At 40.9% G+C, this 45,044-nt stretch carries 42 protein-coding genes; 27 read left to right on the top strand and 15 right to left on the bottom strand.

The features are described 5' to 3' along the window. Nucleotides 1–215 precede the first annotated feature (215 nt). Nucleotides 216–551: an FAD-binding domain-containing protein gene (locus ACFSKL_RS17065; RefSeq protein WP_376887600.1), complete on the bottom strand. Its 336-nt coding sequence runs from the start codon at nt 549–551 to the stop codon at nt 216–218. Between the two features lie 140 nt (nt 552–691). Between ACFSKL_RS17065 and ACFSKL_RS17060 the strand changes: the two genes are divergently transcribed. Together ACFSKL_RS17060 and ACFSKL_RS17055 are read left to right on the top strand one after the other, a co-directional pair. After that, nucleotides 692–1,273, top strand: coding sequence for a hypothetical protein (locus ACFSKL_RS17060; RefSeq protein WP_376887597.1), 582 nt, complete (start codon nt 692–694; stop codon nt 1,271–1,273). A gap of 80 nt (nt 1,274–1,353) precedes the next feature. Next, nucleotides 1,354–3,753 carry an alpha-L-rhamnosidase-related protein gene (locus ACFSKL_RS17055; RefSeq protein ID WP_376887594.1) on the top strand — a complete coding sequence of 800 codons (2,400 nt, stop codon included), beginning with the start codon at nt 1,354–1,356 and terminating at the stop codon, nt 3,751–3,753. Here the strand turns inward: ACFSKL_RS17055 and ACFSKL_RS17050 are convergent, their stop codons facing one another. Continuing rightward, entirely contained in the window at nt 3,754–4,176 is a 423-nt protein-coding gene (locus tag ACFSKL_RS17050; protein ID WP_376887592.1) for a secondary thiamine-phosphate synthase enzyme YjbQ, read from the bottom strand. 155 nt (nt 4,177–4,331) lie between these two features. Then, nucleotides 4,332–5,345: a dipeptide epimerase gene (locus tag ACFSKL_RS17045; RefSeq protein WP_376887589.1), complete on the bottom strand. Its 1,014-nt coding sequence runs from the start codon at nt 5,343–5,345 to the stop codon at nt 4,332–4,334. A 100-nt stretch (nt 5,346–5,445) separates the two neighbouring features. Between ACFSKL_RS17045 and ACFSKL_RS17040 the strand changes: the two genes are divergently transcribed. The 3 genes from ACFSKL_RS17040 to ACFSKL_RS17030 all read left to right on the top strand — a co-directional run bounded on the left by ACFSKL_RS17040 (nt 5,446) and on the right by ACFSKL_RS17030 (nt 8,503). Beyond that, the gene (locus tag ACFSKL_RS17040) at nt 5,446–6,882 is read left to right on the top strand and encodes a M14 family zinc carboxypeptidase (RefSeq protein WP_376887587.1); all 1,437 of its coding nucleotides are present in this window, start codon (nt 5,446–5,448) and stop codon (nt 6,880–6,882) included. 177 nt (nt 6,883–7,059) lie between these two features. Then, the gene (locus ACFSKL_RS17035; protein WP_376887585.1) at nt 7,060–7,791 is read left to right on the top strand and encodes an SIMPL domain-containing protein; all 732 of its coding nucleotides are present in this window, start codon (nt 7,060–7,062) and stop codon (nt 7,789–7,791) included. A 244-nt stretch (nt 7,792–8,035) separates the two neighbouring features. Further along, nucleotides 8,036–8,503 carry a YehS family protein gene (locus ACFSKL_RS17030; RefSeq protein ID WP_376887583.1) on the top strand — a complete coding sequence of 156 codons (468 nt, stop codon included), beginning with the start codon at nt 8,036–8,038 and terminating at the stop codon, nt 8,501–8,503. Between the two features lie 334 nt (nt 8,504–8,837). On the opposite strand, the gene ACFSKL_RS17025 is transcribed toward ACFSKL_RS17030, so the two are convergent. The 3 genes from ACFSKL_RS17025 to ACFSKL_RS17015 all read right to left on the bottom strand — a co-directional run bounded on the left by ACFSKL_RS17025 (nt 8,838) and on the right by ACFSKL_RS17015 (nt 11,741). After that, nucleotides 8,838–10,409, bottom strand: a complete 1,572-nt coding sequence (locus ACFSKL_RS17025) for an Rne/Rng family ribonuclease (RefSeq protein ID WP_376887581.1) — start codon at nt 10,407–10,409, stop codon at nt 8,838–8,840. A gap of 183 nt (nt 10,410–10,592) precedes the next feature. Next, on the bottom strand, nt 10,593–11,411 hold the full coding sequence (locus tag ACFSKL_RS17020) for a tetratricopeptide repeat protein (RefSeq protein ID WP_376887579.1): 819 nt from the start codon (nt 11,409–11,411) through the stop codon (nt 10,593–10,595). A 21-nt stretch (nt 11,412–11,432) separates the two neighbouring features. After that, nucleotides 11,433–11,741: an HU family DNA-binding protein gene (locus ACFSKL_RS17015; RefSeq protein ID WP_241274373.1), complete on the bottom strand. Its 309-nt coding sequence runs from the start codon at nt 11,739–11,741 to the stop codon at nt 11,433–11,435. 160 nt (nt 11,742–11,901) lie between these two features. Here ACFSKL_RS17015 and mutY point away from each other — a divergent pair, with 160 nt between their 5' ends. From mutY to ACFSKL_RS16975, 8 genes are all read left to right on the top strand, one after another. After that, nucleotides 11,902–12,975, top strand: coding sequence for an A/G-specific adenine glycosylase (gene mutY / locus ACFSKL_RS17010; protein ID WP_376887577.1), 1,074 nt, complete (start codon nt 11,902–11,904; stop codon nt 12,973–12,975). A gap of 52 nt (nt 12,976–13,027) precedes the next feature. Then, nucleotides 13,028–13,483 carry a single-stranded DNA-binding protein gene (locus ACFSKL_RS17005; protein WP_376887574.1) on the top strand — a complete coding sequence of 152 codons (456 nt, stop codon included), beginning with the start codon at nt 13,028–13,030 and terminating at the stop codon, nt 13,481–13,483. A gap of 158 nt (nt 13,484–13,641) precedes the next feature. Further along, complete coding sequence (gene gldE / locus ACFSKL_RS17000) at nt 13,642–14,991, top strand: gliding motility-associated protein GldE (protein ID WP_376887572.1); 1,350 nt, start codon at nt 13,642–13,644, stop codon at nt 14,989–14,991. 412 nt (nt 14,992–15,403) lie between these two features. Next, complete coding sequence (gene gltB / locus ACFSKL_RS16995; RefSeq protein ID WP_376887570.1) at nt 15,404–19,894, top strand: glutamate synthase large subunit; 4,491 nt, start codon at nt 15,404–15,406, stop codon at nt 19,892–19,894. Nucleotide 19,895: 1 nt separating this feature from the next. Beyond that, nucleotides 19,896–21,368 (top strand): glutamate synthase subunit beta, encoded by a 1,473-nt coding sequence (locus ACFSKL_RS16990; RefSeq protein WP_376887567.1) that lies wholly within the window; start codon nt 19,896–19,898, stop codon nt 21,366–21,368. 233 nt (nt 21,369–21,601) lie between these two features. Beyond that, entirely contained in the window at nt 21,602–22,945 is a 1,344-nt protein-coding gene (locus tag ACFSKL_RS16985; protein WP_376887565.1) for a transposase, read from the top strand. A 294-nt stretch (nt 22,946–23,239) separates the two neighbouring features. After that, complete coding sequence (locus ACFSKL_RS16980; protein WP_376887562.1) at nt 23,240–23,464, top strand: hypothetical protein; 225 nt, start codon at nt 23,240–23,242, stop codon at nt 23,462–23,464. Beyond that, complete coding sequence (locus tag ACFSKL_RS16975) at nt 23,454–23,780, top strand: type II toxin-antitoxin system RelE/ParE family toxin (RefSeq protein WP_376887559.1); 327 nt, start codon at nt 23,454–23,456, stop codon at nt 23,778–23,780. The genes ACFSKL_RS16980 and ACFSKL_RS16975 overlap by 11 nt, the downstream gene beginning before the upstream one ends. A gap of 136 nt (nt 23,781–23,916) precedes the next feature. On the opposite strand, the gene ACFSKL_RS16970 is transcribed toward ACFSKL_RS16975, so the two are convergent. Both ACFSKL_RS16970 and ACFSKL_RS16965 read right to left on the bottom strand, forming a co-directional pair. Then, nucleotides 23,917–24,390: a DUF4890 domain-containing protein gene (locus ACFSKL_RS16970; protein ID WP_376887557.1), complete on the bottom strand. Its 474-nt coding sequence runs from the start codon at nt 24,388–24,390 to the stop codon at nt 23,917–23,919. Nucleotides 24,391–24,591: 201 nt separating this feature from the next. Beyond that, on the bottom strand, nt 24,592–25,086 hold the full coding sequence (locus ACFSKL_RS16965) for a DUF4890 domain-containing protein (RefSeq protein ID WP_376887555.1): 495 nt from the start codon (nt 25,084–25,086) through the stop codon (nt 24,592–24,594). A gap of 106 nt (nt 25,087–25,192) precedes the next feature. Between ACFSKL_RS16965 and ACFSKL_RS16960 the strand changes: the two genes are divergently transcribed. Continuing rightward, nucleotides 25,193–25,642: a gamma-glutamylcyclotransferase family protein gene (locus ACFSKL_RS16960; protein ID WP_376887554.1), complete on the top strand. Its 450-nt coding sequence runs from the start codon at nt 25,193–25,195 to the stop codon at nt 25,640–25,642. Here the strand turns inward: ACFSKL_RS16960 and ACFSKL_RS16955 are convergent, their stop codons facing one another. Next, a complete protein-coding gene (locus ACFSKL_RS16955) occupies nt 25,643–26,971 on the bottom strand; it encodes an NAD(P)/FAD-dependent oxidoreductase (protein WP_376887552.1) in 1,329 nt (442 codons plus the stop codon). Between the two features lie 288 nt (nt 26,972–27,259). Here ACFSKL_RS16955 and ACFSKL_RS16950 point away from each other — a divergent pair, with 288 nt between their 5' ends. From ACFSKL_RS16950 to ACFSKL_RS16925, 6 genes are all read left to right on the top strand, one after another. Continuing rightward, nucleotides 27,260–28,363, top strand: coding sequence for a glycoside hydrolase family 130 protein (locus ACFSKL_RS16950; RefSeq protein ID WP_376887550.1), 1,104 nt, complete (start codon nt 27,260–27,262; stop codon nt 28,361–28,363). A gap of 31 nt (nt 28,364–28,394) precedes the next feature. Continuing rightward, complete coding sequence (locus ACFSKL_RS16945; protein WP_376887548.1) at nt 28,395–29,336, top strand: ROK family protein; 942 nt, start codon at nt 28,395–28,397, stop codon at nt 29,334–29,336. A 352-nt stretch (nt 29,337–29,688) separates the two neighbouring features. Further along, nucleotides 29,689–30,396, top strand: a complete 708-nt coding sequence (locus tag ACFSKL_RS16940; RefSeq protein ID WP_376887546.1) for a YebC/PmpR family DNA-binding transcriptional regulator — start codon at nt 29,689–29,691, stop codon at nt 30,394–30,396. Nucleotides 30,397–30,452: 56 nt separating this feature from the next. Then, entirely contained in the window at nt 30,453–31,025 is a 573-nt protein-coding gene (yjjX, locus tag ACFSKL_RS16935; RefSeq protein ID WP_376887545.1) for an inosine/xanthosine triphosphatase, read from the top strand. A 101-nt stretch (nt 31,026–31,126) separates the two neighbouring features. Beyond that, nucleotides 31,127–31,441, top strand: coding sequence for a thioredoxin family protein (locus ACFSKL_RS16930; protein WP_376887544.1), 315 nt, complete (start codon nt 31,127–31,129; stop codon nt 31,439–31,441). Next, nucleotides 31,422–31,679 (top strand): DUF6952 family protein, encoded by a 258-nt coding sequence (locus ACFSKL_RS16925; RefSeq protein ID WP_376887543.1) that lies wholly within the window; start codon nt 31,422–31,424, stop codon nt 31,677–31,679. The genes ACFSKL_RS16930 and ACFSKL_RS16925 overlap by 20 nt, the downstream gene beginning before the upstream one ends. A 67-nt stretch (nt 31,680–31,746) precedes the next feature. On the opposite strand, the gene ACFSKL_RS16920 is transcribed toward ACFSKL_RS16925, so the two are convergent. Further along, nucleotides 31,747–32,736, bottom strand: coding sequence for an NTPase (locus ACFSKL_RS16920; protein ID WP_376887542.1), 990 nt, complete (start codon nt 32,734–32,736; stop codon nt 31,747–31,749). Between the two features lie 360 nt (nt 32,737–33,096). Here ACFSKL_RS16920 and ACFSKL_RS16915 point away from each other — a divergent pair, with 360 nt between their 5' ends. Both ACFSKL_RS16915 and ACFSKL_RS16910 read left to right on the top strand, forming a co-directional pair. Next, on the top strand, nt 33,097–34,008 hold the full coding sequence (locus ACFSKL_RS16915) for a M28 family peptidase (protein ID WP_376887541.1): 912 nt from the start codon (nt 33,097–33,099) through the stop codon (nt 34,006–34,008). Nucleotides 34,009–34,077: 69 nt separating this feature from the next. Next, nucleotides 34,078–35,856: a chloride channel protein gene (locus ACFSKL_RS16910; protein WP_376887539.1), complete on the top strand. Its 1,779-nt coding sequence runs from the start codon at nt 34,078–34,080 to the stop codon at nt 35,854–35,856. 440 nt (nt 35,857–36,296) lie between these two features. Here ACFSKL_RS16910 and ACFSKL_RS16905 read toward each other — a convergent pair whose 3' ends face one another. The 3 genes from ACFSKL_RS16905 to tpiA all read right to left on the bottom strand — a co-directional run bounded on the left by ACFSKL_RS16905 (nt 36,297) and on the right by tpiA (nt 38,233). Further along, complete coding sequence (locus ACFSKL_RS16905) at nt 36,297–36,482, bottom strand: hypothetical protein (RefSeq protein ID WP_376887538.1); 186 nt, start codon at nt 36,480–36,482, stop codon at nt 36,297–36,299. Continuing rightward, on the bottom strand, nt 36,479–37,309 hold the full coding sequence (gene prmA, locus ACFSKL_RS16900) for a 50S ribosomal protein L11 methyltransferase (RefSeq protein ID WP_376887537.1): 831 nt from the start codon (nt 37,307–37,309) through the stop codon (nt 36,479–36,481). Before prmA ends, ACFSKL_RS16905 begins: the two co-directional genes overlap by 4 nt. A 162-nt stretch (nt 37,310–37,471) precedes the next feature. Further along, nucleotides 37,472–38,233, bottom strand: a complete 762-nt coding sequence (tpiA, locus tag ACFSKL_RS16895) for a triose-phosphate isomerase (RefSeq protein ID WP_376887535.1) — start codon at nt 38,231–38,233, stop codon at nt 37,472–37,474. Nucleotides 38,234–38,305: 72 nt separating this feature from the next. Here tpiA and ACFSKL_RS16890 point away from each other — a divergent pair, with 72 nt between their 5' ends. From ACFSKL_RS16890 to ACFSKL_RS16870, 5 genes are all read left to right on the top strand, one after another. Continuing rightward, nucleotides 38,306–38,812 (top strand): regulatory protein RecX, encoded by a 507-nt coding sequence (locus ACFSKL_RS16890; RefSeq protein ID WP_376887534.1) that lies wholly within the window; start codon nt 38,306–38,308, stop codon nt 38,810–38,812. Nucleotides 38,813–38,991: 179 nt separating this feature from the next. After that, entirely contained in the window at nt 38,992–39,420 is a 429-nt protein-coding gene (locus tag ACFSKL_RS16885) for a hypothetical protein (RefSeq protein WP_376887533.1), read from the top strand. A gap of 37 nt (nt 39,421–39,457) precedes the next feature. Then, entirely contained in the window at nt 39,458–39,892 is a 435-nt protein-coding gene (locus tag ACFSKL_RS16880) for a hypothetical protein (protein WP_376887532.1), read from the top strand. A 231-nt stretch (nt 39,893–40,123) separates the two neighbouring features. Continuing rightward, entirely contained in the window at nt 40,124–40,453 is a 330-nt protein-coding gene (locus ACFSKL_RS16875) for an Rdx family protein (RefSeq protein ID WP_376887531.1), read from the top strand. Nucleotides 40,454–40,568: 115 nt separating this feature from the next. Beyond that, nucleotides 40,569–40,910: an avidin-fold protein gene (locus tag ACFSKL_RS16870; RefSeq protein ID WP_376887530.1), complete on the top strand. Its 342-nt coding sequence runs from the start codon at nt 40,569–40,571 to the stop codon at nt 40,908–40,910. A 105-nt stretch (nt 40,911–41,015) separates the two neighbouring features. Here ACFSKL_RS16870 and blaOXA read toward each other — a convergent pair whose 3' ends face one another. Next, nucleotides 41,016–41,846: a class D beta-lactamase gene (gene blaOXA / locus ACFSKL_RS16865; protein ID WP_376887528.1), complete on the bottom strand. Its 831-nt coding sequence runs from the start codon at nt 41,844–41,846 to the stop codon at nt 41,016–41,018. Nucleotides 41,847–42,199: 353 nt separating this feature from the next. Next, a complete protein-coding gene (locus ACFSKL_RS16860; RefSeq protein ID WP_376887527.1) occupies nt 42,200–44,914 on the bottom strand; it encodes an exo-rhamnogalacturonan lyase family protein in 2,715 nt (904 codons plus the stop codon). Between the last annotated feature and the right edge of the window lie 130 nt (nt 44,915–45,044).

Below are 45,044 nucleotides of genomic sequence, written 5' to 3'. Positions count from 1 at the left end.
GATGGCATAAGCGTTCTTAATTTAAAGGTTAATGTTGAATTTCTCCCTTTAATATATGAAATCTAGCTTATGCCTATTTTTCAAACATAATACCTTTGTGAAAAACTTGGTGATCCTTGTGGTAAAAATTATAACCACAATGATCACCAAGTCTACAAAGAAAAAAACACTAAAGTCTTCGTCTAAATGTGAAGGTTTTCCCCCAGAATGAGGCATTAAAACAATGGTATCTTGACCATGGGATGTAGATAAGTTGCGCCAAGTGAAACCTGATACTCCTTTAGTTGCTTTGTGGATAACTCAAAAGGTTGATGGATATCAAACCCCGGAATGGCTTCTAGCTCCAGAATCCAACACCTCACACACCCCCCTTTTCGATCATAATTATTTGCCTGCTTGAGGATATTGAAGTGTCTATTTTCCCTAGGGTCATTCCCAGCGCCAGCCACACACATCCAATTTCCCCAGTTGGAACAAACATGGTAATCGATCAACTGACTTTCAAAATATGCCGCATCCCTGTGCCAGTCTATATTAAGATCATTGACCAATTAACCGACTGTTCAAATAAAGTTTTTGGGTAATTCGAAATATTTTACCTTACTTGAGCATCGTATTCCATTCCTTTATTGTATCTATCTAAAAGAATAGATTTTACATTGCAAACAATTTAAATGTAAGCAACCATAAAATGAAGAAACTACTATTTATTGTCTTAACTCTTATTTCTACAAACCTGCTTGCACAGCGAGAACAAATCGAACAAGGATCAGGCTCTTTGGTATTTTGGGAAAACTTATCCAAACTCTGTGGAAAATCATTTGAGGGGGAAATGGTCAACGCCTCTGAGAATGATCAGTTTTATGGAAAAAAACTCGTAATGCATGTAAGAACATGTGAGGATGGCAAAATTACAATCCCGTTTCACGTAGGCGATGATCATTCCAGAACGTGGGTATTGACCATGGAAGAAGGGGATGTGATCAAACTAAAGCATGATCATAGACATGAGGATGGTACTGAGGACCGAGTGACGCAATATGGAGGAACAAGCAGCAATACAGGTATGCCGAAGGTTCAATTTTTCCCTGCCGACCAAGAAACAACAAGCTTGATTCCTTATGCTGCTACAAATATATGGTGGATAACTTTGGATGACACTACATTTTCTTACAACTTAAGAAGAATCAACAACGACACTTCAATAAATGTAAAGTTTGACTTGACAAAAGAAGTGGAAACACCACAAACTCCTTGGGGTTGGGAAGATTAAACAACTTTTGTGAAAATGGTTGATTGGCAAGGTTTAAAGGCTTAAATTCAGTTATTGAGAGTGTTTAAATTTTATCAATTATGAATAAAAAATATGCCTTCCTATCGACATTTTTGATTTTATCTATTCTTTCATGTCAAAATGAACCTCAGCAAGACCCACTTCAGGAATTAATCAAGAACAAAGAAGGCTTGATTGGAAAATCTGAATACCTAAATTCCCCTTATGTAACTGCTGGAGACCGGGTATATATGGTAGGCCATCAAGATGGGACTTTTCCTGATTTGGGATGGCATGTAGAAGGGGAGATGGGAGGAATCTGGAATCATCCCATCAAGATGATGGATGGATTTACAAATTCAATCCAGATTGAAGGCAGCTCTTATTGCTTGGATAGAGCAGATCAATTTATCAACTATCCTTTTGGCAATAAGCATATTTTTTCTGAAACTATCCCTGACCTTGAAGTCAGAAGATTTCAGTTTGTCCCAGATGGAATTGAAGGAGTGATTATTGAATTTACCTTTAGCAATAATGGGAATGAAAAAAAATCATTTGATTTCAATTTCACAGGACATACTGACTTGATGCCTGTTTGGCTTGGTGAAAGAGTTGGGATGACAGATGATGTGGATAACTTGAATTTCGATGAATCAAGAAAAGCATGGAGAGGAAAGGATGATTCCAATGAATGGTATGTACTCTTCGGTTCAAATCAACATGGAGTTGAAGAGGAAAAAATCGATATCTCTTGTCTCTACGAACCACAGGGCAAGGGGGGTTCTGCCAATCTAAAATACAAAGTAACTGTCAGGCCAGGAAAGATAGAAACCATCAGATTTTTTATAGCTGGCTCATACAAAGATCAGGATTCTGCGGAAAAAACCTATGATCTCTTATCAAAGCATGCAAACACCTATTTAAAAGAGAAAATCGATCACTATGAAAAAATTGCCTCCAAATCAAAAATCACCATTCCAGATAAAGAACTTGAATTGGCATTTGAATGGGTAAAGTATAATACAGAATGGTTGGTCAGAGATGTGCCAGAGATAGGGAGAGGGCTTGGTGCTGGCATGCCAGATTACCCATGGTGGTTTGGTGTGGACAATGAATACACCCTCAAAGGCGCAATTGCAACAGGCAGGAAGGATTTGGTTTATAGTACGATAGAACTTATCCACAAGCTATCTGAAACAAATGGTAACGGAAAAGTCGTCCATGAAGTAAGTTCCAACGGTGTGATTTTCAATCCTGGAAATATCAATGAAACACCCCAGTTTGCTTCATTGATCTATTGGGTTTACCAATGGACTGGTGATAAAGAGTTTTTGCAAAAATATTATCCTTTCATCAAGAAGGGCTTGAAATGGCTAATGGAAGAAAATGATGCGGATGGGAATCTTTTTCCGGATGGGTATGGCATGATGGAAATCCACGGATTGGAATCAGAGATGATCGATGTAGCGGTCTATACCCAAAAGGCATTTGCAGATGCCGCCAAGATGGCAAAACTCATGGAAGAAACAGAACAAGCCCAAAGTTATCAACATACAGCTGATCTGCTAAAAGAGAAGATCAACAAGGAATTTTGGGTAGAGGAATATAACTCGTATGCAGATTTTATCGGAACTACGGCAGAGGCGCTGCACTTGATTGACGCTGCTATTATCAGAGCTGACACACTTGAAAAACCATGGGCAGTAGAAGAGTTGAAAGCTACAAAGAAGAAGTTATCCACATATCCAAGGAACAAAAAGCAAGGATTTGTTCTCTTCCATAATTGGGTTGTCAATACGCCTATGGAAATGGGGATAGCAGAAGAAGAAAAAGCAATCAAAGCATTGGACAAAGGAAGCAAATTCGTAAATCCTTTTGGGGTGTTTGTTACCGGAATTGATCGGGATGAAACCTCCGAATCTGCTGATGGAAAGTTTGAAGGGAGTAAAGTCTTTTCATACACAGGTGCAGTGATGACTTTGCCAACTGGTGTCCAAGCTATCTCAGAGAATAATTACGGAAGGCCTGATGAAGCTTTGGGTTATTTAAAAAGAATGACAAAATCTTTTGGATTTGCACTTCCGGGTTCAATTTATGAAGTTTCTCCTGACTATGGAATGATGGCACAGGCTTGGAACCTCTACAGCTATGCAGTTCCTTTGGTGACGCAGTTTTTCGGAATCAATCCAGATGCCAGAAACAAAGTTATCCACATAAAACCTCAAATGCCAAGTTCTTGGAATTCAGCCAAGATTGAAAATGTAATCATAGCTGACAACAATATTTCCATGGATTTCAAAAAAGAGGATAACGAGATTCGAATTGAAGTCACACAAAAGAATGGAGATTGGGAAGTGCACCTTGACCCATCATTCTATAATGTGAAAACATTAATATTAAATGACACAAGGTTTGATTCTATAGAAAAGGGCTCATACTCAAGTACAGGAAAATCAGTTATCTATACTTTAACATTATAATCAGAGTCCAAAAGCTGTCAAAACCAGCTCTCTCCGCCCTCCATTATTTCTGAACTCACAAAGGTAAATTCCCTGCCAAATTCCTAAGTTAAGTTTTCCACCAGTTATAGGTATTTGCAGACTGTTACCCAAAAAACTGCTTTTCAAATGCGCTGGCATGTCATCTAAACCCTCATAAGTGTGGATAAACCGTGGATAACTTTCCGGAACCAACTCATTGATAAAGGTTTCAAAATCCTTCCTTACAGTCGGATCTGCATTTTCATTGATAGTCAAACCTGCCGAAGTATGCTTGATAAATACCTGAAGCACTCCTGCCTGGATTTGACTGATTTCAGGAATCTGGTGTTCGACTATCTCTGTGATCAAATGGCACCCTCTGGGATAACTTTTTAACTGAATCTCGTGTTGGTAAAGTTTCATTAATTTTTCACAATTTAATTTTGCAATATTAAAACAGCCTCAATCTTAAATTTTATTTCATCCTGTCATGCCCTAGTGTAGTTTGCAATTACATGTCAATATCCACAGTCAGTTTGCCTGACAATTTAATATCCGAAGTTGCTAATCAATTAATTTTAAACCACCAACTCCGCCCCAATCCCATTTCCTTCAGGAAAACTTATCGCTTGTGGAGTGATGACCACTCCCCGTGCTATATCCTTCTTCAAAAGCATCGCTCCATCCATATCTACATAGTCCAAAAGTGCCGCGATATGGGCTATGGCTGTGATTCCTACAGATGATTCCGTCATGCATCCGACCATTGTTTTCATTCCCAACTTTTTGGCCTCAGCAATCATCCTTAACCCAGGTGTGATCCCTCCTGCTTTTACCAATTTTACATTGATTCCATGGAATAGGCCATGGCATTTCTTCACATCCGACTCTACAATACAACTCTCATCTGCTATCACTGGAAGTTTGCTGTATTTGTACACTTCTTTCATTCCCTCCAAATCATCCTTCCCCAATGGCTGCTCCATAAACTCCACATTCAACTTCTGCAATTCCTCCGAAAACAAAATAGCTTGATCTGCTGTCCAAGCACAGTTTGCATCTATCCTAAATGGAGAATTGGTATGCTTTCTCAATTCTCTAACTATTTCCAAATCATTGGCAGTACCCAATTTGATTTTATACAAAGGCCAATCCACTTCCTTCATCTTTTCGACCATTTTCTCCACAGAATCTATTCCGATGGTAAAATTGGTCATAGGGATATCCTTTGGATCCAAGTGGAGGTATTTATACAGCTTTTCACCCCTCATCTTGGTAAAGATATCCCAAGCGGCCATGTCCAAAGCACATTGGGCAAATGGATTCAGTTCAAAAACACTTCTGCTCATTTCCCAAAGCCCTTCAGGCGTGTTCCAACTACCATTTTCTACAATATCCCTGGAGTTTTCCAGAGACAAACAGATGTTTTCTTGGTTAATCCCATAAAAAGGATTTGTAGTCGTCTCACCCAAACCATAGAAACCCTCGTGCTCAAGCTTCACAATCACAGTATCCTGTATATCCCTACTTTGATGTGCGATGGTAAAAGTATGTTTGAGTTCAAGGTCTTTTACGAAAAATGAAAGTTTCATCGATTGAGGATTTGAATGATGGGATAATTATTTTTTAGCTAAATTTAGCTAAAGATAATAATCACCTATGAACACTTTGAAAAATACCCTACAAATTTTAATGCTCATTTTTCTATTTGCATGTAGTAAGCAAATAGAAACCCCATCAAAAATAAACCTTGATGATTTGGAAAATGCTTATGGGCAATTTAAGCAAGAGGGCATCGAAAAGAGGCGGTTTAAATATGAAGAAATTACACATCTGATCAGCGAAAGGAATTCCAGGTTTCAAGTGGAAGAAATCGGAAAATCTGTAGAACAAAAACCTATCTATCAACTGACAACAGGAACAGGCAATACCAAAGTAATGCTATGGTCCCAGATGCATGGCAATGAAAGTACAACTACGATGGCACTTTTTGACCTGATGAATTTTTTGGGTGGAGAAGAGGATGATTTCACAGAAATCAGAAATAAAATTTTGTCAAAAATAACCTTAAGAATAATCCCCGTCGTGAATCCAGATGGAATGAACCAATGGAAAAGGAGAAATGCGCTAGACATAGACCTCAATAGGGATGCTATCGCACTAACATCCCCTGAGTCCAAAATCCTAAAGAATGCGAGAGATAGCTTCTCTCCACACTTCGGTTTCAACCTACATGACCAGCAGATCTATTACAATGTATCCCAAAGCCCAAATCCTGCCAGCATTTCGGTATTAGCCCCTGCATACAACTATGAGACAGACATCAATGATGTGAGGAAATATGCCATGAAGGTGATCATTGGCATCAACAAACTGTTGCAGGAAGTAAAGCCTGGGCAAGTAGGGAAATATGATGATGCATTTGAACCTAGGGCTTTTGGGGATAATTTCCAAAAATGGGGTACAAGCACAATTTTGATAGAGTCAGGAGGCATGGCAAATGACCCTGAGAAACAGGAAATCCGTAAATTGAATTTTATGCTTTTGCTCCATGCTTTGACAGAAATTGCAGACGAAGCATACAAAAATCACGATTTGGAAGACTATTACTCTATTCCTGACAATGACTTGAAGCTCATGGATCTGATCATTACCAACTTGAGCATCAACCTACCAAACTATCGACACCAGGTTGATCTTGGGATCAGAAGAAGGGAATACGATACTGATGATGATTATTACGTCAATGGAATTATTGATGATTTGGGTGATCTATCGGTCTTCTATGGCTATGAATCCTTGGATGCAGGTGGGATGGAAGTGAAAGAAGGCAATATTTTTGAAGAGGTGTTTGCCCAAGTGGAAGACCTTACAGAAGAAAAGGTGCTGGAATTATTGCAAAATGGATATTTGGCTGTGAAAGTTGAAAATGCAGATGACCAACAACTATATGATTTACCCATTTTGATTTTGTCAAAAAGAGACCAAATCCCGTTCAGCATCAAGATGGGGGGCAATCCAAATTTCTTTTTGGAAGAAAAAGGAATCCTGAAATATGCGGTAGTAAATGGCTTCTTGGTTGATTTGCAAAACAAAAAAGATCAGGTATATCGAATGAAAGTCTTATAAATCCACATTATTATCTTTAAATTTGAACATAAGATTCAATGCCGCTTCGCTAAGGGGCGGGACCTGTCAGGTTTAATCCTTGCAAATTGCTTGTTTTCCAATATAAAGGATCAATTTTATTAACAAAAAACCTGATAGGTCTATTAGAAAAGACCTTGAAGTACTTACCCAACATTTATGAAACAGCATCTTACAGCCGCCATTTTTGCCTTGGCAATCATCGTATCTGCCGCTATTTTAGGCAATTCCATTGTCAACAGAAACAAAAAATCAGGAACAGTGGATGTCACTGGATTAGGAGAACAAAATTTCTCCTCGGATCTGGTAGTTTGGGAAGGAAACTTTAGCAGAGAGAGCTACGAAATCAAAGATGCTTATGCAGATCTGGAAAAGGACCGGCAGGCAGTCACAGATTACCTGGTCAAAAAAGGAATTCCAAAGGAGCAAATCATATTCAAAGCTGTCAATACCAACCCCCAATACCAGCAGAATTACAACAGCAGCGGGAATTTTATGGGGCGTACTTTTTTGGGTTACCAATTGGATCAATCCATACAGATCGAATCCAATGAAGTAGACAAAGTCGAGCAAATCTCCAGGGAAATCACAGAACTTCTCCTTCAGGGTGTCAAGTTCTATTCCCAGCCTCCAAGATATTATTACACAAAACTGGAAAGTCTAAAAATAGAAATGATCTCCAAAGCGACAGAAGATGCCAGACTCCGTGCTGAGCGAATCGCTGAGAACTCAGGTTCTAAATTGGGCCAACTTATTTCTGCAAATATGGGGATATTCCAGATTACTGGACAAAACTCGGCCGAAGACTATTCTTGGGGAGGCACATTCAATACAAGCTCAAAAGAAAAAACAGCTTCCATAACAATGAGGTTAAGCTATAGGGTGAAATAGGAATTGGGTTATTTGCTACTTTGTTAGTAACTAAACTACCTTAGAGTTGAAGTAGAATCGTTTTGAATGGGCTAAAGCCGACTAAAGAAGTTTAGTCCAACTGAGTACACTTTGCGAAAATCCTTGTGTAATTTATGCGACCATGGTGTTCTTTGTGGTCAAAATTGGAAAAAGGCTTAACCACGGAGAAAACGACGTTTTACAAAATGTTCGCAAATAATAAAATTCCCAAATAAAAGCATACATGACAAACAACGATATATTAAGAAGCTTGCGCTATACATTTGATTTCTCGGATGACGAGATGATTTCAATTTTTGGTTTGGGGACATTGGAAGTTGGCAGACCAGAAGTAAGTGATTGGCTCAAAAAGGAAGATGATCCCGAAAGTAAACCCATCTATGACAAAGATCTGGCTGCATTTCTGAATGGCTTGATTATCAAAAATCGGGGCAAAAAAGATGGAGAACAGCCCCTTCCCGAGAAAAAGCTTAACAACAACGTGATTTTCAGGAAACTGAAAATTGCTATGAACATGAAAGATGAAGACATCTTGGACACCTTGGATTTGATTGGTTTCAGGTTTGGAAAACATGAACTCAGTGCCCTTTTCAGAAAACCGGAACAAAGCCAATACAGACCCTGCAAGGATCAGGTTTTGAGGAATTTTTTGAGGGGATTGCAGGAGAAATACAGGCCTAAGCTGATTTAATAAGCTTACAAAAACAACTAAAAAGGTTGAAATATGCCTATTTCGCTAGGTTTCATGATAGAAGCACTTATAACAATTGAACTGCCTCAATACGAAAATCAGAATAATTTTCTTTTAAGAAAATTCACCATCCAATTGAAAAACGGAACACTAATTTTAACAAACTAAAGTTATGTTTCATTATTTTCCCAAAAAAATTTGGGTGCAATCCCTACTCAACTAAAATTACTAGATTTTAAACTGGATGGCACTTACAGTTATCCCACCTTTTCCAAAGCTCAAAAACTTTGGAAAAGCTTACAACGCAAAGGCTATAAACCAAAAAAAAGCGAGACTATTCAGTCTCGCTTTTTACGTTTAGTTCTATTTCTTCTCCTGAATTGTCCAGGAATCTGTACTCCGTCACTGGAAGTGATGAATCTTTGATCAATTTTACCCATTTGAAGTATTTGAAAAACCACCTTACCCTTTGTGATATGATGCCATTCGTAAAGAAGGCATGAAGGTATGGATGTAGTCCAATCTGGATATTTGAAATATTTTGGATAGTAGCCATATGCTCTAGGTCTTTCTCCAGCTTATCTGCCACCAATATGGAGGCCTGGATTTTGCCAGTCCCATTACAGGAAGGGCAAGTTTCTTTAGTGACAATATTGACTTCAGGCCTTACACGCTGTCTAGTGATCTGCATCAGCCCAAATTTGGTCAATGGCAGAACGGTGTTTTTGGACCTGTCATCTTTCATCTCATCCTTCATTGCATCATAGATCGCCTTCTTGTTCTCGGCTCTTTTCATATCTATAAAGTCAATGACGATGATGCCTCCCATGTCTCGAAGGCGCAATTGTCTAGCAATTTCTTTGGCAGCTACCAGGTTGGTCTTCAATGCCGTTGTTTCCTGATCGCTTTCTTGGTTGGATTTGTTCCCACTGTTGACGTCAATGACGTGTAGGGCTTCGGTATGTTCAATGATAACATAACCGCCTTGGGGAAGACTTATCGTCTGACCAAACAAGCTTTTGATTTGCTTTTCTATTCCAAAATTTTCAAAGAGCTTGGCTTTACCATTGTAAAGCTTTACTATTTTTTCCTTTTCAGGAGCGATAGATCTGATATAAGATCGGATCTGATCGTAGATCAATTCATCCTCTACTGTGATTGCATCGAATGATTCGTTGAGCAGGTCTCTTATGATAGAGGAAGCCATGCTCATTTCTCCGATTACCTTGTCTTTTGGTTTTGCTTTTGGAAGCTTTTTCATACCATCTTCCCAAGTGCTTACCAAGTTTCTGAGGTCTTTGTCAAGTTCTGTGACTGACTGACCTTCAGCAACTGTTCTGATAATCACGCCAAAGTTGGCTGGTTTGATGGAAGTGATTAAGCGTACCAGCCTTTTTCTTTCATCTGCACTACGGATCTTTTTGGATACGTTGACAGTGTTGGAAAATGGAACCAATACCAAATAGCGACCGGCAATGGAGAGCTCACAGGATAGTCGAGGGCCTTTCGTTGAGATAGGCTCTTTTACAACCTGAACCAAAATTTGGTTGTTTTTAGGAAGGACATTGGAAATTTTTCCAAGCTTTTCTATATCAGGCTCTAGGTCAAACCCTTTTAAATTGTAGCTGGTGTAGTTACCGTTTTTGGCCAATTTCGAAAATTTGTTCAGGCTATTGATCTGGGGGCCAAGATCCTGATAATGCAGGAAGGCATCTTTCTCATAACCCACGTCAATGAATGCCGCATTCAGCCCATTGACGATTTTCCGAACTGTTCCTAGATAAATATCACCGACTTTGAACTGATTGTCGTCTCCATCGGAATGGAGCTCAACCAGGCTTTTGTCTTTTAAAAGAGCGATACGACTACCGCTTTGAGCAGAATCGATTACTAATTCTGTGCTCAAATCGTGTCTCTGTTTATGTGAATGAACGTTTACTGTAAAAACTCAAAAAGAAGAAGTAATTAATTACTTCTTCTTATGTCTGTTTTTTCTAAGTCTCTTCTTACGCTTGTGCGTAGCGATCTTATGTCTCTTTCTTTTTTTACCGCAAGGCATAGTTTTAAAGATTTAAAGTTGAACAATTATTTATAGCCTTTCGAGATAGCTTTCGACACTGGACAGGATCATCTGATCCATCGTCATATCTTTCACTTTTCCGAACTGCTTTTTTGCTTTATTAGTCTGCTTTGATTCAAAATAACTCACAGCTAAATAAAATTGCCCTTGGAGATTGTCGGGGTGGTACTGGACCAACTCTTCAAATCTTTCGGCAGCTCTTTTATACTGGCCTGACTGCATCGAAAGAATCCCCATGTTGAACAGGGCGTCTTCGTTTTTTGGATCAGCTTCCAATACTTCCCTCAGCATGGTAATACCCTGCATTGGGTTGGTAGAAGACACATAGGTCATGGCCACTTTGGTTTTCAGATCAAGGCGCTTTGGATCTTTCTCCAAAATTTGGTTCAAATAGGTTCTTGTCTTTTCAGCCAACCTCACTATTTTCTTCTCATCCAAAGCGAAAGTGTACGCTTCGTAATAAGCATTCCCTGTTTTTTCCAATCTCTCTAGGTTCGTTGATTTTTCCAACGCACGTTCGTAATAGAACCCTGCACTGTCATATTTACTTGCCTGAAAGTAGAGTGAAGCAATAGAGTCTGCAAAGGTAACAAATTTTTCCTTATTATCTTCCGACTCCAGTTTTACCAATAGGGTATTGATGTCAGCCTTGATGGATTCATCCACTTCGGGTTCATGCATACCTACAGGTGAATTTGGCTCTGATTGCTCAGTTTCGGACATTTCAGTCACGCCCTCATCATTATCTACCACAACTCTAGGAAGTGAAAATAGAATTGCTACTGCTACAATTCCTATGGCGATTGCTATGATTTGGGATTTCTTCATAAGGAAAAATAGTCCTCAGGACTATTCCTGAGGAGCTAATTCTTTGATTTTTTTGCTACTCTTGATTTTCTCAATGAACACTTTGGACGGCTTGAACGCCGGTACATAATGCTCGTCGATTACAATCGCAGTGTTTTTAGAAATATTACGGGCGATTTTCTTAGCTCTCTTCTTGTTAATGAAGCTGCCAAATCCTCTCACATAAATATTGTCTCCCTCTGCCATGGAATCTTTGACAACTTTGAAGAATGCCTCAATAGTTTGAGTTACATCATCTTTCTGGATTCCAGTTTTCTCCGAAATCTTGGTAATTACTTCTGCTTTAGTCACGGTCTAATTATTTTAAATTATTATCGAATAAGCTTAACAACCTATTAACCAACTAATTTTGGGACTGCAAATTTACAAGAAGCATTTCAATATAAAAACAATTTGACCAAAATTAGCTTCATTTGTTTAACGAAATATTATTCATAAAAATTTCAATGTTTTGAATAACAATCATTTTGCATCCATTTTATTGGACTGGTACAGTCGGCACAAGAGGGATTTGCCATGGAGAAACACCAAAGAACCATATATCATTTGGTTGTCAGAAGTCATACTTCAACAAACCCGGGTCGCCCAGGGACTACCCTATTTTGAGAAATTTCTTGAAAATTTCCCAAAAGTTGGGGATTTGGCCGAAGCCCCTTCGGACGAGGTCATGCGGCTTTGGCAAGGACTCGGATACTATAGCCGCGCACGAAACCTCCACCAATGTGCAAAAGACATTGTTGCTATATATGAAGGAAAGTTTCCCGACAATTATAAAACACTTCTAAAACTCAAAGGGGTGGGAAGCTACACAGCCGCAGCCATTGCCTCCTTTGCATTTGATGAACCTGTTGCAGTAGTGGACGGAAATGTCTTCAGGGTATTGGCGAGGTATTTTGGGATCAGTACCGATATCGCAAGCGGCAGCGGCAAAAAAGAATTCGAAAAAATAGCCAATGAACACATCAGCAAAAAGTACCCTGCCGAATACAATCAGGCAATCATGGAGTTTGGCTCCCTGCAATGTACTCCCAACAAACCCAACTGTGAAGACTGCCCATTGAAACTATCCTGCTTTGCCTTCAACAATGGCCTGGTCAACCAACTCCCAGTCAAGGTTAATAAAATCAAAGTGAAAGAAAGGTATTTTACCTATTTTTATATAGTGTGTGGAGACCACGTTGTGATCAAGCAGAGGAGCGGAGGAGACATTTGGCAAGGATTATATGATTTTCCTTTGGAAGAGAGGAAGATAGCCCATGCCAATGAATTCAAAGAGCTTTCCATTCTAGAAAAATTAGGTCTATTTGATCCAAAAATTCATTTTAATCCCGAAACTAGATTCAAACATATTCTTACACATCAAAGAATTTTCGCCAACTTTGCAACGTTTGTGATTGATGAAAGCCATCTTTCAAAACTTCAAAAATGGGCAGAAGAAAACGGCTACGAGCTGGCTGATTTTCCAAAACTTGAATCTGTGGGCAAACCAAGATTGATTATGAAGTTTTTGAACGGTGAAAAATAATTCTTAACTTTAATCGTAAACTTTTTGTCAAACATTTAAACATTTACATATTATGGCTGGAGTAAATAAAGTAATTTTAGTAGGTAATCTGGGCCAAGATCCGGAAGTCAAGCATTTGGAGGGTGACAAAGTTGTAGCCAACGTAAGTATAGCCACTACAGAATCTTACAAGGACAGATCCGGAAACAGAGTAGACAACACTGAGTGGCATGATTTGGAATTGTGGGACGGATTGGCAAAAATCGCCGAAAGCTATCTCAAAAAAGGAAGCAAAATCTACGTAGAAGGCAAGATCAAAACCGATAGCTGGCAGGACGAGCAGGGCAACAACCGTAAAAGGGTCAGGATAAGAGTACAAAACATGACAATGCTGGATTCCAGAAGCGATAACCAAAGCGGTCCTGGAAACAACAGTACAAATTACGCCAACAACAACAGCAGCCCTCAGCAGATGCCTTCACAAACGGTATCGGAAGGACCTGCAGATGATGATGATTTGCCATTCTAATACCACGTTTTTCAAGCGATAAGCGTATATAGCCCAGATTAATCATTGATAAATTTGACTCAGATAAAATTAATTGCCATCTTTAGATAAGTTGTGAAATTAAAACTTAGAGTACTTTATCAGAATTGGTTAATTTTGCAGAAATAATTAAATAATTAATGGACGACCCATATCCGAGTATTTTATTGCTGGCTGAGTTTTCAGAAATCTCAGCCAGCTATCTATTGACAAATGGATTGATTTTTATCCTATTACTTATTGCTTCTGGCCTCATTTCTGGATCTGAGGTAGCATTTTTTTCACTTACAGCAGAAGACCTCCAGGAGATTGATACACAGGGAGAAAAAAATGCCAATACGGTGATTCGACTCATAGAAGAGCCACAGAGGCTCTTGAGCACGGTGCTGATCCTGAACAACCTGATCAATATCGGCATTGTCACCCTGACGACCTTTGTGACATGGACAATCTTCGGGCTGAATGCTACAGGGGTAATGATCATATTGGTACAGACCATCGGGGTCACTTTTGCCATTGTATTCTTTGGGGAAATAGTACCCAAGGTATATGCGACCAAAGCAAAAATAGAGTTTTCCTTGATGATGGCCCCACTGATCTATGTATTTTCGGTCATCCTCAAGCCACTATCGCTCTTTTTGATGAGCCTTAGCAATATTATTGAAAGGAGGATCGAGAAAAAAGGATATTCCCTATCCGTAGACGAACTGCACCAAGCACTGGAAATCACCTCTGAAGACACGACAGATGAGGAAAAAGACATCCTCAAGGGAATTGTAAATTTTGGTACCCTATCGGTCAAGCAAGTCATGCATTCCCGGATGGAAATCACTGCCGTGGATCTGGAGACGGACTTTCATGAGTTGATGGATAAAATCAACAAAAGCGGCTACTCCAGAATCCCCGTTTACAACGAAACTATAGACAACATTGAGGGAATCCTATATATCAAGGATTTGCTGGCCCACATAGAAAAAGATGAGGATTTTGAATGGCAAAGCTTGGTAAGGAAAGGTTTTTTTGTCCCAGAAAACAAAAAGGTTGACTCATTACTAAAGGATTTTCAGAAAAAACATGTCCATATGGCCATCGTCGTGGATGAATATGGAGGCACTTCCGGATTGATTACATTGGAAGATTTGATCGAGGAAATCATCGGGGAGATCAATGACGAATTTGATGACATCCAAGACTTCTATTATCAGGAAATCGATCCACAGACTTATATATTCGAAGGCAAAGTATCCTTGAATGATTTTTGCAAAAAATTGGACCTGGATCAGCAGATATTTGAGGAAGTAAAAGGGGAAAGCGAATCCTTAGGCGGGTTACTTTTGGAACTGAATTCCAAACTCCCAAAAAACGGCGTAAAAATCACCTTCGAAAACTTTGAATTTACCATCTTGGCAGTGGATACCAGAAAGATCAAAAAAGTAAAAGTAAAGCTTTTGGACAGTGGGGAAAAGAACCTGAATCCGCATGAAGATTAGCCAATCCTGAGATTTTCACTACAGCATATTGTTCTGCAAAAACCCATATTTACAAAACGTTTGCGATTTCAAGTTTTTAAAAAAATCCATCAATAAAGTACAGATTTCATTTTTACAGGAGAAAAAATCAAAAAAAAATTATTTTTTTTTGCCCAACCACCAATATCACATCTACACATATTTTTTGCAAATAGTGGTTTGATTTCAAACCGATATTCAGAAATAATACACAATTTTTCCCTAAAGTACAATTTTTAGAAACCAAAGGGTGTATTTATATTAAGGTAATTAATGGCAATAAACAATACGAACAATGCAGTTAAACTGTCATTCAGTTGCTAAAATTTTAATAGAAAGAAAATATTTTGTAAATTTTGCAACTCAAATTGAAACCTATTAAAAATTATTGATAATGAAAAAAGGATTATATCGTTCAGAGTTCGAACATGATTCTTGTGGTATAGGTGCCGTAGTGAATGTCAAAGGGACGAAGACCCATGAGACAATCAGCGATGCACTCTATATGTTGAGCAACATGGAGCACAGAGGAGGTAGAGGAAGTGACCCCAAGACTGGAGATGGAGCAGGAATTCTCATTCAGGTACCCCATCCATTCTTGAAAGAAGTTACTTCAAGAGCGGGATTCTCTATCCCGGACGCCGGCAGTTACGGTGTTGGAATGACATTTTTCCCAAAAAACAAACAACTATATAAGAGATCCAAAGAAAGTCTGAACCAAATCATCAAGGAACTTGGCTTCAAACTAATTGGCTATCGAGAAGTCCCTGTAGACGAAACTGTCCCAGGTTCTGGTGCATTGGATGTCATGCCTGTGATCGAGCAGGTTTTCGTCAGCCATAAAGATGGACTTCAGGGAATCGACCTGGAGCGTAAACTGTATGTCTTGAGAAACCATGCCACCAGCCGGATCAACAGCGAAATCCCCGGGGTGAACAATGCATTTTACTTTGCCAGTTTCAGCTCCAACACCTTAATATATAAGGGGCAGTTGAGAACGGATCAGGTTTTGCCTTTTTACAAAGATCTTCAAAACAACAGAATCACCTCAGGACTGGCGATAGTCCACTCCCGATTCTCAACCAATACATTCCCAAACTGGAGACTTGCGCAGCCATTTAGATATCTGTCCCATAATGGGGAGATCAATACAATAAGAGGCAACTTGAACAAAATGAAGTCCAAGATGTCACTGATGCGTTCGGTGAACTTTACGGATTCAGAATTGGCCAAACTAATGCCTGTTACCAATAAGCAGTATTCAGATTCAGCCAATCTGGATGCACTTGTAGAATTGTTGACACTTAGCGGAAGAAGCTTGCCACATGTGATGATGATGCTCGTGCCTGAGGCATGGCAGGACAATCAGATGATGGACAAGGACAGGAAGGCATTCTATAAATTCCACGCTGCATTGATGGAGCCATGGGATGGTCCTGCTGCATTGTTGTTTTCCGATGGAAAATCAGTCGGTGCTACCTTGGACAGGAATGGGTTGAGGCCTTTGAGGTATTTTATTACCAACGACGACCGCTTGATCCTTTCATCCGAAGCGGGAGCATTGCCAATCAGGGAAGCTACCATTACGGAAAAAGGAAGAATCAGCCCGGGAAGAATGCTTTGGGTGGACTTGGAAAAAGGAAAAATCTCCTTCGATGACGAGGTCAAAGCCTCTGTTTGTGACAATAAACCATATGATAGCTGGGTAAGGGGAGAAAGATTGAAACTCAGACTGATGCCTGATCCCGAGAAGCTTTCCAATCCATATTCAACTGAGGAGATCAAAAAACGGCAAACGATCTTTGGATACACCTCTGAGGAATTGAACATGATCCTCAAGCCTATGGGAGACACTTCCTATGAGCCAATAGGTTCTATGGGGGCAGATACACCATTGGCGGTTTTGTCCAAGCAAAGCCAGCACATTTCGAATTACTTCAAGCAGCTTTTTGCCCAGGTAAGTAATCCACCAATTGACCCTATCCGAGAGAAATTAGTGATGTCTCTTTTCACCAGAATCGGGGAAAGCCATAATATATTGGATGAAAGTCCAAGACATACAAGACAGATCCATATCTCGCAACCGGTATTGCTGAATGAGGATTTGGAAAAACTCAAGCACCTGGAAGACCAAGGATACCGGGCGGTTACACTGTCTTCACATTTTGAAGCTGACCATCAGCCGGGAAGGATCCTTGAGGCACTCAACAACCTCTGCAAGGAAGCTGAAGGGGCGATCTATGCAGGAAAAAACATCATTATCATATCTGATAGAAACAGCACAGAGACACAGGCACCTATCCCATCTCTATTGGCCATTGGAGCTGTACACCACCACTTGGTCAAAAAGAAATTGAGAACAAGGGCAGGCTTGGTAGTTGAAGGCGGAGATATCAGGGAAACACACCATTTTGCTACGGTAATAGGATATGGCGCATCTGCCATCAATCCTTATCTGGCACTTGAAAGCTTGGTACACCTCAATGAAAAAGGACTTCTTTCCAAAGAAATCCCGACGAAGCAGCTGTTCGCAAACTATCAGGCGGCAGTTGGCAAAGGCTTGTTGAAAGTGCTTTCCAAAATGGGGATCAGTACACTTCAATCGTATCAGGGAGCCCAGATATTCGAAGCCATTGGATTGGGCCCTGAAGTGATAGACAGATGCTTCAAAGGCACTGTCAGCAGGATTTCCGGAATTTCCTTTGACGAATTGGCAGAAGAGGTGTTGATCAGACACCATGCCGCATACAATACAGACAGTCCTTTGTTGGAAACCGGTGGGGTATACCAATGGAAAAGAAGAGGGGAAAAACACCTTTTCAACCCTGAAACCATCCACTTGCTTCAAAAATCGACAAGACTCAATGATTTCAACCTATACAAGAAATTTGCTGAAAAGATAAATACCCAAACCAAAGACGCACTGACACTCAGAGGTCTTTTTGAATTCAAGAAGAGAATCTCTATTCCTATCGAGGAAGTAGAACCTATTGAATCGATCCTAAAAAGGTTTGCAACAGGTGCTATGTCTTTTGGATCCATCTCCCATGAAGCCCACAGTACTTTGGCGATTGCGATGAATAGAATCGGCGCCAAGAGCAATAGCGGGGAAGGCGGGGAAGATGAAATCAGATTTGAAAGAAAAGACAATGGCGATTGGGAACGCTCTGCCATCAAGCAAGTGGCTTCCGGTCGATTTGGGGTGACCAGCAATTACCTGAGCAATGCTGCAGAACTGCAGATCAAAATGGCGCAAGGTGCAAAACCGGGAGAAGGTGGACAATTGCCAGGCCACAAGGTAGATGATTGGATCGGAAGGGTGAGACACTCTACCCCAGGTGTGGGATTGATTTCTCCGCCACCGCACCATGATATCTATTCCATTGAGGATTTGGCACAATTGATCTATGATCTGAAAAATGCCAATAGAAAAGCAAGAATAAACGTAAAACTCGTATCTCAAGCGGGTGTCGGTACTGTGGCGGCTGGTGTAGCCAAAGCACAAGCCGATGTAATCCTAATCTCAGGTGCTGATGGGGGCACGGGAGCTTCTCCTTTGAGTTCCATCAGACACGCTGGCTTGCCTTGGGAGCTTGGGCTTTCGGAAGCACACCAGACATTGGTCAAAAACAATCTCCGAAGCAGGGTAGTCCTACAGACAGACGGACAGCTAAGAACAGGAAGGGATATTGCCATCGCTACACTTTTGGGTGCAGAGGAATGGGGTATTTCTACAGGAGCTTTGGTTGTAGAGGGTTGTATCATGATGCGTAAGTGTCACTTGAATACTTGCCCGGTGGGAATTGCCACACAAAATCCTGAGTTGAGAAAACTGTTTACTGGAAGTCCTGATCATGTGGTCAATTACTTCATGTTCCTTGCTCAAGATTTGAGGGAAATCATGGCTTCTTTAGGCTTTGCGACTATCGATGAGATGGTGGGGCAAAGTGATGTCCTAAAAGCTACCGGTAACATGAACCACTGGAAATGGGATAAAGTTGATCTTACACCTATATTCCACAAAGTGGAAGTTCCAGACCATGTGGGTATCCACAAGCAAATCGACCAGGAATTCGAGTTGAAAAAAGTATTGGACAGGAAATTGATCAAGCAAGCCCTTCCGGCACTTGAGCAAGCCAACCCGGTAAGTGGCAAATTTGAAATCAAAAATACTGACAGAACAGTCGGTGCCATGCTTTCCAATGAAATTTCGAAAATCTATGGAAGTCCAGGACTTCCGGAAGATACCATACAGTTTAAATTCATCGGATCTGCAGGACAGACTTTTGGAGGATTCTTGACCAAGGGTGTGAGTTTTGAGTTGGAAGGTGAAGCCAATGATTACTTTGGAAAAGGGCTTTCCGGCGGAAAACTGATCGTCTACCCTAGCAGAAATGCCAACTTCAAAGCCAAAGACAATATCATCATCGGTAACGTGGCTTTCTATGGAGCTACTTCTGGTGCTGCCTACATCAATGGCAAAGGGGGAGAAAGATTCTGTGTCAGAAACTCAGGTGTGGAAACAGTTGTAGAAGGAATCGGAGACCATGGATGTGAATACATGACCGGTGGCTTGGTAGTCAACTTGGGAGAAATCGGAAGGAACTTTGCTGCTGGTATGAGTGGTGGTATCGCCTATATCCTCAAGGATTACATCCACTTGATCAATCCAGAAATGGTCGATCTTGACCCACTCAATGAGGATGATTTTGTCACCATCAAAAACCACCTGAAGAGTCACCAAGAATTCACCAACAGCCAATTGGCAGCCGAATTCAACGAAAATTGGGAAGAATACAAAGAGCGATTTATCAAGGTCATTCCGAGAGATTTCAAGGAAGTATTGAAAAAAAGAGCTTTGGAACAATCAAAAACATTAGTCTAACATGGGAGCGAAAGAAGGATTTATCCAGTATAAAAGAGAGCTGCCCGAATCACGCTCTCCAGAAGAAAGAATCAACGATTACAAAGAGATATACAAGCCGTTTGACGGAAAGAAACTCAATGAGCAATCTGCAAGATGCATGGATTGTGGAATACCATTTTGCCATCAGGGGTGTCCGCTGGGGAATGTAATACCTGAGTTTAACGATGCAGTGTACCAGAATGAATGGGAGGAAGCTTTTCACATTTTAAGAAGTACTAACAATTTCCCAGAATTTACCGGTAGAATTTGCCCAGCGCCCTGTGAGGCATCATGTGTCTTGGGAATCAACAAAGATCCTGTAGCAATCGAATTGATCGAGAAAAACATTGCCGAAAAAGCATATGAGCTGGGTCTTGTAAAGCCAAGAATTCCCAAAAACCGTACAGGAAAAAGTGTTGCGGTCATTGGTTCCGGTCCAGCTGGCCTTGCAGCGGCTGACCAGTTGAACCAAGCTGGCCATGAAGTAACGCTTTTCGAAAAAGACAAAAAAGTAGGGGGTCTTCTCCGCTACGGAATCCCTGATTTCAAATTGGAAAAATGGGTCATCGACCGCAGGGTAGAAGTAATGGAGCAGGAAGGCGTGATTTTCTCTACCGAAACGGAAATTGGCTTCAATGTCAAAGCGGAAAATATCCTGTCCAACTTTGATGCAGTAGTCTTGGCTACCGGAGCGGCACAACCACGTGCACTGAACATCAAAGGCTCGGACCTAAAAGGTGTCCACTTTGCAATGGAATTCTTGGGCAAACAGAACCAGGTAACTTCGGGTGAAATCAAAGAAAACCCCATCTCTGCAAAAGACAAAAACATCATCGTCATTGGTGGTGGTGATACTGGATCCGACTGCATAGGCACTTCAAACAGACACGGAGCAAAGAGTATTACACAGCTGGAATTGCTACCGAAACCTCCGCAGCAAAGAACTGTAATCAACCCTTGGCCAGAATGGCCAATGACACTGAAAACCTCCAGCTCACACGAAGAAGGTGCTGAGCGTGTATTTTCCATCCTGACCAAAGAGTTTGTTGGAAATAAAAAAGGTGAAGTGACAGGTCTCGTACTGGTAGACTTGGAATGGAAAGAAGAAAATGGTAGGATGCAGTTCGTGGAAGTTCCCGGTACAGAGCGTACCGTTCCTTGTGATCTTGCATTTATTGCCATAGGATATACAGGACCAGCACAGAATGGTCTTTTGGAGGCTTTTGGCGTAGAAAAAATGGAAAACAGCCTTCCAAAATCCAAAGGTTACCAATCTACCTCCAAAAAAGTGTTCTTGGCTGGAGACATGCGAAGAGGCCAATCCCTCGTTGTATGGGCAATTTCCGAAGGAAGAGAAGCTGCAGTCAGTGTTGATGAATTTCTTCAGGGGAGTTCTTCTTTACCGAGAAAAGACGAAGGTTTTTATCAGGTAGAGGAAGAAATCACCTTATAATTTTACAATAAACCACTAGTTCAACCTAAACCGATCCAGGATTTCCCGGGTCGGTTTTATATTTTTAAGGTGATCTCTAAATTGGGCTTCTTGTTTAACCCCTAAATAACTGAAGGTCAATTGAATAATTAACAAAAACATAACGCAAAAACCCCGGATTTGGCTGTATTCAGCTTTTTTCGGGGTTTTCTTTTTTGTATTTTAAGGTTGCAGAATAAAATACGATACAAGATATGATTCAGCTTCCAATTTTCAAAGACTTTGATGGATACTCTCCAAAATATCACTTTTTCAAGAATTCATTATTGGGTCAGGTTCATGACAGCATCCCTTGGGACGAACTTGTCGCCTGTCTTCCCGACGAACGTGTTGGTAGGGGTGCGCCAAGCTGGTTCGGTTCAAAGGGCATGTTTTCGCTGATGTTTTTAAAAGCATATTTGAATGTCAGTGATAGACAGCTTCTGGAACGTTTCAATACTGATTGGTCTCTTCAATATTTTTGCGGAAAAGTACTGGCGGAAAACCAGCAGATTAAGGATATGACCATTATGACCCGTATTAGGGCTTATATTGAAACTCACTGTGAATGGGAAAAGCTTCAGGAGATCCTGATTAATCACTGGAAATATGATGTCAACAACAGCCATGTTCTGCTGATGGATGCCACCTGCTATGAATCTTATATTCGTTTTCCAACCGATGTAAAACTTCTCTGGGAGTCCTGTGAATGGATTTTTGAGAATCAGTTATTCAGTATTTGTTCAGAATTTGGCATCAAAAGACCAAGATCCAAGTTCAGGGAACAGAAACTGGCCCAGATGGCTTATTTCAGAAAAAGGAAAAACAGCTTTAAGGAGACGCTCAGAAGAAGAAAAGCACTTGTCTATCTTCTGAACAAAGGAATCTGCCAGCTCCAGAATGTTTTGGATAAAAACAGGGGAGCAGGACTTGGCATAAAAGATTTTGCAAGATTTGGTGTGATAAAGAAGGTGTGTCAGCAACAGGGGTTTTTGCTGGACAATCCCCCTTCAAAATTGAAAGATAGGATTGTATCACTCCATAAACCATATCTACGGCCAATAGTAAGAGGGAAAGAAAAAAAACCTGTAGAGTTCGGTGCCAAAGCCCACGTTCTTCAGGTTGATGGCCTTACATTTATTGACAAACTCGATTTTAATGCATTCAACGAGTGTACCAGGCTAAAACTATCGGTAGCGAAGCATAAAAGGTATTTTGGTCCTACCAGACAGCTTGGTGCGGACAGAATATATGCTACGAACAAAAACCGTGTATTCTGCACTGGGAAAAAAATCTTTGCCTGCTTCCCAAAGAAGGGCCCGAAAAAGCTAAGTAAGGCAGAAAAAACTTTGAGCTCGGAAATTTCCAAACAGAGGGCAACCGTGATGGAGGGTGTTTTTGGAACAAATAAAAACTATTACGGACTTGGAAAAATCAAGGTGAAAGGGGAAAAAAGAGAGAAATTGATGATGTTTTTTGGAATCATGACAGCCAACGCTGTCCTGATCGCTAAAAGAAGGAAAGCCAACGAAAGCCCACCGAACCAAAAAGCAGCCTAGAAAAGCGTCCAAAAAGCACCTTTATGGGACAGGTGTGTCCATACGGAAAACCCAAGACGTTTTCTTACAAAACCTGATCTAAAATTGTACTTTTCTGTGTGTAAATTGACTCTTGAACTACACTCAAATAGCTCAAAAAAAGAAAGTAGAGCTTAGTTTTTGCCCTACTTTCAAATTCCGAAGGAATTTTCCAAGAAGCCCTAAATTTTTTCAATTGGCATAAACAAGCCCAAAAAGAAAATTATCCGTATAATTAAAAAGCAATCAAATTCTAATTTATACTATATTTGTACTATGGAAACCATTGTAATACAGACAGAAGACAAGGAAAAAGCTGATGCCCTCAAGGCAGTATTGAAAGTTTTGAAATTGGATATTGTTTCGGAAAAAGAGCAGATTAAAGCATTGATGAATGCTTTGAGTGTCGTAAAGGGCTATAAGGAAATGCTTGAGATGAAAGAATCAGAAAAAAAAGCCAAATCCTATTCATCCTTTAAAGAAATTTTTGATGAGTTATAAGCTGATTCCTACTGAATCTTTCAAGCGGGAGCTTAAAAAACTTAGGAAAAAATACCCTTCTCTATTAGAAGACTTGGAATCAATAGAAAGTGAACTTATACAGAATCCAAGATTAGGTAAAGAAGTTTATAAAAACTGCTATAAAATCCGAATTGCCATCAAATCCAAAGGGAAAGGCAAGAGTGGCGGTGGGAGGTTGGTTACCCATGTTAGAATTGAAAATGAATCAATTTTTCTTCTTTCTATTTATGATAAATCCAAACGGGAATCGATTACAGATACATACATAAAATCCCTTTTAGATTTCATACCTTAAAATCAAATAAGGTGTTTTTTTATGAATCAATGATCAATTATTTCACCATAAACAAAAAAGCAGGCCAAAGACCTGCTCTTTATGATATCTGATTTTACTCAGGTGTTCAATTAACCAACCGTTTATATGAAAAGACTTACTTATTGCCCCTATTTCTTTCTCCACCCCTTCTTCTCTGCTGAAATTTCTCCCTGTCAGGGTTAGTTCTGGCATCGCGAATATTGTTTCTTTTTTCTTTGTCGGCATCCTTGAGTTCTTTCCAAGTAGCCAATTGCTCAGGTGTCAATACTGCCTCGATTTTTGATTGCTGCTCCTGATGTTTCGCCTGCATTTCTGCTCTTTTGGCTTTCATTTCTGCACGCCTGGCTTCCATTTCCGCTTGGTTTTTCCTCGCACTCTCCAACTGGATTGCATATACTTCTTTCTTTTGATCCTGCGATAACGCAAGCTTCTCAGCCAATCTATCCGCCATCATTTCAGCTCTTTTCTCTGGACTTCTCATTTCGGCCCTCTTTTCAGGTGACATTTCACCTCCCCTTGGACCTCTTTGTGCCTCTGCAGTTATGATTCCCACAGAGAATATTGCGATCATTATCAATAGCTTTTTCATAGTTTCAATGTTTTTGTTTTTCTACTCATTTTTTAAAAACCTTCACTTCCCGGGAGTGAAATGTTCGTTGGTTTAATCCCCATTTTGTTGTGGAATTTGACTTTTAGACCAAAGAAAAGGGTGAAGGTTTAACCCCCCACCCTAAGAAAGATGTTAACAAATCTTAAATTGAAATCTAATTGTCTGGAAAAATTGTCTGTATCAATTTCCTCCCCCTCTATTTCCTCCACCCCTTGGGGTACCTTGCCTCTCTTGATCCCTGGATGGTCTTCTTTCCTTTTTGACTTCTTCCCATTTTTTAAGCTGCTCAGGGCTGAGGACTTTCTCTATTTCCTGATCAAAATCTTCATCCGTCAACACCTCTATTTCTTCTTCCAATTCCTCCGGTTCCACTTCTTTTTTTGCTTTTTGTTTGGCTTTGGCTTTGGCTCTTTTGCCCATAGCCTCCGCCTTTCGGGCTTCCGCTTGGCCCCTTGCAGCCATCAGTTCGGAATTCTTGGTTCTAGCCTTGTTGATTTGGTGGACTTTTTCCATTTGATCCTCCGAAAGATCAAGCCTTTCCGTCATCATTCGGGTCATCATCTCCGCCCTTAGCTCTGGGGTCATCTCTTGTCCACGTTGCTGTGAGCCGCGCTGCGCATGGGCAGTCAACGCCACCGTTGCAACACAAATCAAAACTAATAGTGTTTTTTTCATGGCACTTAGGTTTATTGGTTAATATTTCCTCTTTTCTATATAAGTTGGTAAGTTTGGTAACAGGACACTATCCAAACTAAACATATTGTAATTTAAGCAAAAAAAGATGAAAGAAGAGAAATTTCTTTATTATGCATATGCGAGCAATTTGGATTTTTCCACCTTGGAAGGAAGGCTTTCCAGCGCTGCCAAATTGCAGGGGATTGGTGCCTTGTCCCATTATGGTTTTAGGTTTAATGTTCAAAATGCCGATGGATCAGCACGTGCCAACATCGTAGAAAGTATAAATGAAACTGTCTATGGGTTGCTTTTCGAAATCCCTTCAATGGACCTAGAATATTTTGTGAAGTCCGAACCTGGCTATGATTTTATCGAAATGGAGATATTGACCAAAAAGGGCCTGATCAAGGCGTACACATTTGTTTCGCATAAAACAGTGGATGGTATATTTCCACACCAAGAATATCTAGACACCATCATCAGAGGGGGAAATACCAACGGCATTCCAAAAGGCTACCTTGCCAGCATCATCAATAGGGCAGGGAGAATCCATTGATCAATCCTCCACCAGTTCCTTATCTTCTTGGGTTTTTACCTGTTTTGGCCTGATCAATAGCCTTAGACTCGGATCAAACGCCAGGTAGTTCCATGCCCAATCAAAGAAAATGAAGAGCTTGTTTTTCACCCCCAATATGGCCATCAAATGTACAAATAGCCATGTCATCCATGCCAACAATCCCTGAAACTTTATAAAAGGCAAATCAACTACTGCCAACTTCCTACCAATAGTAGCCATGGAACCAAGGTCTTTGTACTTGAATTTTTTCCAAGGATTGCCTTTGAACTCAGCCAACAGGTTATTCCCAAGATTATCTGCCTGCTGCAGTGCCACTTGCGCTACCTGTGCATGTCCCCTGGGATACTGTTCTGTGATGGAAATAGAAATATCTCCAAGCGCATATATATTTTCGCTTCCTTCCAACTGGTTGAACTCATCGACAATCAAGCGGCCATTGGGGATGCTTTGCTCTTCCCTAATGCCCTTGATACTGTTGGGCTTGATACCTGCGGCCCACAACAAAGTCTTTGTCTCAATAGACTCCTTTTCCTTCAGCATTACATTATTCCCATCATAATCCAATACTTGTGTATCTACCATGACTTCCACCCCCAAGTCCTCCAAATAACTTTTTGCTTTGGTTTTGGCCTGCTCAGACATGCTGGATAGGAGGCTTTGCCCAGCTTCGATCAGGACTACTTTCATGTTCTTGAAATTCAGCTCGGGATAATCTTTTGGAAACACATTGTTTCTCAACTCTGCCACGGCACCAGCCAACTCCACCCCCGTAGGTCCTCCACCTACAATGACCACATTCATGATGGATTTCCTCTTTTCTTCCTCTCCTATATTGATGGCTGTTTCATAATTGGAGATGATTTTGTTTCTGATAAAAAGTGCTTCTGACACCGTCTTCATAGGTGTACTGTACTTTTCTATGCTCTTCAGTCCAAAATAATTTGTATCGGCCCCCATGGCCAATACCAGGTAATCATAATCAATATAACCAACAGATGTATAAAGCCTATTTGCCTGCTGGTCTATCATTTCAGCCTCGGCCATCCTGAAGATGATGTTTTTGGAATCATGAAAAACCTTCCTCAGAGGAAATGAGATGGCACTGGGTTCCAGGCCTGAAGTAGCTACCTGATAGAACAAAGGTTGGAATTGGTGATAGTTGTTCTTATCCAATAAAAGTACTTGGTAGGGGCGGCCCTTCAACTTTCTTGCTAATTTGAGACCTGCGAATCCAGCTCCAATAATGACTACTCTTTTTGATTTTGTTTCCGGCAGATTCGGAATGGGGTTTTGCTTATAAAAATTCATCTTGATAACACAACAGGTTCTAATTACTATACGAACTGAGGAAATAAAGGACGTGAATTTGAGAAGATTTATCAAATGTTTTTGGCCCTATTAACAAGCCCAGATATAGATAAGGTAAATAAATCCGTAAAACCCATCCCAACAAAACATAATATTTCCGATTTAGACAAAGAAAGTAAAGACAAAACCCTTGCTTTCTACTACAAATCGAATAAATTTGGACTACTAAAACGTTTTACCTGAAATGTTTTATAACTATACCAAATAACCCAAAATATCTACAACAAAATGAAAAATATAGTCTTCCCCATACTCTTATTGGCTCTGGCTTGCTCCGGTCCCGATATAGACCAAAAAAAAACTTGGATGCTGGGACCTTTTGAAAGAGCCGAAGACCAAGCTGCGATCATAGAGCCATCGGAAACAACTTCCTTTGATGATCCTATGTCAGGGAAAGTTGTCAACTGGGAATCCATGGCCACTTTCAATCCTGCTGCCATCGTAAAGGACGACAAAATCCATGTATTCTACAGAGCGGAAGAAAAGCTGGGGGAAAAAGAAATCGGAGGCCATACTTCTAGATTAGGCCTTGCTGTCTCATCTGATGGAATCAATTATGTAACAGAACCCAAGCCAGTATTTTACCCCCAAGAAGACAAACAAAAATATTACGAATGGACTGGAGGAACAGAAGATCCGAGAATTGTAGAAACGGAAGATGGAATCTATGTCCTCACGTACACACAATGGAATCGAGAATACCCGAGACTCGCCGTAGCTACCTCCAATGACCTACAAAACTGGGAAAAACATGGCCCTGTTTTTAAAAATTGGAAGGCTGGTAAATATCTTAATATGGAAACCAAATCTGGCGCCATCATTACCAAAGAAATAGACGGAAGACTGATTGCTACCAAAATAGATGGCAAGTATTGGATGTACTATGGGGTTCCACACATTTGGCTTGCGAGCTCCGAAGACCTTATGAATTGGGAGCCTTTGGAAAACCACGAGGGGGAATTGGTGCCAGTATTGAGTCCAAGGGCTGGATATTTCGATTCTTGGTTGGTAGAAGCAGGACCTCCTGCAGTATTGACCGAAGATGGAATCGTCGTCCTATACAACGCCGGAAACTCCCAATCGATAGGTGTACAAAACTTAGCAAATAGAATCTATACTGGTGGCCAGGCGCTATATGATTCAAAAGAACCCTGGAAAATCCTTGACCGGACCTCAGAACCATTTATCAAACCTGAAAAGGACTTTGAAAAATCCGGTCAATATGTGGACGGCACCACCTTTGTCGAAGGCTTGGTTCTATTCCAAAATACATGGTATCTCTATTATGGTACTGCGGACAGCAAGGTGGGAGTGGTCACATGGAAAAAATAATTCACAAAACGATTAACGTAAAAAAATAAAAATGAGTGAGTTCAATGCAGAAAATCTATGGGGAATAGATATGGGGGGAACGAAAATAGAAGGCATTATCCTGAAGTCAAAAGATGAACCCAAGGAACTATTCCGTCACAGAGTCCCCACAGAAGCTCATCTAGGCTATGACCATATATTGAACCAATTCGCAAAGTTGGTAGCACAAATGGAACATCATGCAGGTTACAAAGCGGACATTATAGGCCTAGCATCCCCGGGCACATATATCCCTTCCAAAGGCATCATGAAAAACTGCAATGCAACCGTCATCAATGGAAGAAACTTCAAAGTTGATTTGGAAAACCAGCTCAAGCTAAGAATCAGATTGGCAAATGATGCGAATTGCTTTGCTTTGGCTGAAGCAAAACTTGGGGTGGCAAAAGATTTGCATATTGCAAACCTTGTACTTTTTGGGGTGATTTTGGGGACTGGAGTAGGAGGAGGGATTGTAGTGAATGGCAGACTTATCAATGGGAAACATGGCATAGGTGGAGAATGGGGGCATAATTACCTGTACCCCGAAGAAGGGGAGCTTTGCTACTGCGGAAAGAGGGGATGCAATGAGCAAATATTATCCGGACCGGCATTGGAAAAATACTATCTACAACAATCGGGAATCTCCCGATCCCTCAAAGAAATCCACCAAATGCATCTTGAAAAATCCGACCCTATCGCAACCAATACCATCCTCAGGTTACAAGATGGATTTGCGAAAGCTCTAAGTATTGTAATCAATATTGTAGATCCTGATATCATCGTGATTGGTGGTGGGGTAAGCCATATCGATTCCATATATGAGGAATCCGGTTTGCTCAAGCGAATGATTTTCAACAATGAATTTGAAACGCCCATTGTCAAAGCCAAATTGGGTGACAGCGCAGGAGTCTATGGCGCAGCACTTCTAGTTTGCGACAATTCATCCCAACCTTGACATTCACCAATGGTTGGGGCTGTAGAAAGCTATATTCAGATGTTCTGGGAAGCCACTTTTTATGAAATCATCAAGGATTTTCTTGGATTTTGTACTCACACAAACCAAGAGAGGCCAATCTAAAATGGAAACCGAACTTTGCTAGGTTTCTAAATCGGTTTCCATGGTCAAATGACCGGATGACTGCCATTGCCGTTCATGACAATGGGCAACTTAAAGGCAATCTTGCGTACACCTCCCATCTTTTTCACAAAAAACCATCGAATAAATTATGTAGACAAAATATTGCATGTAATTACATGATTCCTTTTAAAAAGATTTGTTAATTTTAGACTTTTAAAAATCAATTGATATGGGAAGAGCTTTCGAGTTTAGAAAAGAGAGAAAATTTAAGCGTTGGAACAAGATGTCTAAGGTTTTCACACGCTTGGGAAAAGAAATCGTCATGGCTGTAAAATCCGGCGGTCCAGATCCAGCAAACAATACTAAACTCCGTACTATAATCCAGAATGCCAAAGGTGCTGCGATGCCTAAAGACCGTATCGAAGCAGCGATCAAAAGAGCATCCAATAAAGACGAAAAAGATTACGAAGAAGTATTGTACGAAGGCTACGGTCCGTATGGCGTTGCAGTCATCATAGAGACCTCAACAGACAATACCAACAGGACTGTAGCGAATATCAGAAGTTATTTCTCGAAATCGAATGGTTCATTGAGCACATCTGGCTCCGTGAGCTTTATGTTCAACAAAAAAGCGGTATTTCGTTTTGCCCAAGGTGAATATGAGATCGAGGAATTAGAGTTGGAACTGATTGATTTTGGTTTGGATGAAATCGATGAAAACGAGGGGGAAATCTTTGTATATACTGCATTTGAGGACTTTGGAAACATGCAGAAAGCACTTGAGGACAGAAATATAGACATCATCAATGCAGATTTCCAGTGGTTTCCCACAACCACGGTAGAGTTGCCTGAAGACCAAGAAGAAGAAATCAACAAGCTGATTGAAAAACTGGAAGATGACGACGATGTCAACCAAGTTTTCACCAATATGGCCTAAGCTTTTCAAACCTGTAGAAAAGACCTCTACAGGTTTTTACGTTTACTAAAGAAACCATGGCATTTCCACAGAGAAAAAACATAAAAGAAGAAAAAAGACAGCAACTTATCATTGTCGGCAGCAAGAATCCCGTCAAGATCAACAGCACGGATATAGGATTCCACCAAGCTTTTGACTCAGCTTTTTTGGTAGAAGGCTTGAATGTAAGTTCTGAAGTGAGTGACCAGCCTGTGGGTGATGAAGAAACCTATCTTGGAGCCAACAATAGAGCCAAGAATGCAAAATTGGTCTTTCCAGAAGCTGATTATTGGGTCGGGATTGAAGGTGGGGTAGATGAAGTAAACGGAGAGATGCATGCTTTCGCTTGGGTGGTGGTCTTGGACAGAAAAGGCAAGACCGGAAAAGCGAAAACAGCGACATTCTACCTCCCAAGTGTAGTCACCGAACTGGTCAAAGGAGGCATGGAACTGGGGATGGCAGACGACCAAGTCTTCAGCAGGGAAAACTCGAAGCAAGGGAATGGATCTGTTGGGATTTTGACAAAGGGGGTTGTGAATAGGAAGGAGTATTATAGTCAGGCAGTAATCTTAGCCCTAATTCCATTTCTTAACGAAAGCATCTACAATTGATTGAAATCAATTCGTCAATGCCACATTGAAATTATCTATTAGTGTTTAGAGGTGATAATGATTACTTTTGTGCATTCAAACTGAAGTAAACAAAACCAAATATGTTACAGGAACTAGAAACTGATACCCTCCAGGATATCATAGACAATAACAAAAAAGTTGTAGTACAATATGGTGCAACTTGGTGCGGAAACTGTAGGATCATCAAACCAAAAATGAAGAGATTGTCTGGTGAATACGAAGGCATAACATTCCTATACGTCGATGCCGAAAAATTACCAAATTCAAGAAAGTTGGCTTCAGTGACCAATCTGCCGACTTTTGCAACATTCAAAGACGGCAAACTAGTCAACCAAATCCAAACAAACAAAGAAGAAGCACTTAAAACCTTAATCAATGAGATTGCCGATAATTAAGCATGTTTTGGGGTTTATTGAGTCCAACGACGAAGATTGGGTAAAAGAAACCATTGAACTTTTGGAAAATATGACGGAGATTTCTTCGTTAAAAGATGAGGAGCTGGAAGTTATGGGAGAATTGCTCTCCAACCTGTACGGCACGCTGGAAGTCAACCAGATGATAAAAGATGGCATGGAAAAAAAGGAAGCTATGAATGCTTTTATGAAACGTGTCACCGGATCGATTGATAAATAAGAAAAAAAGCGAGAAGTTGTTTGAATCACCCGTTAAACACCGCTTTATTGTAGGACTCTGAGGAGTCCTACTTTATTTTTAGATTCTCCAAAAACTGCCCCAATGCTACCCTCCAATTGGGATCGGCATCCCATACAGGGCCGATATAAAGCTCATTTCTCACCAGAAATTTGATATAATATTTGACAACAATCTGGGAACCATCACCTGATTCCAATTCTGGAAGCCCCATGCTGCTCCGCAAATCTGCTTCCCGACCTTCCACACGCATCAATACAAACTGTACACGATCGCGAATAAGCTCAGCTTCCGTTTTTGCGTCTGTGAGATATTCCACCTGATGCGGATATTTAGCTTTAAAAATACCTTCAAGACCATTTTTTTCGGCAGCCTGCTCAGCCGCAATGGCGGCGGCTGATTTGCCCAACAAATCATATCGGTACATGCTCAGGAATGCCGATTCACCCGATGCTCCAGACAGGGGAATTCCAAGTTTGAACACATCCAAATTCAAGGGATTTCTATCCAAAAACCTACTTCTACCACCTGCCAAGGAACCTTCACCAGCAGGGAATTCGGGGACATCCAAGACCAATAGGTTTTTCGTTCTGACATTTCTACCCATCGAAGCCAAATTCTCCCTCAAACCCATCACATTTTCAGCTTGTATTGAAAAGATTCCTGAATTTGGCACCATATTTTTATTGTGAGTATATGGGGCAATGTGTAGGAGCAATTCACCTGAGGATTTTCTTGTTATAATAACGATATTCCCAATCAATCTCTTGTTGAAGGCATCAGCAAAACCTGCCTGGGTTTCTTCGGAAAGCGTGACGTCTTCCAATTCATAATAGGCAACCGGGTCTCCTCCAGCTTCCACTATCCCTAGATGGATTTCTTCAGCCAAATTTTTCCAGCCCAACAATGGTCTGGCTTGCGGTGAATTGGAAATCAAAACCACCGATTTCCCATCCAAAAAACTTTCTGGAAGCGTACCTTGACCAAATGAACCTGAGTACACCAAAAAAAACAACAGCACCGCTGAGAGAAATTTCATAATCCGATAATTTTGAGACAATCAGTTTGCACGAATATAATTAACGTCAGGATAATAACTTCATTATTGGCCTTATAATTAAGTTTCAATTCCAGAAAAAACAATTTGATTATCCGCAATGGCACCAGTAGTTAAATTATGCATATGTAATCATGCGGATAATCGTCAACGGACGACAGTCAACAGTAATGAAAATCCGTTGTTGGAGAAACTTTGTTTGGCTTGTGGCAAAGTAGCGTATATACATAAAAAATAAAAGAGACTTCTTATTTTGCAACACAAAAACATTACTTTGCAGTTGGCTAGAAAGATTGGCTATCTTATTCCAGAAATGATGAGCCTAATAAATAAAAACCCCTGATGAAATCACATTTGAGAATTTTACTGTTGATTTTGGCTTTTGGCTTTCCTGTATTGTCACAAGCCCAAAAAATCGACCATGACCAACTTATTTCGGACATCAAATATTTGTCTTCAGACGAACTGGAGGGTAGAAAACCTATGTCTGAAGGAAATATAAAAGCACAGGCTTTCATCAAAGAACGTTTTGAAAAACTGGGTTTGAGCAGTCAATATGATGATTTCACACAGACTTTTTCATTTACCAACAAAAGGGAGGGGGCGATATATGAGAAAGCTGCCAATATAGTTGGTTTTATACCGGGAAGTGAATCATCGAAAATCATCGTAGTCATGGGGCATTATGACCATATCGGCAGAAAAGGGGATGATATCTTCAATGGCGCCGATGACAATGCATCGGGAACTGTAGCTATGCTGGCTTTGGCGGAGTATTTTTCCAAAAACAGACCAAAACACTCAATGATGTTTGTGGCATTGGATGCCGAGGAAATGGGCATGCAGGGAGCAAAGGCATTGGTGGCGGATTTTCCTTTTCCGATGGAGCAGGTCAAACTGAACATCAATATGGATATGGTCAGTAGAAATGACAACAATGAACTGTATGCTGTCGGAACTCACCACTATCCTTTCCTAAAACCCATTTTGGAAAAAGCATCTTCCGGAAGATCCCCAAAATTGATGTTTGGCCACGATCAACCTGGATCTGGAAGGGATGACTGGACAAATGCCTCTGACCATGCACAATTCCACCAAAAGAAAGTGCCATTTATCTACTTTGGCGTAGAAGACCATAATGATTACCATACACCAAGAGATACTTTTGAAAACATCCAACCGGAGTTTTTCAAAGGTGCAGTGGAATTGATTCTCGCATGTTTGATAACTTTGGATTCTGACTTGTTGAATTGAATTTCGGGAAACCTTCTTTTTTGAAGTTCATTTAACTTGTACCTTTATGCTTTAAATTAAATTTGTGCTTTGCCAAAGACTGACATCATCACCCGTTTTTTGATCTGGAGACTTAGACACCTAAGTACCAAAAACTTTGTTTTGATCTTGAGTGGCTTGATTGGGATACTGGCTGGATTGGCGGCAGTCATTCTGAAAACAGCCGTCCACGCCATCCAAAAGTTCCTGACAGGAGGCTTCGATGAAGCTTATGCAAATTTTTTCTATATCATTTATCCCCTGATTGGTATTTCCCTGGCATATATTGTAGGCACTTACCTTCTCAAAGACCAAGGTGGTCACGGAATCCCTGATTTACTATACAATATTTCGAAAAAAAGCAGCTTGATTGCCAAGGTGAAGATGTATAGTCGGGTCATCACTTCCGCAATCACTGTTGGTTTTGGGGGTTCGGTGGGTTTGGAAGCACCGATAGTAGTCACAGGATCAGCCATCGGTTCAAATTTTGGGAGCTTGATGCATCTGAATGCCAAAAAAAGGACATTATTGATAGGATGTGGGGCAGCCGGCGCAATTTCAGCAATTTTCGGTGCACCAATAGGTGCAGTGATCTTCGCCATTGAGGTAATTTTGCTTGAAGTAAGTGTGGGAAGCTTCATCCCATTATTGATCGCATCAGTTACAGGTTCTATCACTTCCATGTTGCTTTTGGGTGAAGATGTGATGTTCAACTTCAACCTCTCCGATAGCTTCCTCGCAGCCCATATGCCCTATTATTTTCTCCTGGCAATATTTACAGGCATCATTTCACTGTACTTCAGTAGGGTTGTATTGAAAACAGAAGCCCTCTTGGGTATGATGGGCGATCCTTGGCTGAAACTTCTATATGGCGGTGCTTTTCTGGGCCTGATAGTTTTCTTTTTCCCGCCAATCTATGGTGAAGGATACGAGACCCTCAATGCCCTGATCGATGGAGACCCCCAAAGGCTTTTGGCAAATAGCCCCTTTTTCTCCGAGATTAATAATCCATATTTTATCATTTTATTCTTGATGTTGATTATTTTCATCAAGCCGATTGCTTCTGCCATTACGATTGGGGCAGGGGGAAGCGGTGGGATATTTGCCCCTTCACTTTTTGTAGGGGGGATTACCGGATTCGTCTTTGCTTATACTGCCAATATATTTGGCTTGCCTATCGCCTTGCCAATCGCACATTTTACCCTTGTGGCTATGTGTGGGGTGATGAGTGGGGTACAGCATGCGCCCCTCTCTGCGATATTCTTGATTGCAGAAGTCACGGGAGGTTATGAATTATTCCTTCCCCTGATGTTGGTTTCTGCGATTTCCTTTGTGACGACCACCTATTTTGACAAAGATTCCCTCTATGTCAAACAACTCAAAGATACAGGCCGCTACCTCACTGAATCTAAAGATGAGGAAGTGCTTGACAATATCAATATCCGGAAGGTAATGGAAAAAGACCTTTTGCCAATCCCCCCAAATGCAAGTTTGGGAGACTTGTGCAAGCTTGTGCAGCTTTCCAAAAGGAATATCTTCCCAGTGGTCAATGAAAAAGGAGAATTGACTGGAATCATCACCTTGGATGATATTAGGGAGATCATGTTCAACCAGGAAAAACAAAAAGACATCAAAATCCAGCAATTGATGCACAGTCCTCCCGAAGTAATCTATCCAGACGAAACCATGCAGAAAGTGATGGACAAATTTGAAAAGTCCGGTGCATGGAACCTTCCGGTGGTGGAAAACGGAATCTATTTGGGTTTCATCTCCAAATCCAGAATCTTCAATGCCTACAGAAAACGCCTGATTAGGCAGAATATGGAGTAGAAGTTTGAAGATTTTCGGAAATTTGGCTAGACTGAATTTTTAGAGCCCAATTCAAGCTGTAAAGGAAATTGATGGATATTGCTTGGTCTTGGAAATCTTAAAAAAAGAGATGTCTGGGCTACGCCCCTCTGGAATTATTGCTAATCCGTAATTTGCTACGAAGATATCAGGACTAGCGCCCCTTTTTGTAATGAATTTTTTGAATTTATTTGTTTGGAAATATACATTCTACAGGGGAGAAGCCCATTTATCTTCGTAGAATAGAAGGTCTATCCGCACATTAGGGGCGTATCCCTGTAAACTGAATTTTGTGAGTTTGTGAAATTTAAATCTCAGAGCTAAAGCACATTGAGCGAATACTTGTTAAAAGTTAAACTTTAGAAAACCAGAACACTAACTGATACAGGGCAATTCAAATGGAGTTTGGGAAAACTCTATACCTATCTCCTCTCTTTAAATTTCCCCCAGTAATAAATAGGAAAGATCAACGCCTTGAGTTTCCAGTCGTTCTTTTCTTTGATGGATAAAGTCGTGTCTTCGTGGACTGTTCTGTACATTTTTCCAGCCATCAAGGCATGTGCGATCAACAGTAAAAATATTATTGCATAAATGATTAATTCTGTCATAATTTCTCAAAAATCAATGCTGCCCAATTATCCTTGTCTTTTTGGCTCAAAAATTTAAAGCCTACGGAATCTGCCTTTTCCTGAATATCAACAATGTCATGGGTATAAAAACCACTCAACAACAAGTTCCCTCCGCTTTTTACCAAACTTGCATAAATCTCCAATTCATCGAGCAGCACATTTTTATTGATATTTGCCAAGACGATATCGAAAGTTCCCTGTGGTGCAACTTCACGGACAGTCCCCAAACCCATCCTGACATTCTGCATGCCATTGAGATCGAAGTTTTCGTTGCCATTGTCCACACACCAATCATCGATATCAAAAGCCTCTACTTCTCCTGCACCCAGCTTGTGTGCCATGATGGCTAAGATTCCAGTTCCTGCCCCGATGTCAATCACTCTTTTGCCTTGATGGTCGACCGTCAGCTGATGGGATAGCATCAGGAAAGTCGTCGCATGGTGACCTGTCCCAAAAGACATCTTTGGGTTGATCAGAATCTCGTGTTTGATTTCTGGTTTGGGAGCGTGAAATGAAGCCCTTACATAAACCTCATCACCAACTGCTATCGGATCATAGTGCTTTTCCCACTCCTCATTCCAATTGACCTTCTCCATCACACCCTCTTCCACTACGATGGATGCTGCTTCTTGATATTGATCAATGACATCTTGATATAGATCCCTGCTGAACAAGCCCTCTTCAATATAGGCATCAATCCCATGATCCGTTTCCAAAAAGGAATCGAAACCCACTTCCGACAGCTCGGCAATGAGAATTTCACGAAAATCTTCTTTGCAATTAATCTTAAACTCTAAATACTGCATAAATTGAGAGGAAAATATATAAAAAGACCTGCCAGGTTTGATCTTGGCAAACAGCTATTCTATATAGATTACTAGGTAAATTAATATAGAATGAAAACCTAGCAGGTCTAGTTTATTAAATAGTCAACGGTTGACTGTTAACCGTTGACAGTTGACTATTTTTTAAAATGACTTGATAATATCCATAAAGTCACGAGACTTCAAAGAAGCTCCACCGATCAATCCCCCATCCACATCTGCTTTGGAGAAAATATCTTTGGCGTTGCCTGGATTACAGCTACCTCCGTAAAGGATCGATGTATTGTCAGCAGCTTCTTGGCCATATTTGCCAGCCAAATGGTCTCGGAGAGCCTTGTGCATTTCCTGAGCTTGGTCTGAAGAAGCGGTTTTTCCTGTACCGATGGCCCAAATTGGTTCATAGGCAATCACGATTTTTGCAAAATCCTCAGCACTCAAGCCAAAAAGGCTTTCTGTCAATTGGTTTTTCACATAATCCTCGTGCGTACCAGCTTCCCTGATTTCCAAAGGTTCACCACAGCAGAATATAGGTGTCAAACCATTTTCCAATGCTTGTTTTACTTTAGCAGTAAGCAGTTCATTGCTTTCTTTGAAATACTCCCTTCTTTCGCTGTGGCCAATGATCACGTATTCTGCTCCAAAAGATTTCAACATAGTAGCAGAAGTCTCGCCTGTGAAGGCACCAGAAGCTTTGTCAGAGCAATTTTGTCCACCTAAAAATAGGTTAGGAGTATTTCCTACTAATTTTTTGACAGGAAAAAGGTGTACAAAAGGAGGGTTCAACACGACGGTTACATCCTTGATATTTTCATCCTTGTACATATTGACAATCTCGGTAGTCAGTTTTTGACCTTCGTCAAAATTGAGATTCATTTTCCAGTTTCCTGCTACAATTTTCTTACGCATGGTATTAATGGTTTGGTTAATAGATTTGAAAAAAATAACATAAGCCGTTACTTTGTCACAAAATTACACAAAATGTCCTACCCACGAAACGAATATGGAAATGAACAGCCCAAAAAGTACTGGAGCCTTCAGGAGGCCAAGGTGAAAATCGCTGCTTATTGTGCCTATCAGGATCGCTGCCAAAAGGAGGTCAGGACCAAGCTCCACGAAAAAGGAATCTATGGAGAGCAGGCGGAGGAGTTGATTTCAGAGATGATCAGTGAGAATTTTTTGAACGAAGAGCGCTTTGCACAGTCCTTTACCAGGGGGAGGTTTCGCTTGAAAAAGTGGGGGAGAAATAAAATTTTGCAGGAGTTGAAATTCAAGGGAATCAGCCCGAATTGCATCAAATCAGGAATGAAAGAGATCGATCCCGAGGAATATTTCAATACACTCAGCCATATCGCCGAAAAAAAATGGGCATTGACCAAAGAAACAGACCCATTCAAAAAGAAATACAAAGTCCAGCAGTATTTGATGTCAAGGGGATTTGAAATGGATCTGATATTGGAGGTAATGGAGGGGGGTGATTTTCTGTAAAATGCCTACCATAGTGAAAGCCCTTGTGTACTTTGTGCAACCTTAGTGCTCATTGTGGTTAAAAGTGTTCTAGAGGTTAACTACAGAAAACGAGAGGCTAAGAAGTTCGAGATTTGGATAATTGTATTTATTTTTTTAGTTTCAAACTGTTTATGATTTGTTTCATCTAAGCTACAACTATGAAACTGTTTTATATTTTTATCATTCTTCAATTTTATTCCATAAATGATGACCTATTATATGGCAAATGGAAGATGTATCGTAATGAGACTATGGAAAGTATTCTTACTTCCAAAAGATTTCAGTTAGAAGATGAGCAGACACAACAAGCTTTAGCAGAAACATTTTCAAAGGTATTAAACGGATCTTTTTATCACTTTAAGAAAGATTCTGTAGTATTCACTGATTTCAAAAACGATGAAATAATTGAATTAAAAGGAATGTGGTGGACTGAAGGGGATACATTAATTATTGGTCAATTGGAAAAAGTAAGTGTACAGAAATACTTAATAACAAGACTCGATGAATCAGAACTTCATTTTAAATTAATTAATCCAAGAGACGGCATCCCTTTTAGAAGAGCTAAAATGTTCAAGAAAGAAGATTAATTTATATGGTCTTAGTTACAAACAAAACCTGATTTATATGAAAATTTCAACCATCTTTCTTTTTTTGCTTTTATCATTAGGCATCAACAAGAATCAAGAAGAAAAACTGCAAGGTAAATGGAAACTGGAATCCTATGATGTGTTTTCAAAGGTACTAACATCAGAACCTTTTATGATGGGTACAGAAGAACAAAAATCAGCATTATTGAAAGAGATTAATTTTGCTTTGGAAAATACTTACTTTGAATTTAGGGGAGATACAATCATAATGGATGACGCTGTAAATAAACAGATTGATAGAAAAAAGGCAATTTATTTTCTGGAGGGGGATAGGCTTGTCATAAACAGAGTTGATAAAATCCACAGCAAAGATTATCGATTAGTTGAAGTCGCCGATTCAACGTTAGTACTGGAACTTGTTTATGTTGAAAACAGCAAAAAAAATTATGCTGTCTTTAAGAAGGTGAATTAATTTATCTATAAACGCTGACATAGGTGAACTAAAATTAGGCTTACCAGGATCCTAGAAACCTTAAAAACAAATCTTATGAAGCTACTTCTCTTATTCAGTATTCTTCAGGTTTTTCCCATGCAAGAGGAGATTTAATTCGATAAATGAAAGAGATCGACCCCAAAGAATCTTTCCAAATTCTATATCGTACCAATACTTAAAAAAACACTTATTATCCTTTATACAAAATCCATGCAATCCGAACAACCTACCCAGTCAAATGAAAAATTTCCCGAATTGGATAACAACAACCAAGTCGAAATCCATTATTGCACGCAATGCCGATGGATGCTTCGGGCTACATGGATGGCGCAGGAGCTACTGACCACATTCGATGGGGAAATCACCACGCTCAGCCTCCGGCCTGGCACAGGTGGCATATTTGAGGTCAAAGTGAATGATCAAAAAATATGGTCCAGAAAAGAAAAAGGGCGTTTCCCAGAGATCACCGAGCTGAAGCAACTCGTCCGTGACGAGATCGCTCCAGAAAAAGACCTTGGACATTCCGATAGGAAAGGGTAAATCTGTCGACAGACTACAGTCAGCCGCTTGTCCGCCTGTGGGGTAGAAGGCAATGGTGCTAAATAAACTTCTTTTACTTATTTGTCTGGCAATTAGCAAAACACAGCTCATTAATATGATCAATTACCATAACAAGAAATTCAGGGCAATCAGTAACAGTGCCAATGGGGAAGTTTCATCGCAGATGATATTCCATTATCAACAGCATGGCAATGTCCTTACCTGTGCATATTCCGGTGGCGAAATCATCAAAGGCCACTTGATCGGCTTGGTGGATGACAAGGGAAATATTGACATGAGGTATCATCAGATCAATGCGAAAGGAAATTTGATGACGGGAACCTGTCAATCCACACCCGAAACCTTCGAAAATGGCAAAATACGCCTTCATGAAAAATGGGCTTGGACTTGTGGAGATTTTTCCAAGGGAGAATCGGTGCTGGAAGAAGTTGGATAATATTATGCAAATTGATTAGGGTTCACATCAATGTAGCACTTGGCAGCGAGAAAAAGAAACTAGATAGACTGTTATTAAATCTGTGTTTTTCCATGATTAATGGGGTTAATTCAACATCCTCAATGCCTTGTAGGTCAAGTTTTTTCTTGCTGAAATAAACCCCTCAATATTGGATTGGTCTTTGGGTTCCAGATTGGTGGCGAAGAAGAAAACTTTCCCTTCCGATTCCATGTAACCGACAAACCAGCCGTTATTGTTTTCCTCCGAGAAGCTCCAGCCTGTTTTTCCGGAAATCCTGTAGTTCTCATTTTCCTCTATGACCATGATACTTTTCATCAAAGTATCCGTCCTTTCAGAAATTGGCAGCTCGGAATGGTAAAACCTCCTTAAAAAATCAATCTGCTCAAATTGATTGATTCGGGACTCTCCTTGCACCCAGAAATTATCAATGGTCAAGGAATCAAACTTTATTATTCCATAATCAAGCTTCTCCAAGTAAGCCTTCATCCTCTCCACACCGATATTTCTGGCGATTTCCTGAAAACAAGGCAAACAGGAAACCTGAAAAGCATCTCTAAAAATCAAATCCTGTTCCCACACCTTAAACGCCCTTTCTTCTCCATCCCACGCAAAAAGTACACTGTCATTTTCCACCACTCCCGTTTCCAAGGCAATAATGCCATTCGGGATTTTGAAAGTCGAAGCAGGAAGCTGCCCCCTTTCGCTCCATGCAAAATCGTTGGAATAATAGCTCTTACTCTCACTATCAAAAATCAAAATCGCCCCATCCAAATTCGCAGAATCCAACAATGCCTGAAATTCGGGTTTCAATACTCTATGGGTTTCTTCTTGGTTAGCCTGGGTCTGATTTTCTGCAGGTTTGGTGGTGCAGGAAAGGAGGAGAAGGAGGAGGGAGAGTAGGGTAGTTGGTTTCATTTATTTGAAATACATTTTAGGGAATCAAATTGGGGAATATTTTCAGAAATATCAATTGAAAAGTATGGTAATTGTTTGATACAGACTAAAGATTGAGCACATGTGCATATGCAACGCTATATTGGCAGCTTCGTCTAAAAGCAAGCATAAGCAACTTTTCATACCCTGTCACGCCCTGAAAATGGTTGACACTTTTTTTGATTTTTCTTTATTCTCTTCAGTGATTCAATTGCCCTGTCAGGGCAAAAGTGACTCAAATATTTACCATTGCATTGGGTTGAAACCCAATGTTAGTATCAGTTGCCCCTTCAGGGCATATTCTCGTTTCTTTGTCAAGGCTCATATCTCACCCCTCACTTTTCCCCCAAAATCGCCAAGCAATGCATCGCTGCCAAGCCCCACTGAGCCGTTGCATTGGTGGAGACACCGCGTGCTTCGGTGCGGGGTGTGAGGACTTCTGGGCCGGAGATTTCTTTGGCTTCGCCGTGTCTGCGGATGCCGCCACTTCCTTCGTAGAATTCCTCCCATGCACGTTTTGCCAAGCGGGGATCTGATTTTTCTCTGGCAGCAAAGGCGGTCAGACGGGCATGCCCTTGGGCGAGATTGAGTTTCCCAAGGCTGTTTCCAAGGATTTTTTCTTGTTCTTCGGGACTGGCATTGTACATTTCGCAGTATTGAAGCCAAGCTTTGTTGAAGGACTTCATGTCCACGAGTTCATAGAGCTCGATGGCGATCTCGGTCAGCCCAAACACCGCTGAAAGGTGGGAAGCGGAAGCTCTATTGGTTTTGACTTTCTCAAATTCCCCTGTTTGAAGGTTCATGCGGCTTCCCATGGAGTAGAAACCTTTGGGTTGGTTGCCGATGGAGCGCATGCTGTTGAGGAGTTTTTCGCGGATTTCTTTGTCCTCGGTTCTTTCCCATTCGGTAAGCCAAGCGGCAGCTACAGAACCCCAGTCTGTACCGAAACCCAGATAAACCCTGTTTGGATCGTCTGTTCCCCAAGTTTCCTTGGGTGCTACTTTTCGGATCGGTACAACCTTGAGAAGTGCTTCTGCGGCATTGACTTGCTCTCGCATCAAGTCGCCTGTGCGCTCATCTGCGGTGAGGTAATAGAAAAATCTCCTGTTGGCAGCGGTGCTGATTCGAAGCTGCTTGGCACTGCATCCCCAATGCATCACATTGTGCCTACTTCCGAGCGGAGCAAAAGGTCCAGAGTGGTGCACATCCACTTCACCAGTGTGGCGGGTCATGGCTTCTGCTACACGGAAGGCTTCTTTCTTGCCTGTTTTCAGGTAATAATACCAAAGCCAAAGGTCCGTGGACAGTTCTGAATTGTCCCATGCAAAGCCACCTACATCATACCTCCACATATGTCTATCGGTATCATAAGTATGCATAAAATCCCCAAAATCCCAGAATCCGTACCATTTGTGTTCCTCGACTTGCTTTTGGTAAAAGTCAAAATACCAGTCAAGTTGCTTGTTGAATTCCTTGGTGCGATCACTTTGGAGCTTGTCTGTGTACCACAATCCACCAAAAACACCAACCTGAAGCATGTATTCGGAGTCTGCTGTCAGCAATGGCGGATCTTCGAGATAAGTACACATGTCGTTGAACAGGCTGTGGCTTGGTGTAGCATCCAGTGCCCAGAAATTCAACTCTGAGGTTCTTGCCACGCCTTTGGCTGTACCAAATCCTGGTTCGTAATCTTCATAAGTGATATCCAGAGCATCCAACTGCTTGGGATAGGTGTCCTGTCCCATACCGTCATGGTAGAAACGCAAATCCATGGCAGGGGAGTTTGGTGCCCAAAGCCACGCTGTCACTTCTGCGGTATCGGTATGGGCATTTTTGATGTCTAACTGTCCGGGGAAACTTTCCCAGAAATTCCTGACCCCGAAAGCAAAACTCCCGCTTGGCCCACCTACTGCCGCCAACCCTCTGGCACGCTGACCATGGGCGGAATTCAACCAAGAATGTCCTTCGGCGGTTCTTTTTCTGATGGAAAATGAATCTGCATCCCCTTGGAAAAGCGTATAATCCCCAAATGCCGGAATATAGTTGATGTTTTTGGAAACATTTGCTGGAAACTCGCTGATTGGTGGTGTCTTTTCTCCTGCAAGCTGCGCCCCGATGATGACTTTTCCTGGATCTCTCCTCAGACCTGTAAGTCCTCTTACCGCTTCGCTGAAAATTCCATCATCCTGCCCCGCAAACCTGATATGCCTGTCATGCAATTCGTCCTGCATCGGCACGTCGAATTTCACTCCAATGCCTTTGATAAAATCGGTCTCTTCCTCTCCGTCAAAAATAATGGTATGCACCATTTTGAAGGAAGCGGCTTGATGGTAAAAGTACAATCTAACCACGTAGCTGATAAAATCCTTTCCAGAATCAGAACGGTGTGAACCTTCTATCTTGACCACGCTTCTAAGTGCGCCTTTTTGCTCAAGGGAAATCTTGGAGATATTTCCCTGAAAATTAGTTTTCTTGATCTGATCGGCAGCATCTTCGTCAGAGACATTTTGATGCAAAACCACCAACCTCCCGTTTTTGGCTAAGGTTTTTGCGCCCTTTTGGATGCTGCTGATGATTTGGTTGCCGGATTTTGGAATGGTGTACAGCAAGTCGCCTGTATCGATCTTGATTGCCTTATCTGATTCTTCGACTTTCATCCCTTGCAGCGATTTTGTTTTGCTGGTAGGTGAAAGCTGGAAGGCTGTGTGAGTGAGTGCTGTCGCAGGTACTGCATGCCCTGTCCACTTCAGCGAACCATCCGGCCAATATGCCAATGGCCAGCTTTGAACAGGAATGTCTTCCCTATCAGAAGAAACCAAGTCAAAACCTAATTCTCGCTTGACTTTTCCTTTTGGCCAACAAGTACCCCAAGTGAATCCCTGGTTGTGCTTGGGAGCTTCCTTGCCCAACCATCCTAGTTGTATGCTGTCATCATTCCTTTGGAAAAAATGGGCATTTGCCATCATAGGGGATAGCAAATATGCACCACCAGTAAGGGCGGAAGATGCTTTGACAAAGGAACGTCTGGATATTTTTGGTTTATTTTTCATAGTGTCTAAGGTTATTTTTAGGGTGGTAGAAATCTGACAGGTTTATTGAACAGAATATGAATAAAAGCACACTCTGATCTCTAAAAACCTGTCAGGTTTTATATGTTTATAAAGATGACAATTAGGATCA

The sequence above is a fragment of the Belliella marina genome (assembly GCF_042682445.1).
GTDB classification, from domain to species: domain Bacteria; phylum Bacteroidota; class Bacteroidia; order Cytophagales; family Cyclobacteriaceae; genus Belliella; species Belliella marina.
The sequence above is the reverse complement of the archived record's forward strand: the minus strand, read 5'-3'. Positions and strand labels throughout refer to the sequence as shown.

Bases quoted from the DNA above. Each gene is read 5' to 3' on its own strand.
- ACFSKL_RS17005 (WP_376887574.1), top strand. From the start codon at position 13,028: ATGGCTGGAGTAAATAAAGTAATTTTAGTAGGTAATCTGGGCCAAGAT.
- ACFSKL_RS16875 (WP_376887531.1), top strand. From the start codon at position 40,124: ATGCAATCCGAACAACCTACCCAGTCAAATGAAAAATTTCCCGAATTG.
- ACFSKL_RS17030 (WP_376887583.1), top strand. From the start codon at position 8,036: ATGACAAACAACGATATATTAAGAAGCTTGCGCTATACATTTGATTTC.
- ACFSKL_RS17040 (WP_376887587.1), top strand. From the start codon at position 5,446: ATGCTCATTTTTCTATTTGCATGTAGTAAGCAAATAGAAACCCCATCA.
- ACFSKL_RS17020 (WP_376887579.1), bottom strand. From the start codon at position 11,411: ATGAAGAAATCCCAAATCATAGCAATCGCCATAGGAATTGTAGCAGTA.
- ACFSKL_RS16920 (WP_376887542.1), bottom strand. From the start codon at position 32,736: ATGAAATTTCTCTCAGCGGTGCTGTTGTTTTTTTTGGTGTACTCAGGT.
- ACFSKL_RS16945 (WP_376887548.1), top strand. From the start codon at position 28,395: ATGAGTGAGTTCAATGCAGAAAATCTATGGGGAATAGATATGGGGGGA.
- ACFSKL_RS16970 (WP_376887557.1), bottom strand. From the start codon at position 24,390: ATGAAAAAGCTATTGATAATGATCGCAATATTCTCTGTGGGAATCATA.
- ACFSKL_RS16880 (WP_376887532.1), top strand. From the start codon at position 39,458: ATGAAAATTTCAACCATCTTTCTTTTTTTGCTTTTATCATTAGGCATC.
- ACFSKL_RS17045 (WP_376887589.1), bottom strand. From the start codon at position 5,345: ATGAAACTTTCATTTTTCGTAAAAGACCTTGAACTCAAACATACTTTT.
- ACFSKL_RS16965 (WP_376887555.1), bottom strand. From the start codon at position 25,086: ATGAAAAAAACACTATTAGTTTTGATTTGTGTTGCAACGGTGGCGTTG.
- gltB (WP_376887570.1), top strand. From the start codon at position 15,404: ATGAAAAAAGGATTATATCGTTCAGAGTTCGAACATGATTCTTGTGGT.
- ACFSKL_RS16930 (WP_376887544.1), top strand. From the start codon at position 31,127: ATGTTACAGGAACTAGAAACTGATACCCTCCAGGATATCATAGACAAT.
- ACFSKL_RS16990 (WP_376887567.1), top strand. From the start codon at position 19,896: ATGGGAGCGAAAGAAGGATTTATCCAGTATAAAAGAGAGCTGCCCGAA.
- ACFSKL_RS17050 (WP_376887592.1), bottom strand. From the start codon at position 4,176: ATGAAACTTTACCAACACGAGATTCAGTTAAAAAGTTATCCCAGAGGG.
- yjjX (WP_376887545.1), top strand. From the start codon at position 30,453: ATGGCATTTCCACAGAGAAAAAACATAAAAGAAGAAAAAAGACAGCAA.
- ACFSKL_RS16960 (WP_376887554.1), top strand. From the start codon at position 25,193: ATGAAAGAAGAGAAATTTCTTTATTATGCATATGCGAGCAATTTGGAT.
- ACFSKL_RS16950 (WP_376887550.1), top strand. From the start codon at position 27,260: ATGAAAAATATAGTCTTCCCCATACTCTTATTGGCTCTGGCTTGCTCC.
- ACFSKL_RS17055 (WP_376887594.1), top strand. From the start codon at position 1,354: ATGAATAAAAAATATGCCTTCCTATCGACATTTTTGATTTTATCTATT.
- ACFSKL_RS17035 (WP_376887585.1), top strand. From the start codon at position 7,060: ATGAAACAGCATCTTACAGCCGCCATTTTTGCCTTGGCAATCATCGTA.
- ACFSKL_RS16905 (WP_376887538.1), bottom strand. From the start codon at position 36,482: ATGACAGAATTAATCATTTATGCAATAATATTTTTACTGTTGATCGCA.
- prmA (WP_376887537.1), bottom strand. From the start codon at position 37,309: ATGCAGTATTTAGAGTTTAAGATTAATTGCAAAGAAGATTTTCGTGAA.
- ACFSKL_RS16915 (WP_376887541.1), top strand. From the start codon at position 33,097: ATGAAATCACATTTGAGAATTTTACTGTTGATTTTGGCTTTTGGCTTT.
- tpiA (WP_376887535.1), bottom strand. From the start codon at position 38,233: ATGCGTAAGAAAATTGTAGCAGGAAACTGGAAAATGAATCTCAATTTT.
- ACFSKL_RS16940 (WP_376887546.1), top strand. From the start codon at position 29,689: ATGGGAAGAGCTTTCGAGTTTAGAAAAGAGAGAAAATTTAAGCGTTGG.
- ACFSKL_RS17060 (WP_376887597.1), top strand. From the start codon at position 692: ATGAAGAAACTACTATTTATTGTCTTAACTCTTATTTCTACAAACCTG.
- ACFSKL_RS16870 (WP_376887530.1), top strand. From the start codon at position 40,569: ATGATCAATTACCATAACAAGAAATTCAGGGCAATCAGTAACAGTGCC.
- ACFSKL_RS16955 (WP_376887552.1), bottom strand. From the start codon at position 26,971: ATGAATTTTTATAAGCAAAACCCCATTCCGAATCTGCCGGAAACAAAA.
- ACFSKL_RS16860 (WP_376887527.1), bottom strand. From the start codon at position 44,914: ATGAAAAATAAACCAAAAATATCCAGACGTTCCTTTGTCAAAGCATCT.
- ACFSKL_RS16980 (WP_376887562.1), top strand. From the start codon at position 23,240: ATGGAAACCATTGTAATACAGACAGAAGACAAGGAAAAAGCTGATGCC.
- ACFSKL_RS16885 (WP_376887533.1), top strand. From the start codon at position 38,992: ATGAAACTGTTTTATATTTTTATCATTCTTCAATTTTATTCCATAAAT.
- ACFSKL_RS16975 (WP_376887559.1), top strand. From the start codon at position 23,454: ATGAGTTATAAGCTGATTCCTACTGAATCTTTCAAGCGGGAGCTTAAA.
- blaOXA (WP_376887528.1), bottom strand. From the start codon at position 41,846: ATGAAACCAACTACCCTACTCTCCCTCCTCCTTCTCCTCCTTTCCTGC.
- ACFSKL_RS16925 (WP_376887543.1), top strand. From the start codon at position 31,422: ATGAGATTGCCGATAATTAAGCATGTTTTGGGGTTTATTGAGTCCAAC.
- ACFSKL_RS16985 (WP_376887565.1), top strand. From the start codon at position 21,602: ATGATTCAGCTTCCAATTTTCAAAGACTTTGATGGATACTCTCCAAAA.
- ACFSKL_RS16890 (WP_376887534.1), top strand. From the start codon at position 38,306: ATGTCCTACCCACGAAACGAATATGGAAATGAACAGCCCAAAAAGTAC.
- gldE (WP_376887572.1), top strand. From the start codon at position 13,642: ATGGACGACCCATATCCGAGTATTTTATTGCTGGCTGAGTTTTCAGAA.